The 57,450-nt window shown below is 62.3% G+C and carries 54 protein-coding genes (1 of these 54 only partly in view); 25 read left to right on the top strand and 29 right to left on the bottom strand.

Annotation, left to right across the window (positions count from 1 at the left end):
• The 5 genes from L5014_RS17275 to L5014_RS17260 all read right to left on the bottom strand — a co-directional run.
• Nucleotides 1-96: the start of an S-(hydroxymethyl)glutathione dehydrogenase/class III alcohol dehydrogenase gene (locus L5014_RS17275; protein ID WP_238464952.1), read on the bottom strand. The gene continues 1,014 nt to the left of window position 1, outside the view; the window shows 96 of its 1,110 coding nt (coding positions 1-96); it begins with the start codon at nt 94-96; its stop codon lies off the left edge, out of view.
• 43 nt (nt 97-139) lie between these two features.
• Nucleotides 140-415 carry a formaldehyde-responsive transcriptional repressor FrmR gene (frmR, locus tag L5014_RS17270; protein WP_238464951.1) on the bottom strand — a complete coding sequence of 92 codons (276 nt, stop codon included), beginning with the start codon at nt 413-415 and terminating at the stop codon, nt 140-142.
• Between the two features lie 158 nt (nt 416-573).
• Nucleotides 574-774: a DUF2905 domain-containing protein gene (locus L5014_RS17265; protein ID WP_238464950.1), complete on the bottom strand. Its 201-nt coding sequence runs from the start codon at nt 772-774 to the stop codon at nt 574-576.
• 90 nt (nt 775-864) lie between these two features.
• Nucleotides 865-996, bottom strand: a complete 132-nt coding sequence (locus tag L5014_RS38630; RefSeq protein ID WP_274389402.1) for a hypothetical protein — start codon at nt 994-996, stop codon at nt 865-867.
• A gap of 50 nt (nt 997-1,046) precedes the next feature.
• Entirely contained in the window at nt 1,047-2,342 is a 1,296-nt protein-coding gene (locus L5014_RS17260; protein WP_238464949.1) for an NRAMP family divalent metal transporter, read from the bottom strand.
• 168 nt (nt 2,343-2,510) lie between these two features.
• On the opposite strand from L5014_RS17260, the gene L5014_RS17255 reads away from it, so the two are divergent.
• From L5014_RS17255 to L5014_RS17230, 6 genes are all read left to right on the top strand, one after another.
• Nucleotides 2,511-3,353, top strand: a complete 843-nt coding sequence (locus L5014_RS17255; RefSeq protein ID WP_238464948.1) for a mechanosensitive ion channel family protein — start codon at nt 2,511-2,513, stop codon at nt 3,351-3,353.
• 121 nt (nt 3,354-3,474) lie between these two features.
• Nucleotides 3,475-5,937: a DUF3772 domain-containing protein gene (locus tag L5014_RS17250; protein WP_238464947.1), complete on the top strand. Its 2,463-nt coding sequence runs from the start codon at nt 3,475-3,477 to the stop codon at nt 5,935-5,937.
• Nucleotides 5,938-6,060: 123 nt separating this feature from the next.
• Nucleotides 6,061-6,603, top strand: a complete 543-nt coding sequence (locus L5014_RS17245; protein ID WP_238464946.1) for a DUF4142 domain-containing protein — start codon at nt 6,061-6,063, stop codon at nt 6,601-6,603.
• Nucleotides 6,600-6,941 carry a cupredoxin domain-containing protein gene (locus tag L5014_RS17240; protein ID WP_238464945.1) on the top strand — a complete coding sequence of 114 codons (342 nt, stop codon included), beginning with the start codon at nt 6,600-6,602 and terminating at the stop codon, nt 6,939-6,941. The genes L5014_RS17245 and L5014_RS17240 overlap by 4 nt, the downstream gene beginning before the upstream one ends.
• Nucleotides 6,938-7,651 (top strand): RNA polymerase sigma factor, encoded by a 714-nt coding sequence (locus L5014_RS17235; protein ID WP_420800084.1) that lies wholly within the window; start codon nt 6,938-6,940, stop codon nt 7,649-7,651. The genes L5014_RS17240 and L5014_RS17235 overlap by 4 nt, the downstream gene beginning before the upstream one ends.
• Before the next feature lie 114 nt (nt 7,652-7,765).
• Nucleotides 7,766-8,281, top strand: a complete 516-nt coding sequence (locus L5014_RS17230) for a hypothetical protein (RefSeq protein ID WP_238464944.1) — start codon at nt 7,766-7,768, stop codon at nt 8,279-8,281.
• A gap of 156 nt (nt 8,282-8,437) precedes the next feature.
• Here the strand turns inward: L5014_RS17230 and L5014_RS17225 are convergent, their stop codons facing one another.
• From L5014_RS17225 to L5014_RS17170, 12 genes are all read right to left on the bottom strand, one after another.
• Entirely contained in the window at nt 8,438-8,944 is a 507-nt protein-coding gene (locus L5014_RS17225) for a M12 family metallopeptidase (RefSeq protein ID WP_238464943.1), read from the bottom strand.
• Between the two features lie 254 nt (nt 8,945-9,198).
• Complete coding sequence (locus L5014_RS17220; RefSeq protein WP_238464942.1) at nt 9,199-9,978, bottom strand: VOC family protein; 780 nt, start codon at nt 9,976-9,978, stop codon at nt 9,199-9,201.
• A 62-nt stretch (nt 9,979-10,040) separates the two neighbouring features.
• Nucleotides 10,041-10,778: a UbiA family prenyltransferase gene (locus tag L5014_RS17215; protein WP_238464941.1), complete on the bottom strand. Its 738-nt coding sequence runs from the start codon at nt 10,776-10,778 to the stop codon at nt 10,041-10,043.
• Nucleotides 10,759-12,171, bottom strand: a complete 1,413-nt coding sequence (locus L5014_RS17210) for an alkaline phosphatase family protein (RefSeq protein WP_238464940.1) — start codon at nt 12,169-12,171, stop codon at nt 10,759-10,761. Before L5014_RS17210 ends, L5014_RS17215 begins: the two co-directional genes overlap by 20 nt.
• Nucleotides 12,149-13,273, bottom strand: a complete 1,125-nt coding sequence (gene eboE, locus L5014_RS17205) for a metabolite traffic protein EboE (protein ID WP_238464939.1) — start codon at nt 13,271-13,273, stop codon at nt 12,149-12,151. The genes L5014_RS17210 and eboE overlap by 23 nt, the downstream gene beginning before the upstream one ends.
• On the bottom strand, nt 13,270-14,463 hold the full coding sequence (locus L5014_RS17200) for a 3-dehydroquinate synthase (protein WP_238464938.1): 1,194 nt from the start codon (nt 14,461-14,463) through the stop codon (nt 13,270-13,272). Before L5014_RS17200 ends, eboE begins: the two co-directional genes overlap by 4 nt.
• Before the next feature lie 83 nt (nt 14,464-14,546).
• Nucleotides 14,547-15,443, bottom strand: a complete 897-nt coding sequence (locus L5014_RS17195) for a TatD family hydrolase (RefSeq protein WP_238464937.1) — start codon at nt 15,441-15,443, stop codon at nt 14,547-14,549.
• Nucleotides 15,440-16,348: an EboA domain-containing protein gene (locus L5014_RS17190; protein ID WP_238464936.1), complete on the bottom strand. Its 909-nt coding sequence runs from the start codon at nt 16,346-16,348 to the stop codon at nt 15,440-15,442. The genes L5014_RS17195 and L5014_RS17190 overlap by 4 nt, the downstream gene beginning before the upstream one ends.
• Before the next feature lie 83 nt (nt 16,349-16,431).
• Nucleotides 16,432-18,312: a hypothetical protein gene (locus tag L5014_RS17185; protein WP_238464935.1), complete on the bottom strand. Its 1,881-nt coding sequence runs from the start codon at nt 18,310-18,312 to the stop codon at nt 16,432-16,434.
• Complete coding sequence (locus tag L5014_RS17180; protein WP_238464934.1) at nt 18,309-19,352, bottom strand: ferritin-like domain-containing protein; 1,044 nt, start codon at nt 19,350-19,352, stop codon at nt 18,309-18,311. The genes L5014_RS17185 and L5014_RS17180 overlap by 4 nt, the downstream gene beginning before the upstream one ends.
• An 80-nt stretch (nt 19,353-19,432) precedes the next feature.
• Nucleotides 19,433-20,359 carry a hypothetical protein gene (locus tag L5014_RS17175; protein ID WP_238464933.1) on the bottom strand — a complete coding sequence of 309 codons (927 nt, stop codon included), beginning with the start codon at nt 20,357-20,359 and terminating at the stop codon, nt 19,433-19,435.
• A gap of 384 nt (nt 20,360-20,743) precedes the next feature.
• The gene (locus tag L5014_RS17170) at nt 20,744-21,655 is read right to left on the bottom strand and encodes a LysR family transcriptional regulator (protein WP_238464932.1); all 912 of its coding nucleotides are present in this window, start codon (nt 21,653-21,655) and stop codon (nt 20,744-20,746) included.
• Nucleotides 21,656-21,763: 108 nt separating this feature from the next.
• Here L5014_RS17170 and L5014_RS17165 point away from each other — a divergent pair, with 108 nt between their 5' ends.
• The 7 genes from L5014_RS17165 to L5014_RS17135 all read left to right on the top strand — a co-directional run bounded on the left by L5014_RS17165 (nt 21,764) and on the right by L5014_RS17135 (nt 30,607).
• Nucleotides 21,764-22,990 (top strand): CaiB/BaiF CoA transferase family protein, encoded by a 1,227-nt coding sequence (locus tag L5014_RS17165; RefSeq protein ID WP_238464931.1) that lies wholly within the window; start codon nt 21,764-21,766, stop codon nt 22,988-22,990.
• 15 nt (nt 22,991-23,005) lie between these two features.
• Nucleotides 23,006-24,145 carry an acyl-CoA dehydrogenase family protein gene (locus L5014_RS17160; protein WP_238464930.1) on the top strand — a complete coding sequence of 380 codons (1,140 nt, stop codon included), beginning with the start codon at nt 23,006-23,008 and terminating at the stop codon, nt 24,143-24,145.
• Nucleotides 24,146-24,171: 26 nt separating this feature from the next.
• Nucleotides 24,172-24,921, top strand: a complete 750-nt coding sequence (locus tag L5014_RS17155) for an electron transfer flavoprotein subunit beta/FixA family protein (protein WP_238464929.1) — start codon at nt 24,172-24,174, stop codon at nt 24,919-24,921.
• Nucleotides 24,922-24,947: 26 nt separating this feature from the next.
• On the top strand, nt 24,948-25,880 hold the full coding sequence (locus tag L5014_RS17150; protein WP_238464928.1) for an electron transfer flavoprotein subunit alpha/FixB family protein: 933 nt from the start codon (nt 24,948-24,950) through the stop codon (nt 25,878-25,880).
• A gap of 128 nt (nt 25,881-26,008) precedes the next feature.
• Nucleotides 26,009-27,436, top strand: coding sequence for a purine-cytosine permease family protein (locus L5014_RS17145; RefSeq protein ID WP_420800087.1), 1,428 nt, complete (start codon nt 26,009-26,011; stop codon nt 27,434-27,436).
• A 315-nt stretch (nt 27,437-27,751) separates the two neighbouring features.
• A complete protein-coding gene (locus L5014_RS17140) occupies nt 27,752-29,332 on the top strand; it encodes an isocitrate lyase (RefSeq protein ID WP_238464926.1) in 1,581 nt (526 codons plus the stop codon).
• 213 nt (nt 29,333-29,545) lie between these two features.
• Nucleotides 29,546-30,607, top strand: coding sequence for a methyltransferase (locus L5014_RS17135; RefSeq protein WP_238464925.1), 1,062 nt, complete (start codon nt 29,546-29,548; stop codon nt 30,605-30,607).
• Nucleotides 30,608-30,712: 105 nt separating this feature from the next.
• Here L5014_RS17135 and L5014_RS17130 read toward each other — a convergent pair whose 3' ends face one another.
• From L5014_RS17130 to L5014_RS17115, 4 genes are all read right to left on the bottom strand, one after another.
• Nucleotides 30,713-32,188 (bottom strand): alkaline phosphatase family protein, encoded by a 1,476-nt coding sequence (locus tag L5014_RS17130; protein ID WP_238464924.1) that lies wholly within the window; start codon nt 32,186-32,188, stop codon nt 30,713-30,715.
• A gap of 269 nt (nt 32,189-32,457) precedes the next feature.
• Nucleotides 32,458-32,613 (bottom strand): DUF3309 family protein, encoded by a 156-nt coding sequence (locus L5014_RS17125; RefSeq protein ID WP_238465072.1) that lies wholly within the window; start codon nt 32,611-32,613, stop codon nt 32,458-32,460.
• Between the two features lie 28 nt (nt 32,614-32,641).
• Nucleotides 32,642-33,850, bottom strand: a complete 1,209-nt coding sequence (locus tag L5014_RS17120) for an MFS transporter (RefSeq protein ID WP_338019295.1) — start codon at nt 33,848-33,850, stop codon at nt 32,642-32,644.
• Entirely contained in the window at nt 33,847-34,371 is a 525-nt protein-coding gene (locus tag L5014_RS17115) for a GNAT family N-acetyltransferase (protein WP_274389400.1), read from the bottom strand. The genes L5014_RS17120 and L5014_RS17115 overlap by 4 nt, the downstream gene beginning before the upstream one ends.
• 109 nt (nt 34,372-34,480) lie before the next feature.
• Here L5014_RS17115 and L5014_RS17110 point away from each other — a divergent pair, with 109 nt between their 5' ends.
• On the top strand, nt 34,481-35,401 hold the full coding sequence (locus tag L5014_RS17110) for a LysR substrate-binding domain-containing protein (protein WP_238464922.1): 921 nt from the start codon (nt 34,481-34,483) through the stop codon (nt 35,399-35,401).
• 55 nt (nt 35,402-35,456) lie between these two features.
• Here the strand turns inward: L5014_RS17110 and L5014_RS17105 are convergent, their stop codons facing one another.
• Both L5014_RS17105 and L5014_RS17100 read right to left on the bottom strand, forming a co-directional pair.
• Nucleotides 35,457-35,840, bottom strand: a complete 384-nt coding sequence (locus L5014_RS17105; RefSeq protein WP_238464921.1) for an ATP-dependent protease — start codon at nt 35,838-35,840, stop codon at nt 35,457-35,459.
• A gap of 156 nt (nt 35,841-35,996) precedes the next feature.
• Entirely contained in the window at nt 35,997-37,409 is a 1,413-nt protein-coding gene (locus L5014_RS17100) for a DEAD/DEAH box helicase (RefSeq protein WP_238464920.1), read from the bottom strand.
• 319 nt (nt 37,410-37,728) lie between these two features.
• On the opposite strand from L5014_RS17100, the gene L5014_RS17095 reads away from it, so the two are divergent.
• Entirely contained in the window at nt 37,729-38,328 is a 600-nt protein-coding gene (locus tag L5014_RS17095) for a lysozyme (protein WP_238464919.1), read from the top strand.
• A complete protein-coding gene (locus tag L5014_RS39015) occupies nt 38,315-38,815 on the top strand; it encodes a lysozyme inhibitor LprI family protein (RefSeq protein WP_420800083.1) in 501 nt (166 codons plus the stop codon). Before L5014_RS17095 ends, L5014_RS39015 begins: the two co-directional genes overlap by 14 nt.
• A gap of 31 nt (nt 38,816-38,846) precedes the next feature.
• Here the strand turns inward: L5014_RS39015 and L5014_RS17090 are convergent, their stop codons facing one another.
• On the bottom strand, nt 38,847-39,776 hold the full coding sequence (locus L5014_RS17090) for a LysR substrate-binding domain-containing protein (protein ID WP_420800082.1): 930 nt from the start codon (nt 39,774-39,776) through the stop codon (nt 38,847-38,849).
• Between the two features lie 102 nt (nt 39,777-39,878).
• Here L5014_RS17090 and ydiJ point away from each other — a divergent pair, with 102 nt between their 5' ends.
• Nucleotides 39,879-42,926, top strand: a complete 3,048-nt coding sequence (gene ydiJ, locus L5014_RS17085) for a D-2-hydroxyglutarate dehydrogenase YdiJ (RefSeq protein ID WP_238464917.1) — start codon at nt 39,879-39,881, stop codon at nt 42,924-42,926.
• Nucleotides 42,927-43,197: 271 nt separating this feature from the next.
• The gene (locus L5014_RS17080; RefSeq protein ID WP_238464916.1) at nt 43,198-44,268 is read left to right on the top strand and encodes an MBL fold metallo-hydrolase; all 1,071 of its coding nucleotides are present in this window, start codon (nt 43,198-43,200) and stop codon (nt 44,266-44,268) included.
• A gap of 74 nt (nt 44,269-44,342) precedes the next feature.
• Here the strand turns inward: L5014_RS17080 and L5014_RS17075 are convergent, their stop codons facing one another.
• Both L5014_RS17075 and L5014_RS17070 read right to left on the bottom strand, forming a co-directional pair.
• Complete coding sequence (locus L5014_RS17075; protein WP_238464915.1) at nt 44,343-45,368, bottom strand: SGNH/GDSL hydrolase family protein; 1,026 nt, start codon at nt 45,366-45,368, stop codon at nt 44,343-44,345.
• 159 nt (nt 45,369-45,527) lie between these two features.
• Nucleotides 45,528-46,298, bottom strand: a complete 771-nt coding sequence (locus tag L5014_RS17070) for a bestrophin-like domain (RefSeq protein WP_238464914.1) — start codon at nt 46,296-46,298, stop codon at nt 45,528-45,530.
• Between the two features lie 252 nt (nt 46,299-46,550).
• On the opposite strand from L5014_RS17070, the gene L5014_RS17065 reads away from it, so the two are divergent.
• The 3 genes from L5014_RS17065 to L5014_RS17055 all read left to right on the top strand — a co-directional run bounded on the left by L5014_RS17065 (nt 46,551) and on the right by L5014_RS17055 (nt 49,336).
• Nucleotides 46,551-47,627 carry an HAD family hydrolase gene (locus L5014_RS17065; protein ID WP_238464913.1) on the top strand — a complete coding sequence of 359 codons (1,077 nt, stop codon included), beginning with the start codon at nt 46,551-46,553 and terminating at the stop codon, nt 47,625-47,627.
• Nucleotides 47,628-47,902: 275 nt separating this feature from the next.
• Nucleotides 47,903-48,304 carry a DUF4148 domain-containing protein gene (locus tag L5014_RS17060; protein WP_238464912.1) on the top strand — a complete coding sequence of 134 codons (402 nt, stop codon included), beginning with the start codon at nt 47,903-47,905 and terminating at the stop codon, nt 48,302-48,304.
• A 180-nt stretch (nt 48,305-48,484) separates the two neighbouring features.
• Nucleotides 48,485-49,336: a 3-hydroxybutyryl-CoA dehydrogenase gene (locus tag L5014_RS17055; protein ID WP_238464911.1), complete on the top strand. Its 852-nt coding sequence runs from the start codon at nt 48,485-48,487 to the stop codon at nt 49,334-49,336.
• A 106-nt stretch (nt 49,337-49,442) separates the two neighbouring features.
• On the opposite strand, the gene L5014_RS17050 is transcribed toward L5014_RS17055, so the two are convergent.
• The 3 genes from L5014_RS17050 to L5014_RS17040 all read right to left on the bottom strand — a co-directional run bounded on the left by L5014_RS17050 (nt 49,443) and on the right by L5014_RS17040 (nt 53,530).
• Nucleotides 49,443-50,978: an aldehyde dehydrogenase family protein gene (locus tag L5014_RS17050; RefSeq protein WP_238464910.1), complete on the bottom strand. Its 1,536-nt coding sequence runs from the start codon at nt 50,976-50,978 to the stop codon at nt 49,443-49,445.
• Nucleotides 50,979-50,996: 18 nt separating this feature from the next.
• Nucleotides 50,997-51,947 (bottom strand): agmatinase, encoded by a 951-nt coding sequence (gene speB / locus L5014_RS17045; protein WP_238464909.1) that lies wholly within the window; start codon nt 51,945-51,947, stop codon nt 50,997-50,999.
• Nucleotides 51,948-52,681: 734 nt separating this feature from the next.
• Nucleotides 52,682-53,530, bottom strand: a complete 849-nt coding sequence (locus L5014_RS17040) for a helix-turn-helix transcriptional regulator (RefSeq protein ID WP_238465070.1) — start codon at nt 53,528-53,530, stop codon at nt 52,682-52,684.
• 191 nt (nt 53,531-53,721) lie between these two features.
• Here L5014_RS17040 and L5014_RS17035 point away from each other — a divergent pair, with 191 nt between their 5' ends.
• From L5014_RS17035 to L5014_RS17020, 4 genes are all read left to right on the top strand, one after another.
• On the top strand, nt 53,722-54,066 hold the full coding sequence (locus L5014_RS17035; protein ID WP_238464908.1) for a cupin domain-containing protein: 345 nt from the start codon (nt 53,722-53,724) through the stop codon (nt 54,064-54,066).
• A gap of 93 nt (nt 54,067-54,159) precedes the next feature.
• Complete coding sequence (locus L5014_RS17030) at nt 54,160-55,593, top strand: NAD(P)/FAD-dependent oxidoreductase (protein WP_238465069.1); 1,434 nt, start codon at nt 54,160-54,162, stop codon at nt 55,591-55,593.
• Complete coding sequence (locus L5014_RS17025; RefSeq protein ID WP_238465068.1) at nt 55,593-56,522, top strand: LysR family transcriptional regulator; 930 nt, start codon at nt 55,593-55,595, stop codon at nt 56,520-56,522. Before L5014_RS17030 ends, L5014_RS17025 begins: the two co-directional genes overlap by 1 nt.
• Before the next feature lie 686 nt (nt 56,523-57,208).
• Nucleotides 57,209-57,450: helix-turn-helix domain-containing protein (locus L5014_RS17020; protein ID WP_274389399.1), on the top strand; the 242-nt coding region annotated here is incomplete at its 3' end.

Raw genomic sequence — 57,450 nt, 5'->3', positions numbered from 1 at the left:
CACCAGCACTTCGCCCTTCCTGGGCGGCTCGACATCGATTTCGACGATCTGGAGCGGCTTGCCCGCCTCGAATGCGACTGCGGCACGTGATTTCATAGCAATCCTTAAAAAATTTAGTCGAACGGCTGCGGGCGGAGACCTAGCGCAAATAGGTTCGGACGAGGGTGACGACATCGTCGATCGAACCCGACGCGGACTCCGTGGTTCCAGTCAGTTGCGTGAACTCTTCGCGCAGGTGGCTTTCGAGCACGCCAGCCATGACCCCGTTGATGGCGCCGCGGATAGCCGCCAGTTGCTGCAGTACGGGAGCGCAGTCCGCGCCTTCTTCGAGCGCGCGCTCGAGCGCGTCCAGCTGCCCGCGCACTTTGCGCACGCGCGTAAGGACGCGTTTTTTTTCTTCGGGGGAATGGGGCATGGCGTTACCGGAATGGTGATACTGGGCGCCAGTATAGTTCAATACTGGCGGGGAGTATAGGGGCCGTATATCGAGGGCGTCTCTACCGCGAGATTATGCGCTGTGCATCGGCTTGGCAACGGTTGACCCATGCGCCGCGATGGCGGGCGACGTTATGCTCAGTGCTTCAAGATCCAGAGCAGCACGGACACCACGGCCGAAACGAGGATGCCGGTGACGATCGGGAAATAGAAGTCGAGGCCGTCCGTGACAATATGAACGTCGCCGGGCAGCCGGCCGAAAGGGAAGCGCAGGAGCCATTGCCACCCGAGGCCGGCGAGCAGGCAAACGATGCCGGCGAGAATCAGGAAACGGTTCATCTGACGCGCTCCCTTGCGATGCGATCTAAACATGATAGGTCGGCAGCGGCCGACTGGCGAAGCGGATGTGCAGGGCATCCCGGGCGCCGCTCAATCCAGCACCAGCAAACCCGGTGCGAACGCACCCAGTGCCGCGACGAAAATCGCGACCCAGTACGCATGATTCCATTGCGGCACCAGGCGCTCGCGGCGCGGCGACTGCGGGAGTCGTTGCGCAAGCATGGGCGAGCGCTCGTCACGCGTGGTCGCGGCGGCGTCCGGCGAACCTTCTCCTACCAGCCCGCCACGGCGCCGGCCAGCCCTGCGATGCTCACTATCGCTGCGCAGCCGCACACGAGCCACAAATACGCGCCACGCGGCCGATGCGGCCGGGGCAGTGCCACGAGCGCGAGCACGACCAGCAAGCCCACCACGAGCGGAAGCATGACGGCATTGATCACCTGCACTGCGACGTTCAATGCCACGAGATCGGGCGCGAGACAGACAAGGAAGGCACTGCCTGCCACCGCCGCCGCATAGACGCCGTAAAACCACGGCATGCGGGACGGCCGTTGTTCGAGCGAGCTTCGATAGCCGGCAAACTCGCCGAGCCCCCATGCGAGGGCGAGCGAGCAGACGAGGGCAGCCACGAGCGAAGCGCCAAGCACGCCGGCACCGAACAGCAGCCGCCCCGCTTGCGAGCCCACGACGGCCGATAGCGCGTGGCTGATGTCGCCGATGCTCTGCAGGCCTCGCTGCTCGCCCATGTGTTCGCCCAGATGCTGGCCAGCATGCGCGCTCGCATGTCCGAGCGTTGCCGCTGCCGCCACGAGGATGGTGCCCGTGAGCAGTTGCGTGATGACCGCGCCCACAGCGGTCTCGACCTGCGCGGTGCGATAGTCGCGCGCGGTGAGTCCTTTGTCCGCGACCGCGGCCTGCTGATAGAAGACCATCCACGGATTGAAGGTGGCGCCGATGAGCGCCGTGGCGAGCCAGAGAAATTGCGGTTGCGCGAGCGGCAAATCGTGAAGTTGCCGGGCGAGGGTGCGGGGGTCGGGATGGGCACGCCAGGCCACCACGAAGAACGCGAGTTCGAGCGCGCCGATCAACATCGCCGCGCGGTCCACGCGTTTGTGCGATCCCGTCAGCACGATGCCGAGCAGGACGCAGACCGCGATGGGGAGCGTGACGTTGCGCGACAGGCCATACATTTCGCCGACGCCCGCTACGCCCGTGAACTCGGTGATGAGCGAGCCGAACACGGCAACGACGAGCCCGAGTGCCGTGATCCATGACCAGATCGGGCTGAAGTGCTGGCGGATCAATTCCCCGTGTCCCTTGCCGGAGAAAATGCCGAGCCGCACGCTGAGCTCCTGAATCATGTAAAGCAGCGGAATGAGCGCGATCAGCAACGGCAGCAGCCGTACTCCCCATTGCGCGCCGCTTTGCGCCGCCGTGACGATGTTGCCCGCATCGCAGTCCGCCAGCATGACGAGTATGCCGGGCCCCCAAAGCGCGGTCGATCGCAAAGCGCCCATCGACTTGCGCAGCAGCGGGGCGGGTTCGGGCGTTTTTGCGTTGACATTCATTCGTATCGTTATCGCGGGATGTTTCGTGGGTCTGCCTGGCAAGTCGTATCGCGGGGCGCCGGATGGCCGCAGGCATGATACCTGCTGCGATGGATCAGATGCCATGCGTGAGATCGTGTGCTGTCCTTGTTATCTTGCGCGACCATCGCCACTCATCGACCGCCGACCATGGACGAATTCTTCAATCGCCTGTTCCATTTTCAACCGTCGCTGATCACCTCGCTGACGCACGACATTCTGCATCTGATCGTTGCGGTGCTGATTCTCGCGATTGGCTGGTGGGTCTCCACCCGAATCGCGCGGCTCTTCGCCCGTATGCTGATACGCTCGCACGCGGACCCCACGCTGGCGCCGATGCTTGCCGGCATCGCGTCATGGGCCATCCGCATCGTCGCGATCATCGCGGCGTTGAGCGAAGTCGGCATCGCCACGGCAAGCGTGCTCGCGACACTGGGCGCCGCCGGTCTCGCGATTGGCCTCGCGCTGCAGGGCACACTGCAAAACATCGCGGCCGGCATCATGCTGCTGTTGCTGCGCCCGTTTCGCACCGGCGACGTGATCGAAGGCAGCGGCGCCGCAGCGGGCGTCGTGCGCGAAGTGGGCCTCTTCACGACGCGCATCGAACGCGGCGACGGCAACATCGTCTTCGTGCCGAACAGCCAGATCTGGAGCAATCCCGTCATCAATTACAGCAGCGGCGGCACGCTTCGCGTCGAGGTGAAGGTCGATCTCGCACGCCGCGACCAGGTGGATGCGGCCATCGGCGAGATAACGAAGATGGTGGCCGCCGAACCGCGCGTGCTGGCGGGGACCACACTCGCGCCCACGGTCGCGGTCGACTGCTATCCGCCCGAGGGCGGCGTGCGGCTGCGCATCGGCGCGTGGGTGCGCAAGCCCGATGACTCCCACGCCGCCGACGATCTGTGCAGCCATGCGTGCGATGCGCTGGCGAATGCCGGTGTCGCCGTCGGAATTCGCGCGGCGGCAAACGCCGATATTCGCGCGTCATAAAAAATTGAGGCCTTATCGGGTCTTATCCGGTCTTTTTGGGGGCGGTTCATGGAGCGGTAGTGCGCGTAGCAGTCAGTGCATAATTCTGTACGCGAACTCACCTGTAATATTTGAAAGCTCCATGGCATTACAACGACTTTCCGCTTTCGCGCGCCGGATTGCGCTGATCGCGCTTTTGTCCCCGCTTTTGTCTCTCGTATCGGTTTCCACCGCGTCGGCATTTCCGGCCGCGGCCGTGACCGCCCCGAGCGCAAGCAGTGTGGACGCCACGCCGCCCCCCATTTCGCTGACCGAAGCGCTCGCGCAGCTCAAGCAGACGCAGGCCAAGCAGGACAGCATCAAGCAGCAGACTTCGGCCTCGAACAACAGCAAGGATCTCGACGCGCTCTCCGACGCGACCCAGCAACTGAGCACCGACGTCGATAAATTGCGCAGCCAGATCGTTCCGCTGCGCGCGCAGACTCAGGCGCAGCTCGACGTGCTTGGGCCGGCGCCCGTGTCGGGTGAAACGCCCGGCACCGAGGCGGTCGCCCGCCAGCGCGCCAGCCTGACTGCGCGCAAGGACCAGATCGATGCGGTACTGAAGCTGGCCGACGACCAGAAGGCCAATCTCGACATCCTGTCCGCGCAGTTTGCGAAGCTGCATCGCGGCTTGCTGAAGAACCAGCTCGCGCTGCGCTCGAGCGGCATCTTCAGCGCGCAGTTCTGGGTGCCGCTCATGCACCGCTCTCCCGAAGACGGCCAGCGCCTCGACGCGTTCGACGCACAGGTGCGCGCGATGCTGCGCTCGGTCTGGCAACCGGGGCAGCGTGGGTTGACTTCGCTGCTGCTGGCCGGCGCGCTCGTGATCTGGCTCGGCGGCCGCAAGCTCGTGCAGCGCGGGCTCGCGTGGTTCTGCCTCAATTGCCTGCCCGCGACGCGTTTGCGGCGCAGCGCGCTGGCGTTGTCGACGGCCATCTCCACGCTGCTTGCAACGGCCGTCGCGCTACAGATCCTCTATCTGGCGCTCGCGCGCCACTTCGAGCTCACCCCCGCGCTGAGCGACCTGTGGGACGAGGTCACGAAGCTCACGCTGACTTGCGCGCTGATCTCGGGGCTCGGCCGCGCGCTGCTGTGCACGCATCATCCGTCGTGGCGGCTGCCCGCGCTGGCCGATCAGGTGGCGCGCGCCCTGCGGCCGTTTCCGAGCACGCTCGCGGCGCTGCTGTTCGTGTCGGGCGCCGTGGAGGCGGTCAACCGCATCGTCGACACGAGCCTCTCGGTCACGCTGCTCGGCCGCGGCCTCGTATCGCTCGTCACCGCGCTGACCATCGGCGCGGCGCTGCTGCGCGCGAACCGCGTGCGCAACGAGCTTGCCGCTGCCGGCGAAGCGCCGGAAACGCACTCCACGGTGGCGGGGCTGATTCATGCCGGCACCGCGCTTGCGATCATCGCCTCGCTGTTCGCGCTGGCGATTGGCTATATCACCGTGGCGCGCTTCATTACCTACGAGCTGGTGTGGTTCGAAATCGTGCTGTGCGGCATCTACGTGCTCATGCAACTGAACCGCGATATCTGCGCGAGCCTCTTTAGCGCGAATCTCTCATCGGGCCAGCAGTTGAAGAATCTGCTCGGCCTCGACGACAAGCATCTCGAACAGGTGCAGACCGTGCTCTCGGGCCTCGGCACGAGCCTCTTGATGCTGCTCGCGGTCGTGGCGCTGCTCACGGGCGGCTTCGGCACGACGCCGGCGGACCTGCTCAACAGCTTCATCGGCATCATTGGCGGGCAGCGGCTGAAGAGCCTCAATATCATGCCCGCCCGCATCACCAACGCCGTGATCGGGCTCGGGGTCGGCTTCTACCTGTTGCGCTCGGTGCGCCGCTGGCTCGACCGGGAATTCATGCCCGCGCTCGGCATGGACCCGGGCATGCGCATGTCGCTCATCACGCTCTTTACGAACGTGGGCTACGTGCTGCTGGTGCTGATGACGCTCTCGCTGCTCGGCGTGCGCTGGGACAGCCTCGCGTGGATCGTGAGCGCGCTCTCGGTCGGTATCGGCTTTGGCCTCCAGGAGATCGTGAAGAACTTCGTCTCGGGCCTGATTCTGCTGACCGAGCGGCCCGTGAAGGTGGGCGACATGATCAGCATTGCGGGCGTGGAAGGCGATATTCGCCGCATCAACGTGCGCGCCACGGAGATTCAGCTACCCGACCGCTCGACGATGATCGTGCCCAATTCGCAGCTGATTTCGCAAAACGTGCGCAACGTCACGATGGGCGACAGCACCCAGGGCGTCGCCACGCTGGTGTTGACGTTTCCGCTGGATACCGACCCGGAGCAGGTGCGCGACCTGCTGCTCGGCGTTTTTCGCGAGCACTCGGCGGTGCTGGAGACGCCCGCGCCTTCGGTGATGTTCAGCCAGCTCACGCCGGACGGCATCACGCTCAGCGTGACGGGCTATGTCGGCAGCCCGCGCATCGCTGCATCGACCAAGAGCGATCTGCTGTACGCGATCCTCAAGCAATTGCGGGCCGCCGGCGTCACGCTTTCGAATCCGCGCACGCTGCTGGTGCAGAACGTGCCGACGAAGAACCACGCATAGCGTGGGCCGATAGAACCTTTCGAACCTCGCGAGCCGGAATCGGGAACAGCCCGCCGGCTCGTGACATCTATCTCCTCGAATGCCGGGAAATCACCGGCCCTTCCACATTTCGAGGAGAAGCACATGAAAGCTGCAAACGTGTTGTTGTCGGCTGCGTTCGCGCTTGGAACCACGCTCGCGCCAGCGCTGGCCCAGGCGCAGAGCCAGGGTCCGACCGATCCCCAGATTGCCGCCATTGTCGTTGCCGCGAATCAGGCCGATATCGACGCGGGCAAACTCGCCGAATCGAAAACCCATTCGAAGGACATTCAGGCGTTCGCGCAACGCATGGTGACCGACCATACCAGCGTGAACCAGGCGGCGGTCAACCTCGTGCAAAAGCTTGGCGTGACGCCGCAATCGAATCCGACCAGTGACAGCCTCAAGCAGGGCAGCGAGGCCAATATCGCGCATCTCAAGTCGCTGCAGGGCGCACAATTCGATCATGCTTATATCGATCATGAAGTGACGTATCACGAGCAGGTTATCGACGCGCTCGACAAGACGCTGATCCCGAGTGCGCAGAACGCTGAATTGAAGGCGTTGCTGGTGAAGGTGAGGCCGGCTTTCGTCGCGCACCTGGACCACGCGAAGCACGTCCAGGCCATGTTGGCGAAAGCGCAATGAGCCGCTTGCCGCACATCTTGCTGGCGCGGTCCGGCATTTGCGCGATCGTGCTCGCGGCCGCCGCCGGACCGGCGGCTGCGAGCGATCATGTGGTGACGATCGAGCAAATGCGCTTTAGCCCGCCCACCGTGAAAGTGCACAGCGGCGACACCATCGTGTGGGTCAACAAGGACCTCGTGGCCCACACGGCGAGCGCGCAAGCCAGCACTTTCGATTCGGGCAGCATCGCGCCCGGCGCATCATGGCGATACGTCGCGAGCAAGCCCGGCTCGTATGCTTACCAGTGCCTGTTTCATCCGACGATGCATGGCACACTGATTGTCGAGCCGAAACCATGACGGAGCCAGGAGTGGCAATGGCCGATGTGCCCAACAGCGGATTGACGGATGCCGACGCGGAAATTGTGCGCCGCGTGGTGGCGGGCGATCTCACGGCGTTCGAGTTATTGATGCGCCGCCATAACCGCCGGCTATTCCGGCTCGCGCGCGCCACGCTGCGCAACGATGCCGAAGCGGAGGACGCCTTGCAGGACGCGTATCTGAAGGCGTTCAAGTCGCTCGGGCAGTTTCGTGGCGACGCCGCGCTCGCGACGTGGCTCTCGCGCCTCGTGCTCAACGAGTGCTTTGGCAAAATACGTCGCGAGGCGCGACGCCAGAATCTGATGCCGACGCTTGTGCATAGCGCCGACGACGAGCAGATGGCTTTCGATATGGACCCGACGAACGCTCACGACGATTTCGCCCCCGACCAGGCGGCCTCCCGCGCGGAGATTCGCGCGCTGCTCGAACGCAAGCTCGACGCGCTGCCGGTGGGCTTTCGCACGGTCTTCGTGCTGCGCTCGGTCGAGGAGATGAGCATCGAGGAAACGGCGCAGTGCCTCGGCATTCCCGAGGCCACGGTGCGCAGCCGCCATTTCCGGGCCCGCCAGATGTTGCGCGATTCGCTGGCTGAGGAAGTCGATCGCCTGGGGCCGGCGCTGTTCGAGTTTGGCGGTGCGTGCTGCGACCGGATTGTGGAGGCCGTGCTTGCGCGGCTGCGTGAGATGTAGCGCGTGTTCTGTAGTGCGTGCTTCGCCTATTGAGTATATTGAGTAGTCAGAGCCTCATTGGCACCAATCTATGCGAATGGGCTTTCTCAATGATTTTCAAAAGGGGGATTGGAAATGAGCAAAAGAGAAGCCGGAATGCTGACAGACTGGGGGCGCTACTGGTGGGCACATGTTTGGTCTGGCACAGACGCGGCAAAGAGAACAGAGGCGCGTGACGCACTCATTAAACTCGTGAACGGGCAGCTGAATGACATAGGTTTCAAGCTTGGCCGTGGTTGGCAGGACTATGATCCTGTGATTAGGGCCAAAGGCAGGAGGCCATCGAGCTATATTGCAATCGCAGGCTGGGCCTGGCGTCAGCCAGACAAAGGGCGCGACGCGGCTCGTCAATTCTATAACTGGGCAACTGGCGATACGATCCTTCTAACCGATCTGCCCCACCAGTTACTGGATCTTGCAATCATCACGCACCTGGCGGAATCTGCGCGCGGCTATCACAAATCCAACGATAACGGGCTTTACCCGCTGATGGATGAAATAGCAAATGGCACTAAGGGATGGGGTGATATCAAAGAATACTCCCCCGCCCTGACCTACAAAGAAGATATGGTTGACTGGTACGATGATTAGAGATGGAGCGTGTACCGTCCTTTAAAGCCGAATGCTCCTGGCCGACCCGGTCCGGCCGCCTCTGCTTTTACCGAAGCGGCCAAACCGCACCCAACTTCATGATCGGCCATACGACGTCCAGTTAGGTGAACTGTTAGCCATCGCGCGCATTCACGGCTACCAACCGTTGATTGTCTTCACGGCCGTCACGTCACCGGGACTCGGTTCGGTCATCAGCAGATACTTGGACGCTGGGTATTGCATGATCGAATCCTGGTCGTAGTCCCCATAAACTGCCAATTTAAGTCCTCGTTTAACGGCGCCTTCCAATTCCCAGCTTGGACTATTTTTATACCATTCGTTTCGCCTGTCTGGTCGGTCCTGCTCGTGGGACAGTCCAAGCAGGTGACCGACCTCATGAAGCGTTGCCCCCAACGTTTCCGAACCCTTCAAGAAAAGTGTCTTCTTGTCCAATGACCACTGCGATATTGCCCCCCCAGTTTTGACCTCAAAATCGACTGCCACGTTCGCTAACAAGGTTTGCGTAAACGTGATGTCCCCCACTTTCTGCTGCCAGATATCGAATGCATCTTGCAGCTTCTGGGATTGCGCGCCCTCTTTCTGCCGCCAGCTTAAGTGCTTCGCGCTGTTCCAGAATCCGGGGCGGGGAACTCCATATCCCATGATTGATTCTCCATACAGGCAATAAGTGAAGGATGTGCTTGCATCAAGCTATTACCAACATAGCGGTTCGTCGAAATGATTCAAGTGAAATTCCAGTGCAAACGGCAGATGGCGGCCGGCCGGACTCTACCGGCCGATTGATACACTGCTTCTGTGGCTTCATCGGGTACCGTACAGACTCGTGGTGAGTGGGGGATTCTGCAAGCCGCATCGGGAGCGATGTTATCCGCTGGCTAGCCAAGGCCTGTTCACATTCAAAACGCCTCAATCAACCCGATCGTGTTGCCTTCGGGATCCTTGACCATCGCAAACGTGTAGCCATCCACGCTGACCGGATCGACATAGCGCTGCCCGCCATGCGCGAGCACACGCGCGATCGCGCCTTTGAGGTCGTCGACGCGCAGATAGAAGTTCTTGCCGGGCTCGTAGCCGGGCGTATTCGGCTCGGTTTGCCCGATGCCGCCCAGCAGTGGGGTGACGCGCGTCGGGAACGGGACATACGCGAAGCCGGCGGTGCCCGTCGAATACTGCCAGCCGAATACGTCGCTGTAGAACGTCTTGAGCATCGCCTGGTCGCTCGCGATGATCTCGAACATCACACTAGGATGCCGGTTGGCTGCCGCCTCGATGGCATCGGCTCCAGCGACGGCGCAAACCTGCGTTGTCCGAACGAACCCGGCGCGCGTTTCGAGGAACTCGACCGTCGTGAAGGGCTTGCCGTCGGACTGGACGAAGAGATGCCCGTGCTGCTGCACGAAGCGCGTGAAGACGGGGCCGCTGACGTGACGGAGAAAGGCATCGGCGTTGCGGTAGGTTTCGAAGAACAGCACGTTTAGCGGATCGACGGGAGGCAGCGTCTGTAGCTGCGCCGTGCCGTGCCAGGGGCGGTGGACGAGGTAGGTCAGCGTATCGGGTTCCTCGCGCTCGACGTCGCGCGCGAGTTCGCGCAACGCGGCGTCGGCGGCCTCCTCGCATCCCGGGCGGAGGAACCAGTTCGAGGTCAGGCTGACTGTGCGGGCATCGCTTGGGCTCATGTCGTTTTCCTCCATTTGTTGTGTTCACAACCTTAGCTGCAATCTCAGTCTCAGTTTCAGTTTCAGTCGCCACGCACGTAACGCTGCGCGGCGCGGGTCAGCGCCATGCCGGCCACGCCGACGACGAGCCAGACAGGATGCACGAGCACGGCGAGCACGACGCCATCGCATAGCGGAATCGCCGCGAGCATCCAGGGGACGACGGGCCACGCGTAACGGCGATCCGGCATCTGGCTTTCGTAGCGCGCGACGAACGTCAGCGTCAGGATGTAGGCGGCTTGCACGATGCCGGCCAGCCAGACGAGTCCGGGCACCGTGCCCGTCAACGCCAATGCGGTGACGACATAAGCGAGCAGCCTGGCCCCCGCCATCGCCAGCACGGTGGACGGATGCCGTTTGTGAAACCAGTCGTAGAACCCGATGACCGCGAGCAGCGCCACGCCCGCGGCGAGTCCGGCGCGATACGGCGCGGCCAGGAGGCACAGGAAGCCGAGCGCGAACAGCGTGCAGAGGGTTGCGCTCGCCTGGGCCAGCGTGATGCGTCCCGCGACGATGGGTCGAAAGCGTTGATGGACGCTGTCATAGTCGATATCGCAGACGTCGTTGAGGGCCATGCCGCCGCAATAGAAGCAGGACAACGCCAGGCAGAGCAACAGCATGGCGAAGATGCCTTGTGCGCCGCCGGTCGGGTTCGCGAGCACCGCCGCGGTCAGCACGTTCATCCACAGCGTGGGCAGATTGCTGAAGCGGCACAGCGCGAGGATTGCGCCGATGCGGTGATTAAACGTGACTGTGCTCATGGTCGAAGATGTGCTCGAGCAAAATGGAACAGATATCGGTTGCCGCGACGTTGCCGTTGCTGCTGCGAATGCGGCCGTGTTCGGAACTCATGAGGATCGGCGCGTCGCCGTCGTGCGCCGTGCGAATGCCGTGCGAGCCTCGCACGAGCGATGCGTCGAGCGGAATCACGTCCATCACGTAGCGCATGCCCAGCGCCTTTTTCGCCAGCACGGACGCGACTTTCAACGCGGGAAAGCGCAACGCGGGATTGACGAACAACTCAGCCGGGTCGTAGCCTGGCTTGCTGTGGATGTCGACCGTGCGCGCATAGTCCGGCGCGGCGGCATCGTCGCGCCAGAAGTAGTAGGTGAACCAGCTATCAGGTTCGGCCAGCAGTACGAGCTCGCCGGCACGCCGATGCGCGAGGCCATGATGACGCTTGCCCGATTCGCCCAGTACCTCCGCGACGCCGGGTAGCGCCTCGCACAGGCGCTGCACGCTGGCGATGTCGCGTCGGTCCCGCACGTACACGTGGGCGATCTGGTGATCGGCCACGGCGAATGCACGCGAAGCGCCCGTGTCGAGATAGTCGCGTCCGAGGTCGCGCTTGATCTCGACGAGGCCGGCGTCGCGCAACGCACGATTGATGTGGACGGGCCGCTGCACGGGCATGATGCCGTACTCGGAGAGTACGACGACGCTCACGCCGCGCGACTGCAAGGCGTCGCTCAAGTTGCCGAACACGGTGTCGATTTCACGCAGATCGGCCGCGATATCGCCATGCGGCCCGACGCGTTGCAGGCAGTAGTCGAGATGCGGGAGATAGATCAGGTTCAGCGTGGGCTGGAAGGCTTCCTCGAGCGCGAGCGCCGCGTCCGCGATCCATTGGCTCGAGCGGATGCTCGTGCGCGGCCCCCAAAAGTCGAAGAGCGGAAATTGCCCGAGACGCTCGCGCAGCGAATCGCGCAATGACGCGGGCTGCGCGTAGAAGTCGGGGAGCTTGCGGCCATCCGCGCAATAGAGCGGCCGTGGCGTCAGCGTGATATCGGCGTCCGTCGCCATCGCGTACCACCAGAACGTGTTCGCGCACGTGAAGTTGGGGTCGCGCTCGCGCGCGAGGTGCCAGATGCGCGGCGCCTGCACGAGGCGATTGCTCTGGCGCCACAGCAGGACCTGGTCCAGTTCGCGAAAGTACCAGCCGTTGCCGACGATGCCGTGCGCGTCCGGCAGCTTGCCGGTGAGATAGGTGGTCTGTGCGGAGCAGGTGAGGGCGGGCATCACCGCGTCGATGGTGGCGATGGTGTGACCCGTCGTGTGACCAGCGGCGCGGCCGAATGCGGCAAGACGCGGCGTGTGCTCGCCTATCAGGTTGCGGGTCAAACCGACCACGTTAATGACGGCCGTGCGCTGCATCGAGCGTCTCCCTGACCCAGTTGAGTTCGCGCGCGATCGAATCGCCGAGCGAATCGAGTCGCAAGGCGGGCGGCAGCGCGCCGAAGCTGTACGTTTCGACTTCGAGCGGCGTGCCTGCCGGCAATCGTGGCAGGCAGGCCTCGAGAAAGAAGCGTGTCGTGCCGATTCCGCCCAGTTCTTCGAGAAAGATCGGCACATGGAAATGGACGCGGCACTCTTCGGGCAGTTCGCCGCCCTGCAGCCAGCGCGCGAGCGCGGGCAGGTCGGCGAAACGCCGAAGCTCGCCGTTTCGCCGCAACACGACGGCCTGATGCAGATACGTGGGCTCGTCGAACTGGAGCAGCGCGGCCACCGTCTTGCCGCGCGCGCGCAACGCGGACGACACTTGAACCTTGGCGATGGGAATGCCGGCGCTTGCCAGTTTTGCGAGGCAATCGGCGGGTTCTTCGAATTCCACGGCCTGATGGCAGCAGTCGAAGCACAGTCCGACATGCGCGGCAAGCGGCTCCGGGAATGCCATGCGCTCGAACAGCGCGATGGCTTCGTCGGTGCGCTCGATCACGCAGCACGGCTCCGGCTCGATCGCGAGCCGGATCAGCGGACCGCCGCGCTCGCGAATGCGCGCGAGATGCGCGGCCACGTCGAATAGATGAGCCTTTACGATCTCCCAGTGCGCAGGCTCGAAGCCTTCGCGAAACGCCACCGGCACGGTCGAGATCGAGATGGACTGATGATTCGGGGTCCACTGCGCGGCGATGTCGGCGAGCCGCTTCGTATAGCTCACCCGCAATGGATCGCGCCAGTCGGGCAGATAAACATTCTCCTTGACGACCGTGCCGTGAAACGAGCCATACGGAAAGCCATTGAGCGTCAGCACATGGCAATCGTGCTCGCCGCACCAGTCGGCGAAGCGGTGGATTTCGGCTTCGTCGAGCCCGAAAGCGGCCTGTGCCGAAAGGCGCAGGCCGAGCGGAAATGCTTCCCCGGGCGAACAAAGCCTTTTGACGTGCAGCCCGTGGTCTTCGAGGTTGCGCCGCACGTCCGCCCACGTTTCGCCGGGGTGAATGTTCGTGCAGTAGGTCAGCGGGTAGTCAAGCTTCACGCCGCCACCTCCCGCGCAATACGTTGTGTGAACAACTGTATTGCGGGATGGCCGCCGCGCAACGCGGCAATGCATTCCTGCATTGCTGCGATGTCGATCGTATCCACCTCGACGCCCTGGCCGATACGTGCCAGCAGCGTGATGCAGAGCTGGCCGCCCAGGTGCTCGCGAAATTCGTTCAGTGCCTGCGCGATGTCGAGTTCGCCGAACGCATCGTCGTCGAGCACGAAACCGATGTCGCGCAGCGTGGACAGCACGGCGCTTGCGTCGGCGGCGCCGATCATGCCGAGCCGCTGCGAATACAGCGTGTCGACCGCGATGCCGATGGCAACGGCCTCGCCATGCCGCAACCGATGATGCGAAAGCTCTTCGAGCTTGTGCGCGACCCAATGGCCGAAGTCGAGCGGGCGGGCGCTGCCATGCTCGAACGGGTCGCCGCCATTGCGAATCTGCGCGAGATGCAGTTCGGCGCAACGAACGATCAGCGGCTCCAGTGCGTGCGGCGCGAGGCGGGCGAGCTCGAACCGCTGGCGGTGAATCTCGTCGAAAAAGTCCGCATCGCGGATCAGCGCAACCTTGACGGCCTCGGCGATGCCCGCGCGCCGGTCGGCCGCGCTCGCGCCGCTCAGCAGATCGAAGTCATTGACGACCGCGAAGGGCGGCACGAAGGTGCCGACAAAGTTCTTGCGGCCGTGCCAGTTGACCGCGTTTTTTACGCCGACGCCCGCGTCGTTCTGGGCGAGCACCGTCGAGGGCATGCGGATGAGCCGCAAGCCCCGATGGGCCGTCGCAGCGGCGAAACCCACCGCGTCGAGCACCGCGCCGCCGCCGATCGCGACGACGTAGCTGTGCCGGCATAAGCCGAAGTCCTGCGCCATCGCATAGAGCGCATCGACCTCGCGCAATCCTTCCTTCGACGTTTCGCCGCCGCGCACGATCCACGCGGGGCCGGCGAGCCTGATCGCATCGGCATGGGCGCGCGCATAGTGCTCGATAGCTGGCAGCAATCCGGGGCGGGCCGCTGCGAGACCGGAATCCACCGCAAACAGCACCTGCGCCGCGCGCTCGCGCCCTGGCTGCCGGATCAGGTCCGCAAGGACCGTATTGGACGGTTCGAACGCGTGGCGCGTGAAGCAGACTGGATAGCTGTAGCGAACGGCAAAGGATTGCTCGATGCGATGTTCCAGCATGCGGTTCCCCGTGCGAGAAGCGTGTTGCGTGTGGTGGTGGAAAAGCCGCGCGGCCGATCAAGACCGGCGACGGCGCGTGCGTGTCAGTTGGGAACGAATTCGTCCACGCGCGGCGCTTGACCGCGAAGCACCGAGTTGTCCGCGAACAGCAGGCGCTGGTCGAGTTGGGGCACGCGGTCCAGCGCCTCGACGTCGATCTGCCCCGACTGCGCGTAGGCCTCCAGTGCGTTGCTCCATGTGACTGCTTCGACGGCGGCGGGCGCAATGCCGCGTTCGAGCATCAGACGCGCGGTTTTCGGCACCGACAACGGATCGCTGACGCCCCAGTCGGCCGAACTGTCGACGATGATCCGTTCCGGCCCGTACTGCCGGACGACCTCGACCATCCGCTCCGAACCCATCTTGGTGTTCGGATAGATCGTGAATGCTGCCCACGCGCCGGAATCGAGCACGCTGCGTACGGTCTCTTCGTTGTTGTGATCGACCACCAGTTTCGTCATGGGGATGCCGTGTTCGCGCGCCACCTCGATCGAACGCAGCGTGCCGCCTTTCTTGTCGCGATGCGGCGTGTGCACCATCACGACCATGTCATGCCGGCGCGCGAATTCGAGCTGTGCCCGATAAGCGAAATCCTCCGCTTCGGTGATCTCGTCGTAGCCGATCTCGCCGATCGCCACCACGCCTTCTTTCAGTGCGAATTGCGGAATCACTTCGAGCACTTCGCGCGCGAGCTTTTCGTTGTTCGCCTCTTTCGAGTTCAGGCCAATCGCGCAGTAATGCGCAATGCCGAACTGCGAGCAGCGAAAGCGTTCCCAGCCGACGAGGCTCGAGAAGTAGTCGATGAAACTGCCGACATTGGTGCGCGGTTGACCCAGCCAGAACGCCGGTTCGATGACCGCGCGCACGCCAGCGGCAGCCATGGCCTGCAAGTCGTCGGTGGTGCGCGAGCTGATGTGGATGTGGGGGTCGAAGAATCTCACGGCCGGTCCTCGTGTTGTGGCGACAGAAAGCGGAATGTGCGCTGGGTAAAGCCGTCCTCGCGGGCTTGTTCGATGAAGGGCGTGTGGGTGGCGAACGCGGTGCGCAGCCAGTCGCGCCCGGCGCTCAATGCGCCGGCTCGGGCGATAGCGAGCAGGGCGCTTCGCTTGCCTTGCTCGTCGCCTTCGGCCAGTTCCGTCTGCAATGCGCGCAGCCCGCGTTCGCCCGCGTAGGGACCCAGGCAAAGCCATGTTTGCGGCGACACCGCGCGGCCCGCGCTGCGCCGTTCGTCGGCGAGATCCAGCGCCATGCGCGCAAGCTCGGGGGACAGCCGTCGATCGAGGCCGTCGACGCGCCAGAGCGGTGCGTCGATGAATATGGCCTTGATCACGAGCTGGCGCCAGGCGACATCGTCGAAATGTTGCGCCGGGTAGGGCGAGTCGAGCGCCACCGCCTCGAACAGCGGACGCATGTTCGAGCGGCAGCCTTCGCGCGCACGCCAGACGAAACGTTCGCCGCGCGGCAACAGCGGCAACGCACGGTACAGCGCGCACGATTCGCCGTGGTCCGCGAACTGGAAGCAATGTTCGAACGCAGCCGGGAAAGCGTCGGCCTCGCTGTCCGGAAACGCAAGCAGCAACGCGATACGCAGCGTTTCCAGCAGGCTCCACTGCGCCGGATGCCAGCCGGGAACGCCGGCATTCAGCGGGCGCAACTCGTCGGGAGTCAACGCCAACGGGACGCCGGCGCGAGCGTGGCGGCTTGCGAGCGCGAGCAGTTGCGCAAGACGTTGCATCGATACGCCGTTGCGTATCTCATTCGTTGCGCTCGACCGGAAGGTGTTCGCTGCGTGCGAAAGACGCGCGCCGAGCAGCGCCGAAAGAGCCTCAGCGGCGTCGAATCGCATTGGGGTCTCCATGGTCATTGTCGATCGCTTACCGATGTTGCTGAACGCGCTTCCCGTCCTGCCTGGACGAGAAGCGCGGGGCGCTACTTGCCTTTCGGTCCTCCGCGCAAGCTACGGCTGAGTTCCGCTTGCGTCATGGTCGCGAGGGATAGGGTGACCTCTTCTTGCTGCTGAACCACATGCGCCGTTTGCGCGCGCAATCCTTTCTTCAGCAGACGCACGCGCGAGGGCAATTCCGCATCGTGATCCTTCGGCGAATCGAGCCACGCATACAACAGCGAACGCATGCCCGCACTCATATCCCGCGTGATCGGCATGAAGCGGAAATGTTCGAAGGCCGCCGGGTCGGTCAAGCGCTTGAGGACGGCCGTGTAGGCACGGATCTGTTCGGGATCGTCGAGACGCAGCCAGTTATCCATGCAGGGCGCCATTGCGTTCCAGTTCGACAGCACGTACTTGTACACGTTGGGCCAGGTGGGCGGCAGCGCCGCGATCTGCGGATCGGCGGGCAGCACGCGTACATACATGTAGGTATCGAGCTGCGTGTTCAACGAGGTCATCGTCTGAGACGGAAAACTGGGCACGTAGGCCGTGATGCCCGGCGCAGCGGCGGGCAACGATAGTTTCGCGATACCCGTGGCATCGGTCGTCATCGGGATGCTTTTTTCGACCTTTGATCCATCGGAGGACATCTGATTCAACTGAAACGCGACACCGTTGCCAGCCGGCACGCCGTGCTCGTATACCTGGAACGACGCCGAGGTGGGCGTTTCCTGGTCCACGTAGAAGTTCGGCGTCAGCGCAATGGCGCGAAACGCCTGTTCCCGCAGGATCGGCCCTTGCACGGTATTCACCTGGAGATTCAGCCGGGCTAATTTTTTCGCCATGCCGGGGGCGAGCGGCAGGGTCACGAGCCCGGCGCTGGCCTCATAGGCAGTACGGTCATACGACGTGTACGGAATCGATCCCAACTCCTCCTGGACCATGCCGGACTCATCGACGGCAACGACGGAGAGGCTGCCGAGATTCTGCTTCGTCAACGCCACATCGACTTCCGGCACGCTATTCGAAAGGTCGATCACGAGCGAGTCGGTGTTGCAACGCGCCGAGGCTGTGCCGACCGCGGGGGCGGACCCTAGCTGAATGAGCGCGCGGTCGCCGGGTTCGTGAACCGGCTCGTTCTTGCGCCACAAGCCCACTACGCCGACGATCAGGCTGCGGGCCGGATTCGGCTGAAAACCGCCGCCGGTGATCTTGTCGGAAAGCTGCTGCGCCTCCTGCGCCATGGCAGGCGAGCCGTTGGTCAGCGTCGCGTTATCGTAGTAGACGGTGCGATAGGCATTGAAGCGGACGGTCAAGCCCAGCACGTCGTCGGCTTCCAGCGCTTTTTTCAGGTCGGCGAGGATGCCCGAGTCGAGTGCGTTGATCCGCAGGCCGTCCGCCTTGGCGAAGCAGGTCGTCCAGATGACCGACGCGACGCCCGCGACTGCGACGTGTCCGGACTTGTTGCGGCCGAAGTTGATCTGCCGCGCGATGATGCGAGATGTGCGTGGCAACTGGATGCTGTAGCCACCCTCGACGCCGAACAGCATCGAATCGAAATAGAGCTGCGAGCTAACGCTGCCGAACGGTTCGAGGTCGACCAGCATGCCGGTGAAGTTCACTGCGCTGGTCGCGAACGGATCGTCGGTCTGCGTTCCGTGGCCTCGATCGAACCCGCAGACGGCCGTATCGTAGAAAGACGAACGATAGGTGCCGTGCGGGTTCCAGCTTCCGCCGCCAATCTGGGCCACCGCTTTATCGCGGAATGCCTGAACTTCGTCCTGGATGGTCGGCAGGTTCTGCGGCAGGATGGTGGTGCAATCCGTCTCGTCGTAGTTGACCGAGTAGTTGTTGGTGGTCACCGGGTCCCACGACACGTTGCCCTTGAAGTAAATGCGAGGAATCTCGAGCACACTCATCATTTGTCTCCATGGAGGTTGGGCACGTAAAGAAAGGCGGGACCGGCGAACTGACCGTTGTTCAACGGCACGGTGAAAGCGTGCAGCGCACTCATGCGCAGATCGAACATGAAACGCACCGCCTCGCCTAGCGCGCCTTCCACACCGGCGACGGCGCGCTGCAACGCATCGATCATCTGGGTGAACGCCGCATTGCAGGCCGCTTGCGCCGCCTGCGCGGCTGGCGGCTCGTTCGAGAAGTTGTGCAGGCCAGGGTCGGCGAGGTCGCGCCCGGCAGGCGGCCACGTCACTTCCAGGCGAGCCGGCCCCCACGTATAGCCGGATTTACTGCCGGGGTCTCGGGTCAGCACGCGCTCGTTGAAGATTTCCCCGAAGCGGAAGTAATGCGCGGGCTGGTCCTGAAAGTCGAGCGGGTCGTACTCGCTGCCTTCGCTCGTGCCCTCTCCTTCTGAAACGATCTGCGTGATCGCGTTGTGCGCATCCGCGTAGTTGTTGACCGCGAAGAGCTGACCCGGAAAGAATTGGTTGTCGACAATCTGGTTCCGGTTCGGCGTCCATGCGCTCGCGGGCAGGGTCGAGAGGAACTTGTCGAGGGCGTCGTAGAACTGGCCGATCGTCACGGCTTTGGGCGCCGCTTCCGCGAGCAGGGCAGCCGTCTTGACCGGATAGTCGGGCGGATTCTCCGGCTCTTCGATCGCCATGCCCTGCGCCAGTGCGTCCTTGGAGAACGGATACAGGTGCACGGTCAGCGGTGTGTCATGCGGACCAATATCGCCTGGCAGCGGTCCCGGGTACTGCTGCACCTGGATGAGCGGATTGCCGCCCAGCGCATTCAGGATATTGCACGCGAGGCACATGTGGATCATCTCCTGCAGCGCCACCGAACGAATGAGGTGGTTCGCTTCCGGATTGGTCCCCGGTGGGATGGAGTACAGCGCATAAAGATACGGAGGCAATGTGCCGAATTCGACACCGACTGCGGTTTGCAGCAGGGAACGCGCATCTTCTATGGTCGTCAGCTTCTTAACGGCTAGGCGAATCACTTTGGCCTCCGTAAGGTTATTGCGTGGGTGATCGAAATGGCGGGTGGGTGAGCGTCGCAGCGCCAGGGCTCAGGAGCCGCTCAGGGCCCGAACCGGCAGACCGGGATAGGCTGTCCTTGCGCAAGCTGTGCGACGAGGTCCCACGTCGTGGCTGGGTCGGGCTTCGCGAACGAAAAATCGTAGAAGTTCTGACTGACGATAGGCGCGTTCGGCGGATCTTCCGGCCATCCGGAGAAATAGAACGACTGTGGCAACCGATACAGCGCGGGTTCCGCGCCGCCGCTCCTGTCTTCGGTCCAGTCGCTGTGGAAGGCATAGCCGAACAGCACCGCACCGTCTTTCGTGCGGTCCGGACTGACGCCAACCTGAATCGGCGGACGATTTCCGTCGGGGCTCGTCCAGAACGAGTATCCCTGCACGCGTCCGCCGAGCCGTTCGCTGTCGCCCTTGCTGTAGGGCAGGTGCTTGATGAAGTCGCGCATGGGCGGATGATTCAGCGCCGAGAACAGGCACACGGGAACCATGGTGGCCGGGCGGTTTCCCTCGAACGTGAGGAAGTACGCGTTGTCGCCGAGCGAGATGTAAGCGCAACTATAGTGATTCGAGCCAGGAAAGATCGGCAGCGCGCGGTCCTCGTAATACTCCATCATCGCGCCGCGTTCGCCGTTTGGCCCGACCCAGGTGCTGTCGTAATAGCTCGCGCCATTGGACACTTCGTAGTCCACGCCTTCCTTCAACGGGGGCGGCGGGACGCCGTCATAGGGCGGCGGATACTCGGCGTACCGGTTGTACACGCGGTACATCTTCCATTTCGCTGACCAGTAGAGCGGCAGGATCGGATCGGAAGGATCGCCGGGCGCACGCCCGTACAGGCAATCCGGTGCGGCGCACGGGCTGTATTGCGGTGGATTGTGAACCCCGTAGGTCGGATAAATCGGAGCAGTGGGCGTCTGCGTTGCAGACGAATTCTTTTCTAGAACCGCAACGTCATTGGAGAGTTTTTGCATAATGCATAGTTATCCGATTTATATCCCTGAAAGGAAATCGTATTTTACTTTTCAGGATTTCTACACTGGATAGCCGTACTCGAGCGTTTGCGGGAGTCCGCCGCCGCCGTATTCAATTTGCAGAGTGTGGTCTGGACATACCCCTGATAGTCCTGCGTGACGAACTTTTCTATCGCTTTCTTTTGTTCTGACGAAAATATAGCCGATGCAGAGCCGTCGGCGGGACGCTTCAAGGCGGCCCTATCCAGGTTGATAGGTGCCGGGGGCATGTCGAAGAAGCGCATCCGGCGAATGGTCGAGAGGGGGCGGGCACGTCCGTTCGCCAGCGCATGGCGACTAGAAGGCCGGCCAGGAGGCGCTCTGTCGCTGCGGTTCCTTCAGCGGCTATTTACCCACACGTTCGCGCATGGCCTCGCCTAGCGCGTCGCGCACGCAAGCGGCGAGTAACTCCGAAGCGCGCGCGTGCGCCACGCGAGCCGGCCACGCAATGACAAGCGGCTGGATTACAGTGGCCTCACGTATCGGCCGCTCGACAACGAGGGACGTCTGTACAACCGTTGGACTTTGCGTGATCAACAGCGACACCCCCAGGCCGCTCGCCACCATCGCACGCACGAGTTCGATGGACGTAGCCCGATACCGCACGTCTGGCGAGAGACCAAGCTGCCAGAACGGCGCCATCAGAAAGTCGCGACTCTGCGGCAGATCGATCTGAATGAAAGGCTGCGTGGCCAGGTCGTGCAGCGAAACCGCGCGACGGCGCTTCGCCAGCGGCGAGTCGCCGGGCAGGATCGCGTAGGGCTTGAGTTCGGCGAGGCACTCGCGTTCGATATCGCTGGGCAGGCCCACGTCGTACATGAGCGCGAAATCGATCACGCGCTTGTGCAGCCATTCGTCGAGTTGCGCGAGATCGCCTTCCCGGAACTGCACGGTGAGACCTGGATGGCGCGTCTGCGCGAGCTTGAGCACACGAGGGAGATAGACCGGCGCGATCGTGCGAAATACGCCGATCTGCACGAGACCGCGATCGCCTTCGCCCACATCGTCGGTGGTGAACGACGAGGCCGAGGCGAGCAGGTGCCGTGCTTCATCCAGCTTGCGCCGGCCGAACTGCGTGAGCGTCATACGCGTGCCGGCGCCGCGCGTGAAAAGCGGCGCGTCGAATAGCGCTTCGAGTTCGCGGATTGCCACGGAGATCGAAGGTTGCGAAACGTTTAACTGTTTCGCCGCGCTCGTCGTGCTGCCCGTCTCGGCCGCGGTGACGAAGTAGCGCAGGAGCCTGAGCGACAAGGCCATAAAGTTTTCGTATAGGTGTTAATTTATTCCAATATTTTATCTTATTGGATGGGCAGATCAGAATCAGCTCACCAGCCGAACCGGTTGGCTGTTCTGGAGGAAGACGCTGTGACACTGCCCGCGCTGCCGCTCGACGGTATTCGTGTGATCGACTTTTCCCGCGTGCTCGCGGGGCCGCTATGTTCTGCGCTGCTGGGAGACCTGGGCGCCGAGGTCATCAAGATCGAGCCGCCCGCCGGCGACGACTACCGCGCAATTGGCCCGTTTTCCGCCGGGGAAAGCGGACTCTTCCACGCGATGAATCGCAACAAGCAAAGCGTCGTCATCGACTTGAAGCACGACGAAGGCCGTGCGCTGGCGCAGTCGCTCTGCGCGCAGGCCGACGTGGTGGTGGAGAACTTCCGGCCAGGCGTGGCCGAGCGGCTTGGTATTGGCTACGCGGAACTCTGCGCGCGCAATCCCTCGCTCGTCTACGCAAGCGTTTCGGGTTTCGGCCAGACCGGCCCCGAATCGCATCGGGCCGCGTACGACATCATCCTGCAAGCCCTGTGCGGACTCATGGATGTGACCGGCTCGCCCGACGGCGCACCGACGCTGGTGGGCGATTCGATCTCGGATGCGGTCAGCGGACTTTTCGCCTCGTGGGGCGTGCTGGCGGCGCTATTGGCGCGCGAGCGCAGCGGCAAGGGCACGCACGTGGATGTGGCGATGTTCGACGCCACACTCAGTCTCACCGCAGGCATGGTCGCGCGCTACGCCACGACCGGCGTCGCGCCGCGGCGCGTGGGCAACCGCCACGCGTCGTCGGCGCCATTCGGCGCCTATCGCGCGAAAGACGGCTACTTCGTGGTGGCCGTGCTCAACAACCGCTTGTTCGAACGCTTCGCGCAAGCGATCGGTCAGCCTGAACTCATGGGCGATGCGCGCTTTATCGACGATGCCACGCGCAGCGAAAACGAAGCCGCGTTGCGTGTTTGCATCGAGTCATGGTCTGAACTGCATAGCATCGCAGAGGTGAATGCGCGGTTGAGCGAGGTGGGGATTCCCGTTGCGCCAATCCAGAACATCAGCGAGGCGCTGGAGAGCGAGCAGGCGCGCGAACGTGGCCTGCTGATCGAAACGAAGGCCGCCGACGGCGGCACCCTGCGGCTGCCGCGGCAACCGGTTCACTTCTCGGCGTGGCCTGCCACGCGAACCACGCGGGCCCCAGCGCTGGGGGAACATACCCAGGCGGTGCTCGAGAAGTACCTGGGTTTGGACCATGAACGCATGGCTGGCTTGCGTGATGGCGGGGTGCTCGGCCAGGCCGCAATGCAATTGCAAGACGCTAAATAATCAGGATGACAAAGCATGTATAAACGAATGGGTGTTAGCGAAGCCGATGTCGAGATCGCGGAAGCCATCCGGCGGTTCGCGCACGCGGAACTGGCGCCCCGCGCGGCACAGATCGACCGCGAGGAAATTTCCACGACACGCTATGTTCCCGCGCTCGCCGATCTCGGCGTGATGGGCATGAATCTGCCTGAGCGTTGGGGCGGTGTCGGCGCGTCGCCTGCAGCGATCATTCTCGCGCTGGCCGAGATTGCGGCTGCGTGCGCATCGACTTCATCGATGATCGGCGCCCACTATCTTGCGACCGATTCGATCCTGATCGGCGGCGACGACGCATTGCGCGCGCGCTACCTGCCTGACGCAGCGACCGGCGTGAAGCTTGGCGCTTTCGCGCTGACGGAGCCGCAAGCCGGCTCGAATCCGGCTGGAATGACGACGCATGCAGTACGCGAGGGCGATGGTTATCGTCTGCGTGGCGTGAAGCATTTCATTTCGAACGCGGCGGCCGCTCAATTCATCGTGGTCTATGCCAAGACCGCGCCCGAACTCGGCACACGGGGAATCAGTGCTTTCGTGGTCGACCGCGATACACCGGGCGTGTCGGTGTCGTCCGCCGAAATGCTGATGGGCATTCGAGGCGCGCCCGCCCATGAAGTCGCGCTCGACTGCCATGTGCCGGCCATGAACCGGTTGGGCGACGAAGGCACGGGTTTTCGCACCGCAATGAAAGTGCTCGACAACAGCCGCCTCGACGTCGCGGCAACGAGCCTCGGCCTGGCCGAAGCGGCGCTGGCGGATGCCGTGGAATGGGCAAAGACGCGGCATGTCGGCAACGAGCCGCTGGCGGCCAGGCAAGGCCTGCAATGGAAATTTGCCGACATGAAAACCCAACTAGAAGCGGCTTGGCTCCTGACGCTACAGGCGGCCACGCGGCGCGCGGCAGGCGAGCCGTTCACGGACGCGGCTTCGATGGCAAAACTCTATGCATCGGAGATGGTTGGCTTCGTCACCGATACCGCGTTGCAGATGCATGGTGGCTACGGCTTCACGCGCGAGATGCGGATCGAGCGACTGGTGCGTGATGCGCGGATTCTGCGCATCTACGAGGGGTCGTCGGAGATTCAGCGCACGGTCATTGCCCGATCCGTTCTGGCTTAAAGACAGTCTATGAAAGGAGTGAAAAAGTGAAAGTGCTGGTGGCGGTCAAGCGCGTTGTCGATGCCAACGTCAAAGTGGGCGTGAAGTCGGATGGTACGGGCGTCGATATTTCGAACGTGAAAATGTCGATGAACCCATTCGATGAAATTGCAGTTGAAGAAGCCGTGAGATTGAAGGAATCGGGCGCGGCGACTGAGGTAGTGGTGGTCTCTTGCGGGGTTGCGCAAGCCCAGGAAGCATTGCGTACGGCGCTGGCGATGGGCGCGGACCGCGCAATCCTGGTCGAATCGGAGGTGGACCTGCAACCGTTGGCCGTCGCCAAGCTGCTCAAGGCGCTGGTGGACAAGGAACAGCCGCAGATGGTGATGCTAGGCAAGCAGGCCATCGACGGCGACGCGAACCAGACGGGGCAGATGCTCGCTGCGCTCGCGGGTCTACCGCAGGCAACGTTTGCGTCGAAGGTGGTGGTGAGCGAGGGCAGAGCGACCGTGTCGCGCGAAGTGGATGGCGGTGCAGAAGTGCTGTCGCTGACCTTGCCCGCTGTCGTCACGACCGATCTGCGCCTGAATGAACCGCGCTATGTGACGCTGCCGAACATCATGAAGGCGAAAAAGAAGCCGCTGGAAACCATCAGGCCCGCAGCCTTGGGTGTCGACGTCACGCCGCGCCTGACGACGCTAAAGGTCGGCGAGCCGCCCAGGCGCGCGGCGGGGGTGAAGGTGGCGGACGTGGAGACGCTGGTGGAGAAGCTCAAGAGCGAAGCCAAAGTGCTTTGATCGACGAACACGAGGAGACGAGAGACATGACGATACTGGTAATTGCCGAGCACGATAACGCTTCGATCAAGGCTGCGACGCTGAACACAATGGCTGCCGCAAGCAAGATTGGCGACGAGATTCATGTGCTGGTGGCGGGGCATGGCGCGCAGGGCGCGGCGCAAGCGGCTGCCAAGGTGGCGGGCTGCGCGAAGGTGTTGCTTGCAGATGCGCCTCAACTGGCCGAAAGTCTTGCGGAAAATATTGAAGCAACCGTGCTGAGTATTGCGAAGGATTACTCACATATTCTGACTCCGGCAACCGCTTGGGGCAAGAATATCGCCCCGCGCATCGCCGCGAAGCTGGACGTTGCGCAGATCAGCGACATCACGGCGGTTATTTCCGCCGATACATTCGAGCGGCCGATTTACGCAGGCAATGCCATCGCGACCGTGCAATCGGCTGATCCCGTCAAGGTGATCACGGTGCGGGCTACGAGCTTCGATCCGGTGGCAGCGCAAGGCGCCAGCGCCGAGGTCGAGACGATCGAAGCGGCGGCCGATGCCGGCGTTTCGCAGTTCGTCAGCCGTGAGGTGACCCGGCTGGACCGTCCGGAACTGATGTCGGCGCATATCGTCGTGTCGGGCGGTCGAGGCCTCGGCAGTGGCGAGAATTACACGAAGGTGCTCGAGCCGCTCGCCGACAAACTTGGCGCGGCATTAGGCGCATCGCGCGCCGCCGTCGATGCGGGCTACGTACCGAACGACTATCAGGTGGGCCAGACGGGCAAAATCGTCGCGCCGCAGTTGTACGTCGCAGTCGGCATTTCAGGTGCGATTCAGCACCTGGCCGGTATGAAGGACTCGAAGGTCATTGTCGCGATCAACAGCGATGAAGATGCGCCGATCTTCGGCGTGGCCGACTATGGCGTCGTAGGCGATCTGAACGTGATCGTGCCCGCGCTTGCCGCACATCTCTGAACCCCCTTGATCCGTTTGGCCGGTTTGCCGGTTTTGCCGGTTTTCTTGACGCTTCGCACGCAGCACGCAGCACGAAAAGGGCGGCGTGCGGGCACACAGCTGTTCCCTTACGAAAGAGGAGCGCAATGATGGACTGCACCGCAGCGCGTAGTGAAAGAGCCACACTGGTCGAGCGGCGCTCGATCGACTACATTCCCGAAGCCGAGCGTCACGGCAATTTGTTCAGCCAGTTCACCCTCTGGTTCGGTGCGAATCTCCAGATCACCGCCGTCGTGGTCGGCGCACTCGCCGTGGTACTGGGCGGCGATGTGTTCTGGTCGCTGGTTGGCCTGCTGGTTGGACAGATACTGGGCGGTGCCGTAATGGCGTTGCACGGCGCACAAGGTCCCAAGCTCGGTTTGCCGCAAATGATTTCGAGTCGCGTGCAGTTCGGCGTTTATGGCGCCATTATTCCGCTCGCGCTGGTTTGCGTGATGTACGTGGGGTTCTCGGCGGGGGGCACGGTTCTCGCCGGGCAGGCGATCAGTGAATTGCTGGGTGTGAACGATACCGTAGCAATCCTGATTTTTTCCTCCATCGTGATCCTGCTCACGGGACTCGGGTATCGAATCATTCACGCGATGGGCCGCGTGTCGAGCATCGTCGGTACGCTCGCCTTCCTGTATCTGTTTGCGAGCCTGTTGCACGGCCATGCGTGGAGTACGCTGCTCGCTAACCGTCACTTCACGGTCGCATCGTTCCTGCTCGCCGTTTCGCTCTCGGCATCGTGGCAAATCGCGTATGGTCCTTATGTAGCCGACTATTCGCGCTATCTGCCGAAATCCGTCTCGACATTCAGGACATTTTTCGCGGTCTTTTGCGGCACGGTGACAGGCGCGCAGGTGTCGATGACGTTCGGCGTGCTCGCCGCCGCGCTCGCCGGCAGCCGATTCGCCGGGCACGAAGTGGCGTTTATCGTCGGCCTGGGCGCAACGGGCATCATCGCCGCGATTCTTTACTTCACGATTGCGCTCGGCAAGCTCACCATCACGACGCTCAATGCTTACGGCAGCGTGATGTCGGTGACGACGATCGTCACCGGGCTGCGACAGCGCCGCGAAGTCTCTCACGGTGCGCGGCTCACCTTTGTGATTCTCTCGGTGGGCATATCGAGTGCGCTCGCACTCGCCGGACAGCATTCGTTCCTGAAAGCGTTTTCATCGTTCCTGCTGTTCCTTCTGGTGTTCTTTACGCCGTGGAGCGCGATCAATCTCGTCGACTACTACTGGGTGACACGCGAGCGCTATGACGTACCGGCGCTCTTCGATGCGAAGGGCCGCTATGGCCGCTGGAATCCAGTCGGCATTGCCGTCTATGTAGTGGGCGTGCTGGTGCAGATGCCGTTCGTCGCCACCGGGTTTTATACGGGACGCTGGGTCAATGCGCTCGGCGGCGTCGATATCTCGTGGATCGTCGGCATTGTTGTGCCCGGCGCACTGTATTACGCGGCGACGCGTCTCGTGCAGCCGCGTGTGCCAGATCGGCTCATCCTGCCAGAGACGGTTGGCGACGCGTAAACGTGCAAAGCGAGGGGGCCGGACGACCTCGGTGCTCAATCCGTGCGTGTCCTGCCTCCAGCACCCGAAAGCGCGTTTCACATTGCGGGATGTACTTCGAATTTTCGCCGCGTCATTTTTTCACGGCCTGAAATCATGTTTTGCATCGCAAAAATCGGTGTCTATCTCATTGAAAATAAACAATAAATTATGTCTTATGTCTTATATAAGACTTGGGCGAACGGCGCTACTATTGAGTCATGCAGTTCGCTTCGACAGACGGAGCGGGCAGGCTGAACCCACTAGTCAAACGCGCTTTGCTCTTAGGAGAGACACATGGCCCAGTATCAAGACGACATCAAGGCAGTTGCCGGTTTGAAAGAGAACAACGGCAGTGCCTGGAATGCCATCAACCCCGAGTATGCCGCCCGCATGCGCGCCCAGAACAAGTTCAAAACGGGCCTGGACATCGCGAAGTACACCGCGAAGATCATGCGCGCCGACATGGCCGCCTACGATGCCGACCCGGCGAAGTACACCCAGTCGCTGGGCTGCTGGCACGGCTTCATCGGCCAGCAGAAGATGATCTCCATTAAGAAGCACTTCAACAGCACCGAGCGCCGCTACCTTTACCTGTCTGGCTGGATGGTGGCCGCGCTGCGCTCCGAGTTCGGCCCGCTGCCGGACCAGTCGATGCACGAAAAAACCTCGGTCAGCGCGTTGATCCGCGAGCTGTACACCTTCCTGCGCCAGGCCGACGCCCGTGAACTGGGCGGCCTGTTCCGCGAGCTGGACGCAGCCCAGGGCGCTGCCAAGGCCGCGATCCAGCAAAAGATCGACAACCACGTCACCCACGTCGTGCCTATCATCGCCGACATCGACGCGGGTTTCGGCAACGCCGAAGCAACCTATCTGCTGGCCAAGCAGTTCATCGAAGCGGGTGCATGCTGCATTCAGATCGAAAACCAGGTGTCCGACGAAAAGCAGTGCGGCCACCAGGATGGCAAGGTCACCGTGCCGCACGAGGACTTCCTCGCCAAGATTCGCGCGATCCGCTACGCGTTCCTCGAACTGGGCGTGGACGACGGCATCATCGTGGCCCGCACCGACTCGCTGGGCGCCGGCCTGACCAAGCAGATCGCCGTGACCCACACGCCGGGCGACCTGGGCGACCAATACAATGCGTTCCTCGATTGCGAGGAGTTGTCGGCCGACCAACTGGGCAATGGTGACGTCATCATCAAGCGCGACGGCAAGCTGCTGCGTCCCAAGCGCCTGCCGAGCAACCTGTTCCAGTTCCGCGCCGGCACGGGCGAAGCGCGCTGCGTACTGGATTGCGTGACCGCACTGCAAAACGGTGCCGACCTGCTGTGGATCGAAACCGAAAAACCGCATATCGCGCAGATCGGCGGCATGGTCAGCGAGATTCGCAAAGTCATCCCGAACGCCAAGCTGGTGTACAACAACAGCCCGTCGTTCAACTGGACCCTGAATTTCCGCCAGCAGGCGTATGACGCGATGAAGGCCGCGGGCAAGGATGTGTCGGCATACGACCGCGCGCAGCTGATGAGCGTGGAATACGATCAGACCGAACTGGCGACGCTCGCCGACGAAAAAATCCGCACCTTCCAGGCCGACGCGTCGCGCGAAGCGGGTATTTTCCACCACCTGATTACGCTGCCGACATACCACACCGCCGCACTGTCGACCGACAATCTGGCCAAGGAATACTTCGGCGACCAGGGCATGCTGGGTTACGTGGCGGGCGTGCAGCGTAAGGAAATTCGTCAGGGCATCGCGTGCGTCAAGCACCAGAACATGTCCGGCTCGGACATCGGCGACGACCACAAGGAGTATTTCAGCGGCGAAGCGGCCCTGAAAGCGGCGGGTAAAGACAATACGATGAATCAGTTCTGATACCGGTAATACCCCAAGCCAAAACTCCAACTCGCGCCAACCCATACACGGGTTGGCGTTTTTTTATTCGAGCATCCTGGGCGCGACAGTCCGTGCAGGACCGTCCCTCGGAAGGTCTGAAGAGTTCGTCTGTGCGGTAGCGAACACCTGAAAAACTTCGTTTCGCTTACGATTCTTTCTGACGCTTCTTCACACGTTCCCCGAGGAGCCACGATGGAAAGCACACCGAGCACGGTTCAACAGGAATCTGGCGCTGATAGTACGCACCAGCCCGAACTTTCCCCTGACCGGCTGCTCCAGCTAGGCATGGGGTTCTGGGCGTCCAAGGCCCTATTGTCCGCAGTCGAGCTCCGTGTGTTCACGCGCCTCGCGACCGGTCCGCACGACGCTGCGGAACTCGCTGACGCAGTCGGACTGCACCCGAGATCGGCACTCGATTTTCTCGATACGCTGGTTGCGTTGAATCTGCTGGAACGCGAAGGCGGGACATACCGCAATACGCCGGACGCCAATCTTTTCCTGGACACGGCCAAGCCCAGTTATGTGGGTGGATTACTGGAAATGGCCAATGCGCGGCTATATCCGTTCTGGGGCTCGCTGACTGAAGCCCTTCGCACGGGGCAGCCACAGAACGAGGCAAAAGAGGGCGGCAACCCCTTCGACGCGATGTATAGCGACGAACACAAACTACGCGGTTTCCTGCGGGCGATGAGCGGAGTCAGCCTGGGCGCGGCCAGGGCGATTGCACAACAATTCCCGTGGCAAAACTACCGCACCTTCATGGATATCGGCGCGGCCCAGGGCGCCTTACCCGTGCAGGTCGCACTCGCCCATCCTCACTTGCGCGGTGGCGGCTTCGATCTGCCAGTAGTGGGCCCTGTGTTTGAAGAGTATGTAGCGTCGCACGGTCTTCAGGAGCGGCTGCATTTCTATCCGGGCGACTTCTTCAAGGAGGCCTGCCCGACGGCCGATGTGCTCGTGATGGGACACATCCTGCACGACTGGGATCTCGGGCAGAAGCTCGAATTGCTCAAGAAGTGCTACGCGGCGCTCCCTCCAGGAGGGTGCCTGATCGTCTACGACGCGGTCATCGACGATGAGCGCAGGCGTAATGCCTTTGGACTGCTGATGAGCTTGAACATGCTCATCGAGACACCTGGCGGCTTCGACTATACCGGCGCGCAGTGCAGGGAATGGATGCAGGAAGTCGGCTTCACCCAGGTACGCGTCGAGCCGCTAACCGGCGCCGATTCAATGGTGATTGGAATCCGCTAAAAACTCGTCAGGAGATATCGCTGCTCGTCGGGAGATATCGCTGCGCGGTGGGCCGACCCGTGGGCGCCCACCGCCGCAAAACCATTCGTATATTCCCTCCGCTGGTCAGGAGCCGGTCTTGAATCCCAATGCGGCCGCCTTGGCGCGAAGGTCCGCGAAACGGTCCGATGTCGGGTTGGTCGCGAGTTGCGATTTATCGAGCGCCGAGATCGCGCCCGGCACTAGTGGTGTCGTCTCCCCTGGGCAGGTACCGCCAAATGGCCCTTGAGCAACGTTAATGGCCGGTGCATCGGTGCGCGGTGGGCCGGTGAAATCCAGCGCGTAGGCGAGATTGACGGTCGCGGAATCGCTGCCGCGCACGCCGAGCGGCGGCAAGCCGAAACGCCATTGCAGGAGCGCGTGAATCGAACTCGGATCGAACGGATAGCGTGTCACCGCGCCCGCGCGAACGCGGGGACCCAGCAGCGCGAGGGGCGCGCGACATCCTAGCGTGCCGTCGTTACCGACCGTCAGTTCGTTTTTGCTGATCGGTCTGATTGGCGGCGCCACGTGATCGAAAAACCCGCCCCATTCGTCATATACGATGATCATCAATGTGCGGTTCCAGGTCGGGCTCGTGCGTAGCGCGTTATAGACCTGCGCGAGAAACACTTCGCCATTGCGAATGTCCGCGTGCGGATGATCGTCTGTGGAGACACCTTCCAGCTCGCCGGCGAACGTCGGATCGACCATGCAGAACGGCGGCAATGTCCCCGCCGCGGCTTTGGCAAGAAATTCCGAGAACGGACGGGAAATGCCGAGGTAACGCGTCCCATAGAGCGAGGTGAACGGCACGTCGTGATAGTAGTAATTGCAGCCCACGTTAGCCGTGCTCAGGTGGTCCCAGATCGTCGTGAGCGAGCATTTGTCGAGCCGGTCGTCGAGCCGGTCTGTCGCCCCGCTATGCAGATAGATCCGGTTCGGAAACGTGCTGGTCAACACACCGCTGAAGTAAAAATCGCTGATCGTGTAATGGCTCGCGGCAGCGCTGAGGAATTCGAGGTCCGCTGCGGTGTAGTAGCCAATGGGCAGCAAGTCGCCTTGCGTCAGGCTGGTGCCGGGCGTGAGCAGCCAGCCGTTCATCGCACCGGAAGCCAGTTGCGTGCGCGCCCCCGCGTAGCTGTGATTGGGATCGTGGTAAGCACATGCCTGGTAGCCGTAAGCTGGATTCGCGGTAAGTGAAAACGGCGAATGCGTCGCGCCGAAGGCATCGGTGAACTGCTGGTTCGCTGGCATGCCCTCCGCACCGGGCACCCAGCTCATGAAATGATCGAAGGAGCGATTTTCCATCGTCACCAGTACGATGAAATCGACGCCGGAGCCGGCGGGGTCCGGCAATGCGGGGCGCGCGAGGCTATAGCGGTCGCCGCCATGCGGCGAAGGCACATCGGTAATCGATGGCGCAGGTGCGTTGCCGTCCCTTCCATCGTCCGAGCCGCCGCCCCCGCAGCCCGACATTGCAACGCTGCCGGCAACCGCGGCGACGCCCGCGAGAAAGCGGCGGCGGTCATAGCGATAAAGCACATTGTTTCCGTCTTTCATGGCAACGTCTCCCTGGTTGATCGCCGCGCGGACACGCCGCGCACGTAACGCCGATGAAGCGAAACAGCTCGAACCACAAGACGCTGGTTCATAGCAATATTCGCTCCCGGCATGGCCGATGCGGTCAGCGCGGCTACCAGGGAAACTCACCAGAAAAAAAACACCAGGGAAAAACTCAAGCGCAACAAGACGGTGGCCCGTTCAATGCTTGCGGGCCAGGCACAACATTAGATATCCGAACAATGGTTAATCGGACACGGGCAATGGGACTAGATCGCGCCCATCACCACGAGCACGATCAGGATGATGAGCACGACTCCCAACGTGCCGGATGGCGCATAGCCCCACGAGCGGCTATATGGCCACGAGGGAAAGGCGCCGATGAGCAGCAGGATCAAAACGACCAGAAGCAAGGTGCCAAGCATAATGCCCCCACGATCGAACGATGACATGCTAACTGGAGCAATGCCGGTGCCCGGCCGTGACGAGCCAACGTAAGCACAGCGCCGCACAGCAAGCAGCGCCGCCACCCAGCGCAAGGGTTCCATATGCCCATGACCATTGATGCGTTGCATCGAATGTGGCGCCAAAGGTCGTGGGTGCCAGCGCACCGGCGCCGAAGCCGATTACGGAACGAACACCCATGACACGTCCAAGCCGGTCCGGGGGAACGGCATCCGTTATGGCCGCCGACAGCACGCCCGAATCGCCGAGAATAAAGAAGCTTCCGATCGCTGCAATCAGAACCGTCCATACCGGTCCCCATTGCATCGAGAACCCCATCAGAATCGAGCAGGCGGCGCCCGCCCCGGCGACCACGACGAGAACCTGCGCGCGATCCCATCGGTCGGACAGGACGCCGAACGCAACCGTCGAGAGCATGCCGGATGAATGCACGACCGCGCCAATCAGCAGCGCTTGCGAGAGCGTATCCAGATGCAGGGGCGCGACCGCAACGGCGAGCAGCGACGGCGTCCATGCATAGTTGCCCAGCAGCTCCCAACAGTGCGCCACGTAGCCGACCAGCAGACACACGGCGACCGGGCTCCACACTGCCAGCGGACGCGAAGGTCGAGCGGCCGAGGCTCGCATGGCGCGACCTCGCGCGGGCGCCAATGATGTTCCGGACAAGCTGACGTGGCTAAGCAGCGCCCCCGCGAATACACCGGCTGCGCATAAGGAAAAGCCTGCCGCCACGCCGTATGTCTGGGTCGCCCAAAGTGCCAGGAACACCGAAAGCAGATAGCCGAACGAGCCGGCCGCGAGCATCTGGCCTATGGCTCGACCGCGCGCGGCCGGAGAACCGAGATCGGCGGCAAGCATCAACGCGGGTGCATACGCGCCACCTTGCGTCAGCCCGACGAATACGATGCCAATCAACGCGCTCTCCGGAGACCTGGCGAGCCACGCGAAACCGGCGAGCGCTGCCGCACCGGCCCACGTACAGGCAAGGTAGACGCGCTTCGCGCCATAGCTGTCGGAGAGCCAGGCCGCCACGAGCAGAGCGAGCGCGTTGGACAGATTGAACGCGGTCTGGATCGTGCCGGCCGTCGATGCGCTCATGTGCCATGTGTCGCGCAGCACGGGCAACGCACCGGCGAATGTCATCGTGCCCATGCACGCGCCGGCCCGACCGGCGCAAAGCAGGGCGAGCCGGTTCAAGGCTCGCTCCGGAGCGAGCGCTGCATGAGCGTCACGTCCAGCCAGCGATCGTGCTTGAAGCCGACGTTCTTCAGCACGCCCACGGGAACGAAGCCACAGCGCGCGTGTAGAGCCAGAGAGGCGTGGTTATCGTCGCCTGCCACGGTCGCGAGCATTTCGGCGAAACCGGCCAGGGTGCATTGCTCGATCAACTTTTCCAGCAGCATCCGGCCGAGCCCCTTGCCTGCTGCGCTGCGATCCAGATAGATCGAATGTTCGAGCGTATAGCGGTAAGCCGCGCGCGCCTTGAAGGGCGCGGCGCAGGCATAGCCCAGGACGGTGTCCCCCTGGAGCGCGGCCAGATACGGCGCGCCCGCTGCCCGGATGTCGCGATAGCGCTGCGCGAGTTCATCGACGGATGGCGGCTCCGTCTCGAAGGTAACGGTCGTGTGGGTGACGTAATGAGCGTAAATGCAGGCAATCTGTTCCATGTCGGAAAGACGCGCCTCACGGAGGGTGATGGTTTCAGCGCTGCAATTCATGGCGGGATGGGCTCTGGGGAAAGACGTTGCAAGCCGCATTCTGGAAGCACGGATCCGCGCTGACAAACGATGAGTTTTCCGCATTGGGTTGACTTATACTCAACCAATCATGCGACTCCCTCCGCTTACCTCCTTACGTGCCTTCGAGGCCGCCGCGCGCTTCGCGAGCTTCACGCTGGCCGCCCAGGAGCTCTATGTGACGACCGGCGCGATCAGCCGCCAGGTCAAATTGCTCGAAGCGCATCTGGGCGTGCAGTTGTTTGTGCGGCATCACCGCAAGGTGGCGCTGACCGCTGCCGGCCAGCGTTATGTGAGTGCGGTCAGCCGCATCTTCGCGGAACTCTCCGAAGCCGGTGAAGCACTTGGACGCGAAACGCAGCAGGCTCTCGTGCGGCTCGACTGCGTGCCGACACTCTCGATGTACTGGCTCACGCCGCGTCTTGCCGAGTATCGCGAGCAACGGCCGGACATCCGGATAGAGTCGACCACGAGCGTGGGTCCTGTGGATGTCGCGGTGCCGTTCGATCTCGCCATACGGCGCGATCCGCGCCACTTTGCTGGGCTTGCCGCCACCGCGTTCATGACGGAATGGTCGATGCCATTGTGCAGCCGCGAGTTCGCGCACAAGCATGGCCTGATATCACAGGAACAATCGCCGGAAGGATCGCCAGAAAAATCGCCGGAAAAGATGCTGCGCGGACCGACGATCCACATTCGCGCACGGGAAGACCTCTGGCCGACATGGACGCGGCATTTCGGCCTCGCGGCCACCGCGCCGTCGAAGCGCATGACGCTTGACCATACGTTTGCGGCGCTGCAGGCAGCCGAAGATGGTATTGGCGCGGTCGTGATGCCGTTGCTGTTCGCACGAAAGCAACTCTCGTCGGGACGTCTGTTTGCACCGTTCCCGGAGATGCTTGCCGAGTCTGGAAAGTATTACGTCCTGACTCGAGCAGACGATGAAACGACGAGTATCAAGGCTGTTAAAGCATGGCTTCTGGAGCAGGGCGAGCAGAGTAAAAACGATTGAAGTCCAGGGATCTCACCGCAATTGTCACGCTGCTGCTCGAGCGGAACTTCATCAATCAGAGATCTCCGCGCACTTCACCGGTTCCCAGCATGCTCCGCCGCCGGTTGACCTCCGCCCAAAGCACATCGCTGTCGTCATTGCGCAGCAGGACCACCCAGTCCAGTTGATCGTCGGCCACGCCGAAATACTCCAGGATTTCCCTGCGAACGGCATCGACGAACTGTGCGTATTCCGGGGTTGCCTGGGCCTGCGCGTGCAAGGCGTCGTATGCCGCATCATCCGCGCCGCCGCCGTGCTCGTCGATGTAGCGCGTGATCCACTGGTCCCGTTCGCGGTCGTAGTCGGCCTCGGCGCGCATCGCCTGCACAGCCGTGTAGAAGTCCAGTTGGGCAAACGCGGCGATCGCCGCCGTTGTTGCCTCGTCGAATGTAGTCGTCAATCCCATATCTCATGTTGGTCGTGGCACATCGTTGCACGATCAAGAACCGCAACTTGGTGACGTGGTCGCGTTCTTTCGTTTGCACGCGGCGACGCTGCGGGCGAGCGGCATGGGCACCGGGGCCGCTCGAGCTTACCTGGGCAGGCGTGGGGGCAATCAGGGTTGGCGCTTGCCGCGGCCGCCAGCGGGCTTGCTGGCGGGTTTGCTGCGTGGCTTTTGCACGCTGAATGGGCTGCCACTGATCAAGCTTGCGTCTTTACCCGCGGCCACAGCGTGCTGCGCCGCAGGCTTGCGTTTGTTTTCGCCGCTCTGCGGGCGCGGCTTTTTGCTTGGCCCCTGCGTGGCGCCCGGCGCGGCTTGCGGCACTTTGGGCTTCTTCGGCTTTTTGGGTTTCTTGATGAGCTGGCCCGTCGCGCTGGTTTGCGGCACGCGGTGCTCGGCTTCAAAACCCGGCTCCTCTTCGCGGGGCAGCGTTTGCCGGATCAGCGCTTCAATCGCGGCCAGTTGCGGCGCTTCATCGGCACACACAAGGGACACCGCCACGCCGCTGGCGCCCGCGCGTCCGGTACGGCCAATACGGTGCACATAGTCCTGCGCCACGATCGGCAGATCAACGTTGATCACCAGCGGCAGGTCGTCGATATCCAGCCCGCGTGCAGCCACATCGGTGGCGACCAGCATATTGACTTCGCCCGTCTTGAAGCGCTCCAGCGCACGCAGGCGCGCGGGTTGCGGTTTGTCGCCGTGGATGGTGTCGACCGCATAGCCCGCTTCATCGAGCACGGTCGCCAGGTAATCCACGCCATTGCGGGTTTTGACGAACACCAGCGCGTGCTCCCAGTTGTTCTCAGCCACAAGGTGCATGAAGAGGTCAGGCTTGTTCTTTTTATCCACCGTCACCACCCATTGCTTGATTTTGCTGGCCGTGGCATTGGGCGGGCTGACGCTGATATTGACCGGGCCGCGCAGAATGTTCGCCGCCATGGCGCGGATATCGTCGGTAAATGTGGCAGAGAACAGCAGGGTCTGGCGCTGAGCGGGCAAGGCGGCAAAGACGGCGTTGAGCTCGCGCGCAAAGCCCAGATCCAGCATGCGGTCGGCTTCATCCAGCACCAGCGTTTGCACTTGATCGAACTGCACGGCGTTCTGGCGATTGAGATCGAGCAAACGGCCCGGCGTGGCAACGAGCACATCGACGCCTTTGCGCAACTTCATCATCTGCGGATTGATACTCACGCCGCCGTAGGCGGCCAGAAATCGCAGGTCGAGGCCTTTACCGTACTCGATAAAGCTTTGCAGCACTTGTTCAGCCAGTTCACGCGTGGGCACCAGCACCAGCACGCGCGCGCGGTTGCTGGACACCGCCGGGCCGTGTTGCACCAGCCGTTGCAACAGCGGCAGCGCAAAGCCCGCCGTTTTGCCCGTGCCGGTCTGTGCCGCAGCCATGACGTCCTTGCCACTGAGTACAGCAGGAATCGCCTTGATCTGCACCGGCGTAGGCGTCTGGTAATTGAGGTCCTGCACATTACGCAGCAAGGGATCGATCAGGCCAAGCGAGGCAAAAGACATTGGCGTATTCCGGGCTAAAACCGCAATTCTAGCGGTTACTGCGCTGATTGCACTCCGTTTTTCAGTGGCGAACAAGGTCGATCTTTTTTGCTGACGCGATGTGTAACGAATCGTGCCCCTTGCTTGCTCCCAACTTTCGGACAAGTCCTATATTGCGCTCCATGGCCATCGCGTGAATATCGCCCGAGCGGGCAAGCCATAAACCCGTTTAACTCGCCGGTCGCAGCGCCGGGTCGATAACGGCGGCGATAGCCACGTTATCGGTAGTTCCGTGCGTGCAATCCATTCGTCTCTATCTTGGTCAAAAACAGGAGGTTTAATGCCTGATGCACTTGGTTCAGCGGTAACCAATACTAACCCCGATTCGTGCGTTACGTTGCAATCTTCCAGGCTTTGCAAGCCGTGGACTTCGACAAACCAAATTCAAACGTTCATGGCAATCTGGGAGAGTGGAAGACTCAACGGCATAACCCGAATCTTTCGCTCCGATCATACGCACATGGATGTTCCTGTTTCCCACGGCTTTATTTTGCTCGTATATCGTGACGACCAGGGCAATCCTACCGTTGGATGCGGCCATCTTGTCTTGCCGGAGGACCATCTAAGTGTGGGGCAGTTGATATCTGTTGACCGTGCAAGGGAATTTTTGAAGAAAGATCTAAGGCGAACAGAAAATGCGCTTAATACTAAAATTCACATTCCATTGATGCAATATGAATATGATGCTCTCGTAAGTGTTGTATTTAATTGTGGTGCCGGACAGGCAGCAGACGAATTGGCACATCGGGTCAATCATGGAGATTATGATGGCATCCCGGGATTTATAAGGCACTTCCGCTGTAGAAATCCACGATTGCAACAGCGCCGCCGGAGCGAGGCACGCGTATTCTCAGAGGGTGTTTACAATGCGGACCACTGAAAAATTTATTTTGCGGGCTGTGATAGCGGTCGCGATCCTGCCTGCATCCATCCCTTCTTACGGGGAGACGATTTACTCAGTACCGTTCGACTATAAGAAGGCTACGCCGACATCTGTATATTTTCATGGAATGTCAAAAGCGGAAATTGACCATCTATGCAAGACCGGAGAGCACGCGGGGACAGCGGACATTGCGGCGTGTAGTCAGCGAGATTTTGAGCAATCAGCGGATAGGCTCGATGTCCTTCTCAGGTCCGAGGAAGCGGATTATAAAAAGAATGATGCGGATCTTTTGTCAGACAATTACCCTGTAGCACTACCGCATTTTCAGCAGGCCCAGCGAGCATGGGCTGACTATCGTGCCAACCAGTGCTACGCGGAAACCTACTCGTCGGGCCAAGCGTCCATGCGATATATGACGTTCTGGGATTGCATGACGCGCATAACGAAGGAACGGATAGCGGACTTGAAGAGTTCTAAAGACTGACTCAACGCCGATAAGAAGCGAACCTTCGTCGTCAGCATGACCGCAACAGCCAGTCGCGAAATGCAACCAGTGAGGGCAGGGCCTCATTGCTGGAAGGGTAGACGAGATAGTAGCTGCGCTGGCTGCCGATCGCATTGCCGATCGAGACGAGTTCTTTACGGTTGAGCTCGTCCTCGACCAGCACCTTCGGCACGAGGCCGATTCCCATGCCAGCGCGAACCGCCTGAATCAGATGCGACGTTAATTCGAAGCTCGGTCCGATCCGCATCTGGCGGTGATCCAGTTGATAGTGCGAGAACCATTCGGACCATGCCTGCTGGTTGCTCGTGACGCCCAATAGCGTCTGCTTCATCGCCCACGATGGTGGGCTTTCGGCAATGGATCCGTCAAGCAAGTCAGGGCTGGCGATGGCAACGAGGAATTCATTGTAGAGACGGTGGGCGGATAACCCGGGCCAATCGCCTGTTCCCACCGTGATCGCCGCGTCGATGCCATCGCCGTGAAAATCGACAGCGCCGATTCGCGAATGAATGTGGACGTTCACGCCGGGATGGGCGGCATAGAACTCGTGCAGATGTGGCAGCAGCCATTTGGAGCCGAACGTGGGCAAGGTCGCCAACCGCAACGTTCCCGCGCCAGCCTGCTGGGACATCACCTGCAAGGTCGCGCCGCGAATGCGCCCGAGCGCACCGCTCAACTCGACAAAGTAGCGGCGGCCCACTTCAGTCAACCTGACCGAGCGCCCTTCGCGACGAAAGAGCGCCACGCCGAGCTGGTCTTCGAGCGTCTGAACCTGTCTGCTGATCGCGCTCTGACTCAGCGACAGTTCATCGGCCGCGCGTACATAGCTCTCGTGACGCGCCGCCGCTTCGAACGCGAGCAAGAGTGACATGGAGGGCGTGAGGCGTCGAAAATTCATGAATGTTATGCAAGTTTTGACGGCGGAAAATTCGTTTGTCATGCCGGTTTTCTAAAACGATACTGGAATTATCGAGTTCGTGAAACATGCAAATAATTCATGTTTCAACCGGGCTAACCGTTCCCCATTTACACGCTTTATCCCATGTCGATTGCTCCATTGCCCAGCCCGGCCGAACCGCCGGCAAATCCGTACCGCCAATTTCTGGCCGCGCTCGAGGGCGCTGGCTTTGAAGGCGAAATCCGCGCGGATTATGCCAGCCGGACCGTGCAGTCCACGGACAATTCGATCTACCAGCGGCTTGCGCAGGCGGTGGTCTGTCCGGCTCATGCCGGCGATGTTCAGCTTCTGGCCAGCATCCTGGCGGAACCCGCGTACCGGGAGGTGGCGGTGGCTGCCCGAGGCGGCGGCACCGGCACCAACGGCCAGTCTTTGACGGACGGTATCGTCGTCGATCTCTCGCGGCATATGAACCGGATTCTGGAGATCAATGTCGCCGAGCGATGGGTGCGGGTTCAGGCTGGGGTAGTCAAGGATCAGCTCAATGTCGCGTTGGAGGCGCACGGCCTCTTTTTTGCGCCGGAGCTTTCGACCTCGAATCGCGCCACGATCGGCGGCATGATCAACACCGATGCGAGCGGGCAGGGGAGCTGCACATATGGCAAAACCCGCGACCACGTGCTCGAACTGGATTTCGTGCTGCCCGGCGGCGAGTCGCTGCATAGCGCGGCGCTGGCGGCCGACGAACTGGATGCGCTGTGCGCTCGCAAGGACCGCGTCGGCCAGGTCTATCGCACGGCGCGCCGCATCAGCGACGACAAGGCGGATCTGATCGAGGCGAAGTTTCCGAAACTCAATCGCTGCCTGACGGGGTACGACCTCGCGCACCTGCGCGAGACGGATGGCCGCTTCAATCTCAACAGCGTGCTATGTGGCGCTGAAGGATCGCTGGGTTTCGTCGTCGAGGCGAAGCTCAACGTGCTGCCCATTCCAAAGCATGCCGTGCTCGTCAATGTGCGCTATGGGAGCTTCATGGATGCGCTGCGCGATGCGCGCGCGCTGATCGCGCATCGGCCACTGTCGATCGAAACGGTCGATTCGAAGGTGCTGCTCCTCGCCATGAAAGATTTTGTCTGGAATAGCGTGGCCGAGTATTTTCCGCAGGACTTGCATCGGCCGACACTTGGCATCAATCTGATCGAGTTCAGCGGCGACGATGCGGACGAAGTCGACGCACGCGTAAGGGCGTTCACGACGCATCTGCGGACGGACCACAGCGTTGAACGTCAGGGACATACGCTGGCGCGTGGCGAGGACGCGGTCAAGCGTGTCTATTCGATGCGCAAGCGCGCGGTGGGCTTGCTGGGCAATGTGCAAGGCGAGGCGCGCCCCCAGCCGTTTGTCGAGGACACGGCAGTCCCTCCCGAAAATCTTGCGGACTATATCGAAGCGTTTCGTGCGCTGCTCGACGGATACAACGTGCAATACGGCATGTTTGGCCATGTCGATGCGGGCGTTCTCCATGTGCGTCCTGCGCTGGATATGAAAGACCCCGTGCAAGCCGCTCTGGTGCGGCCGATTTCCGATGCCGTGGCGGCACTCACGCAGCGTCATGGCGGCTTGTTGTGGGGCGAACACGGCAAGGGCGTGCGTTCCGAATATGCCCCGGCGTTCTTCGGTGAGCTGTATCCGTCGCTGCAGCAATTGAAGGCGGCCTTCGATCCGCACAATCAGTTCAACCCGGGCAAGATCGCGACGCCCGCCGGAACTACGCTGCGTCTGCTGAAGATCGACGAGGTGCCCACGCGCGGGGAGCACGACAGGCAGATCGATGAGCGCGTCTGGCAAAGCTACGGAACCGCGATGCATTGCAATGGCAATGGCGCGTGCTACAACTTCGACCCCGACGATGCGATGTGCCCGTCCTGGAAGGCGACGCGCGAACGTGTGCAGTCGCCGAAGGGGCGCGCTTCGCTGATGCGCGAATGGCTGCGTCTTCAGGGGCAGGCGGGTGTCGATGTCGTTGCGCTCGCCCGTACACGACAATCTTTCCTGGGTACGCTGGCCCGACGCTGGCGTAACAGCCGTGCCGCGCGTAACGGTGAACCGGACTTCTCCCATGAAGTCTACGACGCCATGGCGGGTTGCCTCGCGTGCAAGTCATGCGCGGGACAGTGTCCGGTCAAAGTCAATGTGCCCGAATTCCGCTCGCGTTTTCTCGAGTTGTATCACCGCCGTTATCTGCGGCCGCTACGAGATTATCTGATGGGTTCGCTTGAATTCACGATGCCGTGGATGGCGCGGCTGCCTCGCGTGTACAACGGCCTGATGGGGGCAGGATGGGTTCGCTCGGTTCTGGAGAAGCATATCGGCATGGTCGACAGTCCGCTGCTCAGCCGCTTCGACCTGGCGGGCGTGCTTCGGCAGTGGCAGGTGCGGGCAGCTGATCCCCGCGCGCTGGCAGGACTGAGTCCCGTAGAGCGCGAACGCAGTGTGATCATCGTTCAGGATACCTTTACGCGTTACTTCGATACCGTGCAGTTGGCGACGCTGATCGAACTGGCTGCGCGTCTGGGGTTCATGGTCTGGCTGGCGCCGCTGGTTCCGAATGGAAAACCACTGCATGTTCAGGGGTTCCTCGATGCGTTTTCCAAAGCGGCGATCCGCAACGCCACGCAACTGAGTGCATTGGCGCAATCTGGCGTTCCGCTCGTCGGACTCGATCCTGCCATGACGCTTGCCTATCGGCAGGAGTACCAGAAGGTGCCTGGTTTGACCGATGTGCCGAAGGTTGCGCTGCCGCAGGAATGGTTGCTGGATGTGCTTCCTGAAAGCACGGCCAGGAAGACCGCGGACAGCTTCCGGTTGTTGCCCCACTGTACGGAGAAGACCAACGCGCCAGACAGCGGCAAGCAATGGACGGAGCTATTCGCTCGTCGCGGCTTGCGCCTGGAGAACCAGGCCACCGGCTGTTGCGGCATGTCCGGGACGTATGGCCACGAGGCTCGCAATGTCGATACCTCGCGAACCATTTACTCGCAATCGTGGGCGGCGCATATCGAAGAGCCGGCGGAGCGGGGCGAAGCGCTTGCGACGGGCTATTCTTGCCGGTCGCAGGTAAAACGTCTGTCCGCGAAGCGCTTGCGTCATCCGCTTCAGGCCCTGTTGGATCACGTTCGCAGCGAAAAATAGAAGTGGCTGCGTTCGAGCAGACGATCCGAAGTCAAGGTGAGTGAACGGGAGACTGCTGCGACAGGCTGCGCTCGGCTTTATTTCATCGCTTCAATATCGGGACGCTTCCAGGCACGGCCGCATGCAGGGACAATGCGTGCGCTCTCGAACACCCGCGTGCCGATTTGAGCGCGCGTGTTTTACCGGTGGACGTCTTCATCTGCGAAAATCGGAGGAGAATTCGCGCGTGCGCGCCGCACCACCACGCATTCCTTCCCCTGCGAGGTCCGCGATGATCTTTCGCCAGCTATTCGATTCCGTCTCGTCCACTTACACGTATTTGCTCGGCGACGCCGAAAGCGGTGAAGCGTTGCTGATCGACCCCGTCTACGAGCACGTCCCGCGCGATCTCGCGCTGTTGCAGGAACTGGGCCTGCGCTTGCAGGCGACGCTCGACACCCACGTGCATGCCGACCATGTGACCGGCGCATGGCGCTTGCGCCAGCGCTGCGCCAGCCAGATCGCGCTCGCGGCCACGGTGGGCGCCGAGGGCGTGAACCGACCGCTGCGGCATGGCGAGCGCGTTGCCTTCGGCAAGCGCCATCTGGGCGTGCGCGCGACGCCGGGGCACACGAGCGGCTGCCTGACCTATGTGCTCGACGACGAGAGCATGGCGTTCACCGGCGACAGCCTGCTGATTCGCGGCTGTGGCCGCACCGATTTCCAGGGCGGCAGTCCGCAGCAATTGTTTGCCTCGGTGCGCGAGCAGATCCTCACGCTGCCCGACGACTGCCTGCTCTATCCGGCACACGATTATCGCGGCATTACGGTCACGAGCGTGGCCGAGGAGCGGCGCTTCAATCCGCGCCTGGGCGGCGACGTGGATCTCGGCGACTTCGTGGGCTATATGGACAACCTGAACTTGCCGCATCCCAGGCAGATGGCCGTCGCGGTGCCCGCGAACCTGCGTTGCGGCAAGCCGGAGGGCGAGGCCCCGGTCACGGAAACGCCCGACTGGGCGCCGCTGATCCTGCGTTTTAGCGGCGTATGGGAAATCGAGCCCATGACGCTGCTGGAGCATGCGGCCAACTTCCAGATCGTGGACGTGCGCGAGGCGCCGGAATTCATCGACCGGCTTGGCCATCTGCCCGATGCGCGGCTGGTGCCGCTTTCGCAGTTGACGGGCCGGCTCGACGAGCTCGATCGCGAGCGGCCCGTGGTGGCGGTGTGCCGCTCGGGCGTGCGCTCGGCTCAGGCGAGCGTGCTGCTGACCAAGGCCGGCTTCGGCAAGGTGGCCAACCTCGCCGGCGGCATGCTGCGCTGGAAGGCCGAGGGCCTGCCCGTCGCGACGGACAGCGTTTAGATTAGGGCCTGTTCACGCTGGTTCAGGCCAATCAGGCCCTGGCCGCCCGTTTGGCTTCTTGCCGCCCCGGCGCTTCAGTGGCCGAGCCCCGACTTGGCGATCTGCTGCTCGACGAATTGCGCGAACAGCGCGTGCATACGCGTGGTCGGATGGAGATCGTCGGCGAACATATACGTCTGGTCCGCATCGGGTGCGACATAGGTTGGCGGCGAGCACAGCAGCGCCGTGTCGTGCGGGGTCCTCGAGGGATCGCAGGCCTGGGCCGTGTTGGACACCTTGAAGCCGTTCGCCTGGTAATTCGCGACTGCCTGCGTGGCCCACGTGTACGCATCGATCTCGATGATCTTGCCTTGCAGGCCATTGCTCTGCAACGCGGCGTTCAATGTCGCGTTGAAGCGTTGCGACAACTGCGTGAGGTTCGCGCCGCCGTCGGCCGAGGCGATGCCCTTCGGCGAGAGACCCACATTCGGCACATTGACCACCACGACGTGCGTGGCGCCTTTCTGAACGATCTGCCCGACGATTTGCGCGAGCGCCGTGGCCGCCTGGTCCACGGTCGAATTGGCGGTTGGCGGCGTGCCGGCCCGCAGCACGTCGTTCGCGCCGGCCCAGACGAGCACCAGTTGATTGGCGTTGAAACTTCCATGATCGGACGCGTAGCTCGAAACCTGCTGACTCACGGGCATTTCGATGTTGCCGATCACGTCGGAGAGAAAGTCGTACTGGTTGGCCGGCGTGGCCACGGTGGAGCCGCCTTCCGCATAGCCCAGGCCGCCATTCGGACTGAGCCGGTGATCGAAGCCGATCGTGAATGCGGCGCTCAGGGTGTCGCCGTAATACTGGGCGACGTTCTGCGTCCAGACTTGCCCGGGATTGGTCGTGAAGCGCCCGCCGCCCACCGCGCTGGCGATCGGCGCATAAGTCCCTACATCGGAGAGGCTGTCGCCGAACGAGACGATTTGCAGATGCACGCCGCCCGGCGGATTATTGGCGCCGCTGCCTTCGCCATTGTCATTGCCGCCGCCACCCCCGCAAGCCACCAATAGCACAAGCAGGGTTGCAGAAATTGCACCACGCACGTTGTTGCCGATTCCACACATCGCGTCTCCCCGCCGCTCAAGGCGGCTACGCCCGCATGGCTCGCGACTCGCCAGCCGTATAGCGGACCCGCGGAAAGCGGAGAGGCAAAAAGAGTGCCCGCCCAAAAAAATGCCCGCCAAAGGCGGGGGTCAAAGCCGGGCTTGGGGATCGTATTGTCTTCAAGGCATCGCCCCCAGCGATTGCTGCAAGCTGATCATATTGATTGGCACGACACGAATCAGGCCGCCGCGCGGGCTGTCGATATCGGCGATCAACGAAAGCGAAAGCGCCACGGTCACCGGCAGCACGAACAGCAGCACGCGCCGGCCGGTCGTGCCGCGCGCGCCGTAGCCCTGCATGAGGTTGCTGAAAAACGCAATCGCGATCATCAAGCCCCACGCGGACACCGGAATGCGATTGAGCCACGCCGCTTGCGTATAGCCCTGCGTGTTCAGCACATCGTTCATGCCGGACACGGCCAGCGCCGTGATGGGCGTCGGCCGCGCCAGCGCGGCGCCGCGCACGCTCGCCCACAATTGCGCCTGCAATGCAGTGGTCTTGTTGTTGAGGGTGTCGAGCGCGTGCGCATTGCGTGTTTTATAGAACTCAATGCGTAGTTCGACATATTGCGCCAGCAGCGCTTTGATTTTGGGCGCATCGGCTTCGTCAATCAGATCGGCGCGCACGTATTCTGTGCCGATGGCGTTGGCTTCTTCTTCCTCGTAGTTCTTGCGCTGGTCATAGCGGCTCACCGCCATCGAGAGCGTAAAGCCAATCAGCAGTGCGAGCAGCGTGAGCGTGGCGCCTTGCACGACGTTGTAATTGTCCCGCGCGTCGTCGGAAATGGGAAAGGCGCGTTGCATGAAGAGCGCCCCACAGGCGGCGGCCGCGCTGAGCAGCGCAATCAGCGCGACGAACAGGTATGCGGGGTAGTGAACGAGTTGCGCCATTTCAATTCCTCGAGCTTTATCTATTAGTCGTGGCCGGGCGGGAAGATTTTACGGTAACGGGCTCGTCTGGGGCGATCTGCGGTAGCCCCGACGCTGGACGTGCCAGCGCAGTCGATTTCCAGTCGGTTAAGGGATTCATAAGGGATTCATAAGGGATTCGTGAAACAGGGGCAAGGTCAAAGTTCTCTGAATAAATGCGTGCTATAAACCCTATCCGCATTTCATTGGCTAACCTGAATAAACGGATTCACGATGCAAGACAATCAGTTCGATGCACGTTCGCGCGGTACGTTGCTGCGCCTCGCAGGAGTCGCGCTCAGCACATCTCTGGCGCTTGGCGCTTGCGCCAGCCATGAGCCGCCATTGTCCACGCAGCCGGTCGCGGCCAGCGCGCCGACAGCAGCAGCGTTGCCTTCGTGGCAGGATCGTGCGGCGCGCGCCGCCGTTCTCAAGTTCGTGTCCGAAGTGACGCAACAGGGCACACCCAACTATGTGCCGCCCGAAGCGCGCATCGCCGTGTTCGACAACGACGGCACGCTCTGGAGCGAGCAGCCCATGCCGTTCCAGCTGCTGTTCATGATCGACCAGCTCAAGGCGCAGGCGCCTCATCATCCGGAATGGCAGCGCAATCCGGCCTTCAAGGCGTTGTTGGCGCATGACAAGACCGCACTCGTGGAGAATCAAAAAGCGCTGCTGCAACTGCTTGCCGTCGCAAACAGCGGCATGACCACCGACGCATACGACGAGTCGATCCGCACGTGGCTTGCGACTACCCGGCATCCCACGCTCGGCCGGCCTTATACGGATCTCGTTTATCAGCCGCAGCTCGAATTGCTCGATTTGCTGAAGGCGAACGGCTTCACGGTCTGGATCGTGTCGGGCGGGACCGTGGAATTCATGCGCGTCTGGGCGAGCAAAGCCTATGGCATTGCGCCCGAGCACATGGTGGGCACCGAGGAAAGGCTGGAGTACGAAATGCGTGATGGCAAGCCGGTGTTGATTCGCCAGCCGGGCATGGATTTCGTCAACGACAAGGCCGCCAAGCCTGTGGGCATTTACCGCGCGATCGGCCGTCGCCCGATTCTCGCGTTCGGCAACTCCGATGGCGATCGCGAGATGCTCGAATACACGACCGGAGGCTCCGGCCCATCGCTCGGGCTGCTGCTCCATCACGACGACGCGGCGCGCGAATTTGCGTACGACCGCAATGCGGGGGCGACGACGCTAGACAAGGCGTGGGACGCAGCGCAGGCGCGCGGCTGGGTCGTCGTCAGCATGAAGCAGGACTGGAAGACCGTTTATCCGGCGCCGAAGGCAAGCGGGCAGTAATCGGACAGTACACGCGGAAATCCGCAGCCATGTCTTCATAAAAATGCCCGCGCGAGGCGGGCAAAAAATTCGAGGAGACCTGAAAAAAGGGCGCGGGGTGAGCCCTCAAGGCAAACTATAGTGCAGGGCGTGGCGGCCCGCACCTATCTGAACGAACAGGGTCGCGTGCCATGCTATCTATCCAGCATGCGTTTCGTAACGCCATCGACCGGCAGTAAGATGGCTTTTTGACTCGAAGAAAGCGCGAGGCGCGATCGAAGGAAAGGACACGTACCATGACAAAGCTGCATCCACCGGGAGCACGGTCACTACTTTCCGTTCTGGTGCTTCTGCTCGCCGGTTGTGTCGCTGGCGGCGGGCCGTATGGTGGGCCGTATGGTGGGCCGTATAGCGTGCCGTATGCCGGGCAACATCTCAGTCCAACGGAATGCCGCGACCTGGCGGCGCTGAAAAGCAACGCGCCGCCTACGATGGCGCAACACCAGAGCGAACTCGTTGCGCTGAGGAAAGCGGGTTACGACCCGTCACCATGGTATGACGACCCGTACTACCCGGACGATCTACAAGCGGCACAGCGCCTGGTCGACTATTGGTTCCAGACAGAGTGCCCGCATATTCCTGGCAGCCCACCCAATCCACCCAATACCGTGCCTTCGAGTCCAGCGAACGTGCGCTAACCCCTGCTCTCGAGCCCCAACACATCATGGCCGGATTTGTCACTAGACCGGCAGATTTGGACAGGCCAGCCGTTTCCCTCCGATGCTACGATCTGCGCGTTTGCCGTGCCCCTTCCGGACAGGCCCCAAAACACACCGCAACGCAGCAACGCGCGACAGCACGCGCAGGAGAAACTAGTGATGAAAATCGAAACACTGGGCGTCATCGGCGCTGGAACGATGGGCGCCGGCATTGCGCAAGTCGCCGCTGTCGCGGGCCTCAAGGTCATCATGATCGACGTGACGGACGCGGCCCTGACGAAAGGCATCGCCGCGCTGAGCGGCAGCCTCGGCCGGCTCGTGGCGAAGGGAAAGCTCGACGCAGCGGCGCAAGACGCCGCGCTCGGCCGTATCGAAACGTCCACGGATTATCAACGTCTCGCCGGCGCGGACCTCGTGATCGAGGCGGCCACAGAGAACCTCGATCTGAAAATTCGTATTCTTAAGCAGATCGAATCGGTTGTCTCGAACACGGCCATTATTGCTTCCAATACGTCGTCCATTTCGATCACGACGCTGGGCGCGGCGCTTGCCGATCCGGCGCGTTTCGTCGGCATGCACTTCTTCAACCCGGTTCCGCTCATGCCGCTGGTCGAGATCATCCGTGGCTTGCAGACCAGTGCCGCCACCGCGGAAGCGATTCGCGAGTTGACCACCCGGCTCGGCAAGTCGCCGATCAGCGTCAAGAATTCGCCTGGCTTCGTCGTCAACCGCATTCTCGTGCCGATGATCAACGAAGCCTTTTTCCTGCTGGCAGAAGGCGCCGCGACGGCCGAGGAAATCGACGCCGGCATGTGCCTGGGCGCGAATCACCCCATCGGGCCGCTTGCGCTGGCGGATCTCGTCGGCCTGGATGTCTGCCTTTCGGTGCTCGACGTCTTCTTCAAGGACTTCGGTGATCCTAAGTATCGGGCGTGCCCGCTGCTTCGCGAGCTGGTATCGGCCGGGCGACTGGGCCGCAAGACCGGCCACGGTGTTTATAGCTACGCTTGATTTCCCGGTGAGCGTCCGGGCAGCCATGGATGCCCGGATGGCAAAGCTTCCAGCGCGCCTGGCAGCGGTCGAGGCGCGGGTCTGACGACCGCCCGCGCCGCCTGCTTTAGCCGACATCGGCAATCGCGTGCCGCAATTCCTGATAGCTGCGCAGCCCGGCCAGACCGAGCTCGCGTCCGGTTCCGCTCAGCCCCAGCCCGCCCCAGCACGCTTGTGGAAAGATCAGTTGTGGCGTGTTGATCCAGACGAGCCCCGCGCGCAACTGCGTCTTGTAGCGGCGCGCCGCTTCGCGGTCGGCGGTCACGACGGTCGCGACGAGTCCATAGCGTGTGTCGTTGGCGAGCGCGATGGCTTCCTCGTCGGTGCGAAACGATTTGACGCACGCCACCGGCCCGAATATTTCGTCGGTCCATAGCAGGTTGTCCGTGGGCGGCTCGGCAATCACCATGGGCGCCATGAAAAAGCCGTCGCCGCAAGCGTGATCGACGCTGCCCAAAAACGCGACCGAAGCGCCGGCCCGCAAGCCTTGCTCCACGAGCGCCTGCACGCGCGTGCGTTGCGCCGCGCAAACGAGCGGGCCCATCGTGGCGTTCGGGTTGACGTGGGTATTTTGCGACGGTCCGACCACGATGGCGCGCACTGCCGTTTCGAACGCGGCCATGAACTTGCGATACACGTCGTCGTGCACGAGGATGCGCGCGGTGGCCGAGCACATTTGCCCGGCGTTCGTGAACGCGCCACCCACGGCGAGCGACACGGCGCGCTCCACATCGGCGTCCGCGCGCACGATGAGCGCGGACTTGCCGCCCAGTTCCAGCGTGACGCGCTTCATGTCCTGCGCGGCGGCCTGCATCACCTTCTTGCCCGACGCGGTGCTGCCCGTGAACGAGATCTTGTCGACGAGCGGATGCGCGGTGAGCAGCGCGCCCACTTCGCCGCCACCGTTCACGAGGTTCACGACGCTATCGGGCACGCCCGCTTCGTTGATGATCTCCGCGAGCATGTGCTCGACCGGCGACGTGAGTTCCGACGGTTTGAGCACCACCGTGCAGCCCGCGGCCAGTGCGGGCGCGATCTTCCATGCCGTGGTGACCATCGGGAAATTCCACGGCACGATCAGCGCCGCGACGCCGACCGCTTCGTAGAAGCGCTCGCCTGTAACGGTGTCATCGGGCAACGCGAGTGCTTCGGGCGCGAAGGCCTTTGCATCGAGGCACAGGTCCGCGTAATAGTTGAACGTGGCGGCGGCGTCGCTCACGTCGATGTCCGCTTCGAGCGGCGGCTTGCCGCTCACCAGCATCTGCATCGAAGCGAGGCGCGCGCGGTCCGCATCGATCAGTTCTGCGATCTTTTTGAGCAGCTTGCCGCGCTTGGCAGGCGCAGTGGTGCGCCATGACGCGAGCGCGGTATGCGCGGCGCGCACGGCTTCGTCGACGAGCGCCGCATTGGCATGCTCTTGCCAGCCGATCGTCGCGCCTGTCGAAGCGTTGAAGATGGGCGTGGCGCGATGCGCGTCGCCCCTTGTGTCCTGCGTGTCTTCGGCCCCGCGTGCGCGGACGGGCGTACCCGCGATGGTCGCGGCGGGCAGGACGAAGCCGCTTTCGCAAGCGGCGGGTGTTGCAATCGTGGATATCGTAGCCATGGCGGTGGGGTCCCCGGTTCAGCGGTACGCCACGCCCGGCATCACGCAGAGCATTTCGAACGCGAGATTCGCGCCCACGAGCGCGGTCGTGCCGGCCTGGTCGTAAGGCGGCGAGACTTCGACGAGGTCGGCGCCCACCACATTGAGGCCCTTCATGCCGCGAATGATTTCCAGGCCCTGCTGCACGGTGAGGCCGCCAATTTCGGGCGTGCCGGTGCCGGGCGCGAATGCGGGATCGAGCCCGTCGATGTCGAAGCTCAGGTACACGGGGCTGTCGCCCACGCGCGCGCGCACTGCTTCCATGAGCGGCGCGAGCGACTTGTTCCAGCATTCCTCGGCCTGCACCACGGTGAAGCCCTGCTTGCGGCACCAGTCGAAATCGTCGGCGTGATAGCCCGTGCCGCGCAGGCCGATCTGCGTGACCTTATCGCACTGGAGCAAGCCGTCTTCCACCGCGCGGCGAAACGGCGTGCCGTGCGCGATCTTCTCGCCGAACATCGTGTCGTTCACATCGGCGTGCGCGTCCACGTGCACCACGGCCACCTTGCCGTACTTCTTGTGCAGCGCGCGCAGAATCGGCCATGCGATGGTGTGATCGCCGCCCAGCGTGATCGGCCGGCAGCCATTGGCGACGATTTCGTCGTAGGCCGTTTCGATCAGGCGGATCGAGTCCTTGAGATCATAGGGATTGGTCGCGACGTCGCCGATATCGGCCACTTGCAGCGAATCGAATGGCGCTGCGCGCGTGGCCATGTTGTATGGGCGCAGCAGCACCGACTCTGAGCGGATCTGGCGGGGGCCGAAGCGCGTGCCCGAGCGGTTCGAGGTGCCGATGTCGAGCGGCACGCCCACGAAGCAGGCGTCGAGGCCCTCGGTGGTGGCCGCGTGCGGCAGGCGCATCATGGTGGCGATGCCGCCGAAGCGCGGCATGTCGTTGCCGCCGAGCGGCTGGTTGAATTCGTGTGGCATGGATCGTTGTCTCCGATTGTGGTGGATCGTTCGGAACGATGGTAAGGGATTTGCTGCCAGTGAGAATTATGAAGTTGAGATGTTTACATTGGTGTGGGGCGATGTTTGAGTGGGGTTTTAGGTTTTTTGCGTTTTTTTCGCGTTTCCTTGTTTTCGTGTCGGTCTATTAGCGTTGCCCCTGTGCGGGGCGGCACCTACTTTTCTTTGCAGCGGCAAAGAAAAGTAGGCAAAAGAAAGCCGCTCAAACCGCTAGTGTGACGCCGTCCACCACTTGCCTTTAATCGGAGCGGTTCCGGAGCGTCTGCCACCACGCGCCCTACAACAGAGTGACTAAGGGCTCATTCCTCCGGCGGCGCTACGCGCGCCGTGGGGCATAATCCAAAACCAGAGGAATGCATACGAATCGATGCAGTGCATGGGTATTCGAGTGCCCAGGCAGAACCCTTGTTTCCCTTGCATACCCTACCGCTGCGCGCGTAGCGAGCAGCGGGATGTGCGGGCCCTTTGTCACTCAGTTTGAATGTGCGGGGTGACGGATGCCCCGGAACCACTTCGATCACGGGCGAGTGGTGGACGGCGTCACACTGGCGGTTTGAGCCGCTTTCTTTTGCCTACTTTTCTTTGCGGCTGCAAAGAAAAGTAGGTGCCGCCCCGCACAGGGGCAACGCTGGCAGACCGACACGAAAACAAGGAAACGCGACAAACAAGGAAACGCGACAGAAGCTCGCGCCGACCTAAATCAATTCCTGCAACCGCACCTCAGCATGCCCCCATGCAACCAGCTCACGCTTGGTCCGCACCCCGAGCTTAGAGAATGCCCGCTTCACATAAGTCTCGGCCGTAGCGACCCGCACACCAACAATTCCAGCGGCCTCAGGCACCGTCTTCCCGGTAATGAGATGCGCACAGATCTCATACTCGCGCCTGGAAAGCCGCACACAATCCGCAGCAAGACGCGCATCGAATTGCGCGAGCGGATGCAGATACGAAGTGGGATGTGCCACTCGCCTGGCCGCGCTCGTGGAAGCATGCAACTCAAGCAGCGGAAACAGAAAATCGCTCACGTTACGAAAGAGATTCATCTCCGCAAGCGAAAACGGCGGCTCATGAAGTGCACGCTCAATCGCAATAGAGTGCTGGGCGTGCCGCGTGCCACGCGCGAGCACGCATTCATGAGCGATGGACGCTTCATCGAAAAGCCGCTGGCGGAATTCCCCAGGCGGAATCGCGCCAATGTCGCGCACTACGAGCAGGGTGCCGATCTTGCCGCGTATGCCCGCGAATAACGGATCGCTTTCATAAAAGCGATCGTAATAGAGCGTCATGACCTCCGAGATTGTGCCGCTGTCCATGCCCACGCCGCTGCTGCCGATCCATTCGCAACGAAAGCCGTTGGGCATCGTGTGGTCGGCGCGCGAGCGCTCGAGATGCACGACGTTCAGCGGAATGATTTCATTGAGCAGCAGCGTGAGGCGCCGCACGAAATCGGGCGTGCCGACGGCTTCGATCACGTTGCCGAGGGTCTTGAACGACAGTGGGAAATTCGATGAATCGTTTGCTTGCGGGGGGACGGAAATCTGCATGGCGTGCCCCAATTGATAGGCGGAATCATTATATCCGAAGCGCCGCGCGCCCCCTGAAGCGATCAAAAACGCCATCATCAAAAGCGCCATCAAAACGCATCTTGTCCCCCCTGAGGGAGGGCATACCGGGACGGCGCGAATCGGTAACTTTGCCATTACCGATTCAATTGAACAAAACAGGAAGGACACACATGAGCAAGCTGATTCAGGACATCGTGCAACTGGGCGCGGGCCTTGGAGAATTCACCAAACTCGATTTCGGCATGGACGAAAGCGACTGGCGCGCCACTGAGGGGCAGAGCGGCAAATACGTGATCGGCTGGTGGGAAGGCAAGGTGGGCGCGGTGGATTTCCCCGCCACGGCCGCCGACGAGGCCGTGTGGCTCGTCGAAGGCAAGATCGCGCTAACCGACGCGAATGGCAACCGCAAGGAATTCAAGGCGGGCGAGGGCTATTTGCTGCCGGCTGGTTTCGCCGGCCGCTGGGAAACCCTCGAGGATGCCAGGAAGTTCTACGTCCTGCTCGAACCGCAATAAGCCGCGCCGCCCCCGCGCGGGGCGGCGCCGTTCCCCACGCCTGAAGCAGTGAAGTCGATCATGAGCGAAAGTGCGCAACTCCACGAAGCCGGCATGCCGGCGCCCGCCGCCGCGCGCCAGGCGGCACGCAAACCCATCGCGTTGAGCGTCGAAGACGCGCTCTCGCGCACCCAACTCTCTCCGTACTGGCTCGACAATCCGGCCCAGCCGCCCGCCGAGCCCAAGCTCACGCGCGATACCGCCGCGGACCTCCTGATCGTGGGCGGCGGCTTCACGGGGCTCTGGGCCGCCGTGCAAGCGAAGGAGCAGATGCCCGAGCTCGATGTGGTCGTGATCGAAGCGGGCCGCGTCGCGCATGGCGCCTCGGGGCGCGCGGGCGGCATCATTTCCACCTCGGTGATGCACGGCCTGCCCAACGCGGTGCGCGTGTTTCCGAACGATATCGCGCAGCTAGAGGAATTCGGTCATCGCAATCTGGACGGCTTCGAGGAAACGCTCAAGCGCTACGGTATCGACGCCGACATCGAATGGAACGGCGAAATGACGGTGGCCGTGGATCCCGACCATGTCGAGCATTTGCGCGCCGACTACGATTTGCACAAGCAGCATGGCCACGACGTGGTGCTGCTCGGTGAGCAGGCCACGCGCGAGCAACTGGATTCGCCGCTCTTCGCGGGCGCGCTCTGGTCGCGCAATCGCAGCGGCATCGTGCATCCGGCCAAGCTCGCGTGGGGTCTCAAGCGCGCGGCGCTCACGCTCGGCGTGCGGCTCTACGAGCACACCGCGCTCATGAGTGTGAAGGACGAAGGCGAGACGGTGTTCGTCAAGACGCGCGATGGCAGCGTGCGCGCGCCGCGCGTCTTGTTCGGCAGCGGCACGGCCAAGGTGGGCATTGCCGATATCAACCGGCGCGTGCTCCAGGTGCGCGATCACGTGCTCGCCACCGAACCGCTCACCGAGGAGCAACTCGCCCGCATCGGCTGGAAGAACCGCCAGGGCATTTACGACACGCGCACGCAGCTCAATTATTTCCGCCTCACGAAGAACAACAACATTATCTTCGGCGGCCTCGTGAGCTATCACTTCGATGGCGATCCGAATCCGGCGCGGGACGGCAAGCCCGAAACCTACTACCGGCTCGCGGAGGCCTTCTACAAGACCTTTCCGCAGCTTTGCGACGTGCGCTTCTCGCACGCATGGGGCGGCCCGATCGATTACTGCTCGCGCGGCTCGGTGTTCGCGAAGCGCTACCTCGGCGGCAAGGGAGTGTTCGTGGCGGGCTATACGGGCTTTGGCGTGGCGGCCAGCCGCTTCGGCGCATTCATGGGCCTCAATATCCTGTTCGGCCGCAACAGCCCCGAGCAGGCGCTCGATATTGCCAAACTGAGCCCGACGTATATCCCGCCCGAGCCGGTGCGCTGGCTGGCGGCAAAGGTCACGTTCCATGCGTTCGATGGCGCCGATGCCGAAGGCGGCTGGAAGCGCGCGTGGATCAACGGCATCAAGGCCATGGGCTTTCCGATGTGATGTTTTCCAATACCTCCGACCTCGACCTGCGTCTCGTGCGGGTCTTTCTCGCCGTGGTGGACGCGCGCGGCATCACCGCCGCCGAAGCCACGCTGGGCGTGCGCCAATCGACCATCAGCTCGCAGCTTTCCGCGCTCGAGGCGCGCGTGGGCTTCACGCTGTGCGAACGCGGGCGCGGCGGCTTTCGCCTGACTTCGAAGGGCGAGCGCTTCGTGGCCTCGGCGCGTGTGCTGATCGCGGCGACTTCGCAGTTCGTCGCGCAGGTGCGCGACATCGACCGCAAGCTCGTGGGCACGCTCTCGATCGGCTTGATCGGGCAGGTCTCGCACGTGGAGAATGCCCGCCTTGCCGAGGCAATCGGCGCGTTTCGCAAGCGCGATCAGGCCGTGCGCTTCGCGATGCGGGTCGCGCCGCCGCAAGAGCTCGAAGAAAGCCTCGTGAATCAGCAACTCGATCTCGCGATTGGCTACTTCTGGCATCGCGTGGCTGGACTGACTTATACCGAGCTATTCAGCGAGCGCCAGGTGATCTGCTGCGGGCGCGGGCATCCGCTCTTTCACGCGGGGCCCGACGTCACACTCGACGACCTGCGCGCGCACGACTGGATCTGGCGCAGCTATCCGGTGCCCGAGGAGCTTGCGAGCATTGGCGAGCGCCAGGTGACGGCTATCGCGGACAGCATCGACGCCGCCACGGTGCTGATTCTCTCGGGCAGCCATATCGGCTACCTGCCCGAGCATCACGCACAGCCGTTCGAGCAGCGTGGCCTGATTCGTGTGCTCGGGCGCACGGCGTTTGGCTTCGATGTGCCGCTGCACCTGGCCGCCAAGCGCGGCGCGATGGACAAGCCCATTGTGAGTACCTTCTGCGAGGACCTGCTCAATGTGTACGGCGCGCGTGGCGTGATGGAGGCGCCTGCGTGCGCTTGAGGTGCCCGTGAAGGGCTTGTGGAGTGGCCCGTGAAGGGCCCGGCAGTACATCGTGCGCGCACGATGTGAACGCGCGTCGCGTGCCCGAATATGCAGGTAATCGTGAGTATGCTGAGTAATTTTTTTACTGCATTTTGGAGCGTGGTTTTTTTTGTTTGTTTTTCGCGTTTCCTTGTGTTCGCGGTGGTCTATTAGTGTTGCCCCTGTGCGGGGCGGCACCTACTTTTCTTTGCAGCGGCAAAGAAAAGTAGGCAAAAGAAAGCCGCTCAAACCGCTAGTGTTACGCCGTCCACCACTTGCCTGTGATCGGAGCGGTTCCGGAGCGTCTGTCGCCACGCGCCGTACAACGGAGTGACTAAGGACTCATTCCTCCGGCGGCGCTACGCGCGCCGTGGGGCATAATCCAAAACCAGAGGAATGCATACGAATCGATGCAGTGCGTGCGCCTTCGAGTGCTCAGGCAGAACCCGTGGTTTCCCATGCAGACCCGACCGCTGCGCGCGTAGCGAGCAGCGGGATGTGCGGGCCCTTTGTCACTGAGTTTGAAGGTGCGAGATGACGGATGCTCCGGAACCACTTCGATTAAAGGCGAGTGGTGGACGGCGTCATACTAGCGGTGTGAGCCGCTTTCTTTTGCCTGGCAGTTTCAAGATACAAGTGCAACAGCATCGTTTAAGATGCGTTGCATGGGACAGACATACGAACAATTGGGCGCCGAGGAGCGCGCGGTGATCTTCGCGATGAAGCTCGAGAACCGGAGCACACGTGAGATTGCACGAGCGCTGCGGCGCTCGCCGAGCACGATTAGCCGTGAACTCAGGCGCAATGGCTGGAAACCTGCTCACGAGCGAGGCGTGATGGGTAGGCCGGCGATTGCGGGCGGTTATGATGCGGTACGCGCGGGCAGGCGCGCAGGACGACTTCGACG

This window comes from Paraburkholderia tagetis (assembly GCF_022213065.1).
GTDB classification, from domain to species: Bacteria; Pseudomonadota; Gammaproteobacteria; order Burkholderiales; family Burkholderiaceae; genus Paraburkholderia; species Paraburkholderia tagetis.
This window is presented reverse-complemented; position numbering and strand designations above follow the sequence as displayed.

Coding starts and splice junctions, on each gene's coding strand:
- L5014_RS17240 (WP_238464945.1), top strand. CDS start 6,600: ATGAGCCGCTTGCCGCACATCTTGCTGGCGCGGTCCGGCATTTGCGCG.
- L5014_RS17050 (WP_238464910.1), bottom strand. CDS start 50,978: ATGGCTACGATATCCACGATTGCAACACCCGCCGCTTGCGAAAGCGGC.
- L5014_RS17265 (WP_238464950.1), bottom strand. CDS start 774: ATGAACCGTTTCCTGATTCTCGCCGGCATCGTTTGCCTGCTCGCCGGC.
- L5014_RS38630 (WP_274389402.1), bottom strand. CDS start 996: ATGCTTGCGCAACGACTCCCGCAGTCGCCGCGCCGCGAGCGCCTGGTG.
- L5014_RS17035 (WP_238464908.1), top strand. CDS start 53,722: ATGAGCAAGCTGATTCAGGACATCGTGCAACTGGGCGCGGGCCTTGGA.
- L5014_RS17060 (WP_238464912.1), top strand. CDS start 47,903: ATGACAAAGCTGCATCCACCGGGAGCACGGTCACTACTTTCCGTTCTG.
- L5014_RS17175 (WP_238464933.1), bottom strand. CDS start 20,359: ATGCAAAAACTCTCCAATGACGTTGCGGTTCTAGAAAAGAATTCGTCT.
- L5014_RS17150 (WP_238464928.1), top strand. CDS start 24,948: ATGACGATACTGGTAATTGCCGAGCACGATAACGCTTCGATCAAGGCT.
- L5014_RS17110 (WP_238464922.1), top strand. CDS start 34,481: ATGCGACTCCCTCCGCTTACCTCCTTACGTGCCTTCGAGGCCGCCGCG.
- speB (WP_238464909.1), bottom strand. CDS start 51,947: ATGCCACACGAATTCAACCAGCCGCTCGGCGGCAACGACATGCCGCGC.
- L5014_RS17170 (WP_238464932.1), bottom strand. CDS start 21,655: ATGGCCTTGTCGCTCAGGCTCCTGCGCTACTTCGTCACCGCGGCCGAG.
- L5014_RS17255 (WP_238464948.1), top strand. CDS start 2,511: ATGGACGAATTCTTCAATCGCCTGTTCCATTTTCAACCGTCGCTGATC.
- L5014_RS17030 (WP_238465069.1), top strand. CDS start 54,160: ATGCCGGCGCCCGCCGCCGCGCGCCAGGCGGCACGCAAACCCATCGCG.
- L5014_RS17215 (WP_238464941.1), bottom strand. CDS start 10,778: ATGAGCACAGTCACGTTTAATCACCGCATCGGCGCAATCCTCGCGCTG.
- L5014_RS17200 (WP_238464938.1), bottom strand. CDS start 14,463: ATGCTGGAACATCGCATCGAGCAATCCTTTGCCGTTCGCTACAGCTAT.
- L5014_RS17160 (WP_238464930.1), top strand. CDS start 23,006: ATGTATAAACGAATGGGTGTTAGCGAAGCCGATGTCGAGATCGCGGAA.
- frmR (WP_238464951.1), bottom strand. CDS start 415: ATGCCCCATTCCCCCGAAGAAAAAAAACGCGTCCTTACGCGCGTGCGC.
- L5014_RS17125 (WP_238465072.1), bottom strand. CDS start 32,613: ATGCTTGGCACCTTGCTTCTGGTCGTTTTGATCCTGCTGCTCATCGGC.
- L5014_RS17065 (WP_238464913.1), top strand. CDS start 46,551: ATGCAAGACAATCAGTTCGATGCACGTTCGCGCGGTACGTTGCTGCGC.
- L5014_RS17080 (WP_238464916.1), top strand. CDS start 43,198: ATGATCTTTCGCCAGCTATTCGATTCCGTCTCGTCCACTTACACGTAT.
- L5014_RS17210 (WP_238464940.1), bottom strand. CDS start 12,171: ATGCAGCGCACGGCCGTCATTAACGTGGTCGGTTTGACCCGCAACCTG.
- L5014_RS17135 (WP_238464925.1), top strand. CDS start 29,546: ATGGAAAGCACACCGAGCACGGTTCAACAGGAATCTGGCGCTGATAGT.
- L5014_RS39015 (WP_420800083.1), top strand. CDS start 38,315: ATGCGGACCACTGAAAAATTTATTTTGCGGGCTGTGATAGCGGTCGCG.
- L5014_RS17140 (WP_238464926.1), top strand. CDS start 27,752: ATGGCCCAGTATCAAGACGACATCAAGGCAGTTGCCGGTTTGAAAGAG.
- L5014_RS17070 (WP_238464914.1), bottom strand. CDS start 46,298: ATGGCGCAACTCGTTCACTACCCCGCATACCTGTTCGTCGCGCTGATT.
- ydiJ (WP_238464917.1), top strand. CDS start 39,879: ATGTCGATTGCTCCATTGCCCAGCCCGGCCGAACCGCCGGCAAATCCG.
- L5014_RS17220 (WP_238464942.1), bottom strand. CDS start 9,978: ATGAGCCCAAGCGATGCCCGCACAGTCAGCCTGACCTCGAACTGGTTC.
- L5014_RS17025 (WP_238465068.1), top strand. CDS start 55,593: ATGTTTTCCAATACCTCCGACCTCGACCTGCGTCTCGTGCGGGTCTTT.
- L5014_RS17245 (WP_238464946.1), top strand. CDS start 6,061: ATGAAAGCTGCAAACGTGTTGTTGTCGGCTGCGTTCGCGCTTGGAACC.
- L5014_RS17230 (WP_238464944.1), top strand. CDS start 7,766: ATGAGCAAAAGAGAAGCCGGAATGCTGACAGACTGGGGGCGCTACTGG.
- L5014_RS17260 (WP_238464949.1), bottom strand. CDS start 2,342: ATGAATGTCAACGCAAAAACGCCCGAACCCGCCCCGCTGCTGCGCAAG.
- L5014_RS17190 (WP_238464936.1), bottom strand. CDS start 16,348: ATGCGATTCGACGCCGCTGAGGCTCTTTCGGCGCTGCTCGGCGCGCGT.
- L5014_RS17040 (WP_238465070.1), bottom strand. CDS start 53,530: ATGCAGATTTCCGTCCCCCCGCAAGCAAACGATTCATCGAATTTCCCA.
- L5014_RS17250 (WP_238464947.1), top strand. CDS start 3,475: ATGGCATTACAACGACTTTCCGCTTTCGCGCGCCGGATTGCGCTGATC.
- L5014_RS17185 (WP_238464935.1), bottom strand. CDS start 18,312: ATGATGAGTGTGCTCGAGATTCCTCGCATTTACTTCAAGGGCAACGTG.
- L5014_RS17130 (WP_238464924.1), bottom strand. CDS start 32,188: ATGAAAGACGGAAACAATGTGCTTTATCGCTATGACCGCCGCCGCTTT.
- L5014_RS17225 (WP_238464943.1), bottom strand. CDS start 8,944: ATGGGATATGGAGTTCCCCGCCCCGGATTCTGGAACAGCGCGAAGCAC.
- L5014_RS17090 (WP_420800082.1), bottom strand. CDS start 39,776: ATGACAAACGAATTTTCCGCCGTCAAAACTTGCATAACATTCATGAAT.
- L5014_RS17115 (WP_274389400.1), bottom strand. CDS start 34,371: ATGAATTGCAGCGCTGAAACCATCACCCTCCGTGAGGCGCGTCTTTCC.
- L5014_RS17235 (WP_420800084.1), top strand. CDS start 6,938: ATGACGGAGCCAGGAGTGGCAATGGCCGATGTGCCCAACAGCGGATTG.
- L5014_RS17095 (WP_238464919.1), top strand. CDS start 37,729: ATGCCTGATGCACTTGGTTCAGCGGTAACCAATACTAACCCCGATTCG.
- L5014_RS17055 (WP_238464911.1), top strand. CDS start 48,485: ATGAAAATCGAAACACTGGGCGTCATCGGCGCTGGAACGATGGGCGCC.
- L5014_RS17145 (WP_420800087.1), top strand. CDS start 26,009: ATGGACTGCACCGCAGCGCGTAGTGAAAGAGCCACACTGGTCGAGCGG.
- L5014_RS17075 (WP_238464915.1), bottom strand. CDS start 45,368: ATGTGTGGAATCGGCAACAACGTGCGTGGTGCAATTTCTGCAACCCTG.
- L5014_RS17100 (WP_238464920.1), bottom strand. CDS start 37,409: ATGTCTTTTGCCTCGCTTGGCCTGATCGATCCCTTGCTGCGTAATGTG.